This window comes from Streptosporangium sp. NPDC020145, assembly GCF_040631275.1.
In the GTDB taxonomy this organism is placed as follows: Bacteria; Actinomycetota; Actinomycetes; order Streptosporangiales; family Streptosporangiaceae; genus Streptosporangium.
In genome coordinates, this window is sequence record NZ_JBEXZT010000040.1 from 1 (window position 1) to 55,885 (window position 55,885).

Consider the following 55,885-nt stretch of genomic DNA (forward strand, 5'->3'; position numbering starts at 1 on the left):
GACGCGCTCGACGTCACCGCGGGCGACCGCCTCAAGAAGTTCTTGGTACATGAGGGGACCCTAACCTGTTCCCGCCCTCCTCAGGGGCGGTCATGCGAAAGCGCCCAAGCCCGCGGCGCCTTCGGCGCCGCAATAAACACAGCCCGGCGCCCCCCCACGGTGCGCCGGGCTGTGTTGTTCTGGGGTCACACCAGGAGCTGGCCGCCGTCCACCTGGACCACGGTGCCGGTGATGTGACCGGCGTTCGCGGAGGCCAGGAACAGCACCAGCGGTGTGATGTCCTCGGTGGTCGCGATCTTGCGGAGCGGGATGCGCGACTCCCACGCCTCCCGGGCCTCGGCGTTCTCCATCAGACCGGCGGTCATCGGGGTGTGCACGGGACCGGGGGCCACGCCGTTGACGCGGATGCCGTGACCGGCCAGCTCGACGGCGCCGGTGCGGGTCAGCGCGTCCACGGCGGCCTTGGTGGCCTCGTAGTGACCCATGCCGGGGGTCGGCTGGCGGGCGCCGATGGAGCTGATGTTGACGATGCAGCCGCCCTTGCCCGCCTTGATCATCTGCGCGGCGACCGTCTTGGTGACGGTGAAGGTGCCGCGGAAGTTGACCGAGACGACCGTGTCGAAGACCTCGAAGGGGAGGTCGACGAGGAGGCCGCCACCGGCGACGAGGCCGGCGTTGTTGACGAGGACGTCGACGGTGCCGAGCTTCTCGGCGACCTCCTCGACGGCCGCGTTGACGCTCTCGGGGTCGGTGACGTCGAGGGTGACGGCGTGGCCGCCGATCTCGGCGGCGACCTCGTCGGCGCCCGCGCGGTTGACGTCGGCGACGACGACACGGTCACCGGCGGCGGCGAACGCCTCCGCGACGGCCCTGCCGATGCCGCTCGCGGCGCCCGTGACGAGGACGACGCGTCCTTCGGCGCCGCTCACCGGGCTTCCGCGACGATCACGCGGGGGCTGCCGGGCAGCGCGAGGGTCTCGACGGGGGTCCAGCCGGCCTCGGTCAGCCAGCCGTGGACCTGGTCCTCGGGGTAGACGATGGTGCCGTCGATGGTGAGGTACTCACCGGCGTGCAGGGCGTCGATGCTGCGCTGCTTGTCGTCGTTGTCGAGGAAGAAGTCGAGCAGCAGGAGCTTGGCGCCGGGGACGGCCGCCTCGCGGGCGCGCTTGACGATGGTCCTGTTCTGCTCGTCGTCGTAGCGGTGCGCGACGTGCTCAAGGAAGACCAGGTCGAAGCCGGTGGGGATGTCGCCCTGCAGCGGGTCGCCCTCGACGATCTCGACGCGCTCGTTCAGGCCGGCCTCGGCCAGCACGCCCCTGGCGGCCTCGACGAGCGGGCCGCCGGAGAAGAAGGTGCCGTTGAGCGCGGAGTTGGCGGTCAGGGCCTCGACGAGGAAGGAGACGGACAGGCCTCCGTAGTCGAGGACCTTGGTGTAGGGGGAGAAGTCGAAGTTGTCGGCGAGCATCTTGGCGTGCAGCGCGTTGTAGGTCATGACGCCGCCCATGAAGATGTCCATGCGGTCGCCGGACATGTCCAGGTCGCCGGGCTTGCCGGTGCGGACGGTGTTGATGAAGCCGAGCCAGTGGCCGTAGCTGACGGCGTCGAGGAAGGCGAGGAACTTACGCAGGTCGAGGTCGCCGGCGGAGCCCGCGAGGTACCGCGCGGTGGCGGGGGTGTTGGCGTACACCCCGTCGGTGCGGGTGAGGAGGTCGAGGCTCGACATCGCGTCGGCGAGAATCCTGGCGACGTTCGCGGGGATCCCGGCGCGCTCGGCGATTTCGGCGGCGGTCGCGGGACCGTCGGCCAGCGCCGCGAACACTCCGGCCTCACTGGCGGCGAAGAGCTGCTTGGCGGCCATGTAGCCGATGGCCACGTCCACGATCTTCGAGGGGCTCGCGGACGAGGTGCTGTCGGGGAGAGACGACATGCGATGCGCTCCTTTGATTCCAAACAATATTGGGAATACTATACGATTCACCAGGCAGCGACCAGGGGTCGCACATCGGCATCGGAGGTTCTCTGTGGAGTACTCAGGTCAGGTCCCCCGGCGTCGGCTCGGTGAGCGTGGCCCCCTGGTTCCGGTCTTCGGTCTCGGGTCCTGGAACACCTGGGACAGGATGGAGCGGGACGACGCCGTCGCCCTGATCCGTTACGCCGTCGACCGTGGCGTGAACCTCTTCGACGTCGCCCACTACAACTTCGGTCCGCACGCCGAGAACGCGGTCACCGACATCATCTTCGGTGAGGCCGTCGTCGAGGCCGGGGTGGCCAGGGACGACTACCTCCTGTGCGGCAAGCTCTGGCTGTGGGAGTACCCCAAGTCCTCCTTCGCCGAGCAGATCGACACCTCGCTGTCCCGGATCGGGACCGACAGGGCCGACTCCGTCGTGGTCGGCGACTTCTTCGGCGACCTGGACATCCGCGCCGTGGTCACCGACGTGGCCGAGCTGGTGCGGGCCGGGCGCTTCCAGACGTGGGGCGTGAACAACTGGTCGGCCGACGACCTGTGGTTCGCGCGTGACTTCGCCATCGCCGAGGGCATGGAGCCGCCGTCCTTCGCGCAGCTCAAGTACAGCCTCGCCCGCCGTTCGGTGCCGGACGGCACGCCGTACGGCAGGCTGTTCACCGAGGGCGGTATGGGGCTGCAGGCCTCGGACGTCTTCGAGGGCGGCATCCTGGCGGGCAAGCTGAACCCGCAGCGCAAGATCGGCGCGGACCCGGGCGGCATCCGCGACCGGATCCGTGACTCCTACCCCGAGGTCAAGCGGATCGCCGAGGGCTTCGGCGCGACCCCGGCCCAGCTGGCCATCGCCTTCACCCTGACCCACCCGGCCGCGGCGAACGTGCTCTTCGGCGCCAGCAGCAGGGCGCAGCTCGACGAGAACCTGGGCGCTCTCGAACTGCTCGAACGGCACGGCGACGAGCTGCGTTCCGCGGTCGGGGCGCTGTGGATCGACAAGGGCGTGGTCGCCCCCGACGCCTCCTGGGGCACCGACGCCCCGAACAAGGCCTGACGACTCCGTTCGGCGTCCCGGCCGCCCTTTCCCGGCGGCTCCGGGACGCGTTCGGCTCGTGCCCGTGCCGTACGGCGGGGCAACGTCCGGAACCAGGCCCGTAGCCGGGCCGGAAAACGAGGCCGGGTCCGTAACCGGGTTTCGGACGGGACCATACGGCAGGGTGACGTGACGAGGGACCGGCTCGCGTGTTCGCGGGCCGGTCCCTCGTGGCTTCTCGGTGCGACTGGACGTGGTGTCCTCCGGATCAGCTCTCGTGGACGACGCGGCCGTCCACCATGGTCAGGCTCACCGGGACCTGGGGCAGGGCCTCGGGCTCGACCTCAAGCAGGTCGCCGTCCAGCACGCACAGGTCGGCGACCTTGCCGGCCTCCAGCGAACCCTTCCACGACTCCGCCCCGTCCTGCCAGGCGGGGGTGATGGTGTAGGCCCGCAGGGCCTCGGCGACCGCGAGCCGCTGGGCGGCGCCACGCACGGCGCCGTCGAGACCACGCCGGGTGACCGCGGCGGCGATCCCGACCCGCCAGTCAGGGGTGAGGACCGGGGCGTCGGAACTGAGGCAGAGCTTCACCCCGATGTCCAGTGCGTCACGGGTCGGCCACGTCTGGGGGAGGATGTCCTCGCCCAGGGCTCCGAGCACCATATGCTCAGTCGCCACGGGTATTCCCACCTGGGTGTTCAGTCCGATGCCTGCGGCCGCCATCGTGGCCAGGGTCCTGGAGGAGATCACGTCGCCATGGATGATGTAGTGCCTCGCGTCGCGGCCGTCCCTGGAGGCCGCCGCGGCGAAGGCGTCCGTCACCGTCCTGGTGGTCCTGCTTCCGGTCGCGTGCACGGCGACCTGGTGTCCCGCCGCGTGCGCCGCGTCGATCATCGCGATGAGCACGGCCTCACGCTCGGCCTCGGAGGCCCCCTCGACCAGCAGCCCGCCGTACGTGCCGTCGAGGTAGGGCTCGTCCATCCAGGCGTTGCGCATCGGCGGGATGCCGTCACCGAAGATCTTCACGCCCGCGACGCGGAACCAGCCGGGCACGTCGGCGGGGGGCGTGAAGTCACGCAGCCCGTCGAGCACCCCGGACAGCGAGCTCGCGCCGTCCAGCTCGCCGAACAGCATGAGGGCGGTCACCCGGGAGGTGAGCCTGCCCTCCGCCGCGAGGTCGGCGTAGTCGCGCAGGGCCGCGGAGCCGAAGCAGCCGCTCGCCCCGTTGTCCTCCCCTGGGCCGAGGCCCGGTTCGGTGTAGCTCGTGACCCCGAGTGACGCGAGCAGTTCGGCGGTGCGCAGGATCGCGCCACGCCGGTCCTGTGAGGTCTCCAGCCGTGTCGGCGGCTCGCCTCCGTGGTGCCCGGCCGCCATCTGGTCCATGAGGAGGGCGGGCCACATCTGGCCGAGCCAGACGCCGTGGAGGTGGGAGTCGTTGATCCCCGGAAGGACCGATCTTCCCCGCAATGGGATGACGCGGGTGTCGGGACCGATCAGAGATGAAATTTCATCTTCTGTTCCCACCCGGGTGACGCGGCCGCCGGTGATCGCGATCGACTCCGCGACAGTGTCGGCGGCGTCGACGGTGTGCACCTTACCGCCGGTCATGACCACATCCGCCGAGGCGGCGTCGTACCTCGAATCGTTAGGCAACATTTCACCATCACACTAGACACGTCATTTGGACCCGCATAACGTACATGGAATCGGATACGATTTGCGAGTGCCTGAACCTTTGGGAAGGCACTCGGGCCGCCCCCGGAGGTAACCCCATGCCCCTGCATCCCGAGGCGCAGCGAATAATCGACCGCACCGGCGTTCAGGACCAGGGCGAGGCCCCCCAGCTTGACGCGGCGGCGATGCGCGAGGGATTCCGTCTTGCCTGGTCCATGCCGGACGACCTTCAGCCGGTCGGCGGTGTGGTCGATACCGTGTTCCCCGGTCCCGCGGGTGAGGTACCGGTTCGTGTATACACCCCCGAGGGCGACGGGCCGTTCCCGGCGCTGGTCTGGTTCCACGGCGGCGGGTGGACCATTGGCTCTCTCGACGAGAACGAGGTCGCCTGCCGGGCGGTCTGCGCAGGGGCGGGCGCCGTCGTCGTCTCCGTCGACTACCGGCTCGCACCGGAGAACCCCTTCCCGGCCGCGGCGGACGACTCCTACGCCGCGCTCCTGTGGGTCCACGAGAACGCCGAGGCGCTCTCGGTCGACGCCTCGCGCCTCGCCGTCGCCGGTGAGAGCGCGGGCGGGAACCTCGCCGCCGTCGTCGCGCTCAAGGCCCGCGACCTGAACGGTCCCCGGCTGTCCCTGCAGGTGCTCGTCTCGCCGATTCTGGGCCACCCCGACGACGGGCGCGCCTCCTACCGGGACTGCTCCGAGGGCTACTTCCTCTCGAAGGAAGGCATGGACTGGTTCTTCACCCAGTACCCCCGTAACGCCAGTGATCTCGACGACCCCTATCTCCTGCCGCTCCGCTCGAAGGACCTGTCGGGCCTGGCGCCCGCGCTGGTCGTCGAGGCCGAGTACGACGTCCTCCGCGACGAGGGCGTCGAGTACGCCGAGGCGCTCAAGGCCGCGGGCAACCAGGTTGAGCTGGCCGTGTTCGACGGCATGATCCACGGCTTCTTCGGACTGCTCACGCTTGAGCTGGCCGAGGTCAGCGGTGTCACTGCCCACGTCGTCGAGGCACTGCGATCCGCCTATGTGAAAGGCGCCCAATGAGCGGCGAAGTCCTCTCCCTTAAGGACGTCAGCATCAACCGGGGTGACACCCCGATCGTCCACGACGTCTCCCTGACCGTCGCACCCGGAACCGTCACGGTCGTCCTGGGCGCCAACGGCGCCGGAAAGACGACGCTGATGGACGGAATCGCGGGGCTGGCCCCCGTGACCTCAGGAACGATCCAGCTCGACGGCGCGCCGATCGAGAAGCTTCCCATCTACAAGCGCTCCCAGGCCGGTCTGGGTTACGTCGAGCAGGCCCGTACGGTCTTCAGGACGCTGACCGTCGAGCAGAACCTGCTCGTCTCCCGTTCCGGCAAGGGCGACGCCGAGAAGGTCTACGAGCTCTTCCCCGAGTTGCAGAAGCGCCGTACGCTCCAGGCCGGTCACCTGTCCGGCGGTGAACAGCAGATGCTCGTCCTGGGACGCGCGCTGATCTCCGACCCCAAGATCATACTCATTGACGAGATGTCCCTCGGCCTCGCGCCCGTGGTCGTCCGTCGCCTCATGCACGCCGTCAAGGACCTGGTCGGCCTGGGCATCGCGGTCCTGCTCATCGAGCAGTTCGCGAACCTGGCCCTGGAGATCGGGGCCAACGCCTACGTCCTCCGCAAGGGCCGCGTCGTCTTCGACGGCCCGTGTGACGAGATCAGGGGCGACTCCGAGCGCCTGCATGAGTTCTATTTCGGCGCCATGCCCACGGACGCCGTCGTCGAAGCTGGGGGCGAGAACCCGTGAACATGATCGACAAGCGTTCGTGGGGGATCGCCCTGGCCGTCGCCGCGGCGGCCTGCGTGATCGTGCCCAACGTGCTGCCGCCGTACTGGGTGTATCTCGCGATCACCGCGGTCGTCAGCTCGGTGATCATGCAGAGCTACGGTGTGATCGTCGGCAGGGCCGGCGTCATGTCCCTGTGTCAGATGTCCTTCGCGGCCATCGGCGCCTGGGTCGTGCTCCGCCTGAACCTGGCCGACGCCCCCGGCGGCTTCATCGTCTGGCTGGTCATCGGCGGTCTGGCGGCCGTTCCCGTCGGCGTCGCCATCGGCCTGCCCGCCCTGCGCATCCGTGGCGTCAACCTCGCGGTCGTCACCTTCGGCTTCGCCGTCGCCGCGGACATCGTGCTCAACGCCAACCAGTTCCCCGGCACCACCGAACTGAAGACGCTGCAGCGCCCCGGCCTGTTCCACACCAACGGCGGCTACTTCGTCCTGGCCGTGATCGTCTTCATGGTGCTCAGCATCGGGCTGGCGCTGTTCAACCGGACCAGGCTCGGCATGTCCTGGCTGGAGATCCGCTACTCGGAGCGGGCCGCGGCCGCGCACGGCATCTCGGTCGCGCGCAGCAAGCTCGCCGCGTTCGCGCTCAGCGCCTTCATCGCCGGCATCGGCGGTGGCCTGATGGCCGGTCAGCTCGGTCTGGTCGTCTCCAGCAACTTCGCCATGGGACAGTCGCTCGCGCTCTTCGCGGTGGCGATCCTCATCGGCCCGCACAACCCCGAGGGCGCCCTCATGGGCGGCATCTTCGGCGCGGTGATGGCGACGATCCTGGAGAAGCTCAGGCTGCCCCAGGACCTGGGTGGCATCCTCTTCGGCCTCTCGGCGATCTTCGCCCTGCGCAGCGGCGTCAGCCAGACCGACTTCACCCGGGCCCGCAAGCGGGAGGCCGCCGCGCGCAAGCTGCTGGAGAGCCTCCCGGACAAGCCCAAGGAGGAGCCCAAGGCGGCCGTCCCGGCCACCGAGTCGACCTCCCTGGTTCCGCCGCCCGCCCCCGCGGGCGACCAGCCGGCCCTCGACGTGCGCGGCCTGACCGTCAGGTACGGCGAGGTCCTTGCGCTCGACAGCATCGACCTCACCGTCCCCAGCGGTGGCGTCGTCGGCCTGATCGGCCCCAACGGCGCGGGCAAGTCCACCTTCATCGCCGCGGTCAGCGGGTTCCTCCACGCCTACGAGGGCACGGTCGAGCTTGAGGGCAGGTCCCTGGACAAGCTCAGCCCGAGCGCCCGCGCGAGCAACGGCCTGCGCCGTACGTTCCAGACGACGGTGATCGCGCCCGAGCTGACCCAGTACGAGTACCTCTCGATCGGCGCCAACAGGAAGCTGTCCAAGCAGGAGGCCGACGAGCTGCTCGACTTCTTCGGCTGCCCGCCCGGAGAGGTTCCGGTGTCCATCGTGGACGTCGGCAGCCGTCGTCTGCTCGACGTGGCCGCCGCCATCGCGGCCAAGCCCAAGGTCGCGCTGCTCGACGAGCCCGCCGCCGGTCAGTCGGCCGCCGAGTCGCTCAAGCTGGGCCAGAGGCTCGCCGAGGTGCCCTCCCGCTTCGGTGTCTCCATCCTCCTCGTCGAACACGACATGGAGCTGGTCCGCGCGGCGTGCGCGCAGGTGACCGTTCTCGACTTCGGACACGTCATCGCGTCCGGAACCACGCAGGAAGTGCTCGACGACCCGGCGGTCATGGCCGCCTACCTCGGTACTGCCGACGTGCCCCTCGTATAACCCTCCCGAACCCGACCCCTACCCCCACCCCCCCTCTTCCCCCAGCCCCAAGGAAGTAGTGCAGTGATGAAGCGTTCCCTCACCAGCGTCGCGGTGGTCGCCGCCCTGGCCATGGCCAGCGCGGCCTGTTCGAGCAGCGACTCCGGCACCGGCGGCCCGATCAAGGTCGGCTCGATCAACGGTGTCACCGGTCTGTTCCAGACGCCCGAGGTTCCCCAGGCCGTCAAGGCCGTCTTCGACGAGGTCAACAAGCAGGGCGGCATCAACGGCCGTCAGATCGAGCTCGTCAGCAAGGACGACGCGATGAACCCGCAGCGTTCCACCGAGGCGGCCCTTGAGCTGCTGGAGTCGGAGAACGTCGTGGCCCTCGTCGGTTCCTCCAGCGCGGTCGACTGTGGCCTGAACCGCGCCACCTACACCAACGCCGGGATCATCTCCATGCCGGCCGTCGGCGTCGACCCCGCCTGCTTCACCAGCCCGAACATCGCCCCGGTCAACCCGGGTCCGTTCAAGCTGATCACGGCGATGCTCTACTACGCCTCCGAGACGCTCAAGCGCGACAAGGTGTGCATGTACTACACCGTGCTGCCGGGCAGCGGCGGTGGCATCGACGCCGCCATCAAGGAGTGGACGGACCTCACCGGCAAGCAGCTGGCCGTCAAGGACACCTCGGTCGGCCAGGGCGACCCGACGCCGTACCTCGTCAAGGCCAAGGCCGCAGGCTGCCAGGCGATCCTGTACAACGCCACCGTCGGCCCGTGGTTCGCCCAGGCCAAGACCCAGGGCATGCAGGACGTCGACTTCATCGTGGCCGCCAACAGCTACACCGACGCCAACGCCCAGGCGATCCCGGACGGCCTCAACGTCTACGCCGGCACCGAGTGGCAGCCGTACACCGACGAGACCCTCCCCGGCAACGAGCGCTGGGCGAAGATCATCGACGAGAACAAGATCCAGAAGACCGCCTTCAGCCAGGGCGCCGTCATGGCCGCCGACCTGTTCGTCCAGGTCCTGAAGACCGTCAAGGGCGACATCACCCGCGAGTCGGTCACCGAGGCCTTCAAGAACATGAAGCCGATCGACTACCCGATGGTCGGTACCCCGTGGATCTTCGGTCCCGGTGAGGCCCACAGCCCGATCGAGGGCAGCCGCTTCGTGAAGGTCGAGGCCGGCAAGTGGAAGGTCCTTCCCGAGGGCTTCATCGTCCCCGGCAAGAACTGATCTTTCAGGTCTTTCAGGAGCCCCAGGAGGTGGGTGTCCGATGTTGAATTCCTTGGTCGCGGGCCTGACCAGCGGTGGCGTCTACGCCCTGCTCGGCCTGTGCGTCGTGCTGACCTACCGGCTCGTCGCCGTGGTCAACTTCGCCATGGCGGGTGTGGGCACGATGGGTGCCTTCATCATGGTGTCGCTGATGGACCTGGGGCTGCCCTGGCCCGTCGCGCTGGTCGTCGGAGTCGTGGCGGGGTCGCTGCTGTCGGCCCTGATCGGCTCCGGGCTCGTCCGCTGGTTCGGTGAGCACGACGAGCGCACCAAGGCCGCCGTCACCGTGGCCCTCTTCGTGGCCATCGGGGCGATCGGTCTGCGCCTGTTCGGCAGCACGTCGACGGGGGCCAGGAGGTTCCCGACCGTGTTCGACTCACCCGCCTTCACCCTGGGCGACGTCGTGGTACCCCAGTCGGTGCTGGTCTCGCTCGCCTTCGCGGCGCTCATCACCTTCGGGGTCGGCCTGATGCTGTCCCGGACCTCCGTCGGCCTGCGGCTGCAGGCGCTGTCGGAGCGTCCGGGCACCGCCCAGGTGGTGGGCATCCCGGCGCCCAAGCTCGCCATCGCCGTCTGGGCCGCCATCGGCGGTGTCAGCACGCTGGTGATCCTGCTGGTCGCGCCGCGTCTCGGTGGGGACTTCTCCACCCTGAGCGGGCTTGTCACCACGGCCCTGGCCGTGGCGATGGTCGGTTCCTTCAAGAGCCTGCCCCTGACACTTCTGGGTGGTGTGCTCATGGGCCTGCTCGAAGGTTTCGCCGCGTCGCTCGACGAGATCCAGAAGTACCGGGGCGTCGTCCCCTTCCTCGTGATCCTGGTGCTGCTGTGGTGGCGCAGCCGTAACGAGGTCTGGGACACAGCCCACAGCAGATAGCGAATTCGGAGATCATCGCATGACAGTCCCTACGTCCACGCGGGCCGCCGTACTGCGCGCCCACGGGGAACCTCTGGTCATCGAGGAGCTGCCGCTCCCCGCCGAGTGCGAGCCGGGTGGCGCGATCGTCAAGGTCGACTGCGCCACGCTGTGCGCGACGGACGTGCACATCTGGAGCGGCGGCATGTCGTTCCCGGGCATGCTCCCGATGGTGCTCGGCCACGAGATGATCGGAACGGTCGTGGCCGTCGGGTCGGGCACCGTCGACGCCCTCGGTCGTCCCGTCGAGGTCGGCGCCAAGATCGGCTGGTCGGAGTCCACCTGCGGCTACTGCTACGGCTGTACGGTGATCCGCAACCCCGTGGCCTGCTCCAAGCGGGGCTACGGGTTCCTGCAGCGCTCCGACGTGTGGCCGCACTCGACCGCCGGACTCGCCGAGTACGACTACGTCACGCCGACCGCCCAGAAGTACATCCTCCCCGAGGACGTCAAGGACACCTGGGCGGCCAGCGCGGGCTGCGCCGTCAAGACCGTCCTGCACGCCTTCGACCGCGCCGGGGGCGCCAAGCTCGGCTCGAACGTCCTCGTCCAGGGGGCGGGCGCGCTGGGCATCGTCGCCACCGCGGTCGCCAGCGCCTCGGGTGCGAGCAAGGTCATCACCGTCGGCGGCCCCGACTCCAGGCTCGAACTGGCCAAGCGCTTCGGCGCCGACGTCACCATCGGCCTGGACGGTGACGCCGACAGCCGTCGCGCCGCCATCATGGAGGCGACCGACGGCCAGGGCGCGCACCTGGTGATCGACGTCGCCGGAGCGCCCGGTGTCGGCGCGGAGGCCATCGACGCCGCCGCCTGGGGCGGCACGTTCGTCATCGTCGGCACCACGGGCCCGCGCCCCGACCCGATCTCCCTCGGGACGATCATGGGCAAGGAGCTCAACGTGCTGGGGTCGCTCAACGGCGACGTCGGCGACTACTACAACTCGATCGAGTTCCTGCGCTCGACCCAGACGCGGTTCCCCTGGGACGAGCTGTTCAGCGAGCCCGTCGGACTCAGCGGGGCCTCGGCAGCGCTTGAGTCCATGTCGCGCCTTGAGCAGGTCAAGGCCGTCGTCCACCCGTGGCTTCCCTGAGAACCTGCTTCCGGACCCTCGCCTGATCCTCCGAAGGTCCCCGCGGAGACGCTCCGCGGGGACCCGAGGGCCGTTTCCGCGGGTCTTTCACAGACCTTTCCCGGGGCTTGGCAGGCGAGAAGCTCCACCGAACAGAGCCTGACGGCCATCCACATATTTTTCGAGGAGTCCGATGTCCACGCCCAAGAAGGTGGTTCCCCTCCGCAGGGTCGGAACCCACGGTCCCGACGTCTCCGTCCTGTCGCTGGGGTCCTGGCACACCTACGACCGCATGGCCTTCGAGGACGCGGTGGCCATGGTCCGCCACGCCGTGGACCTGGGCATCAACCTGTTCGACGTCGGCGTGTACGGCTTCCCCGGCCACCCGCCGGTCTTCACCGACGTGCTGTTCTCCGCCATCGTCAGGGCGGCGGGCATCTCCAGGGACGAGTACCTGCTGTCGGCCAAGCTGTGGCTGGAGCCGTACCCGGAGATGTCGCTGCGTGAGCAGCTGGAGAAGGCCCTGTTCAGGGTCGGGACCGACCGGGCCGACCTGGTGATCCTCGGCGACATCCGCCGCGACGACCTCGACCTGAACCAGCTCGCGGTCGATCTCGCGGAGCTGGAGGTCGACGGGATCATCGGCTGCTGGGGTGTGAACAACTGGTCGGCCACGGCGGTCAGGACCATCCGCGACCACGCCATCCAGGCGGGTTCGCCCGGTCCGCAGATCGCGCAGCTGAAGTACAGCCCCTGCCGCAGGTCGATCCCGGACGGCGCGCCGTTCGCCCAGGTGTTCGCCGAGGGCATCACCATGCAGGCGTCGGACATCCTCGAAGGCGGCATCCTCGCGGGCAACAAGAAGCCCGGACGTGAGATCGGCCGCGACCCGGGCGGCGTCCGCGAGCGCATCATCGAGGCCGCCGACGGCCTCGCCGCGGTCGCGGCCGAGCTGGAGGTCACTCCCGCCCAGCTGTGCGTGGCGTTCACCCTCACGCACCCCTCGGTCAGCACCGTGCTGTTCGGGGCGACCAAGATGCAGCAGCTCGTCGACAACGTCAACGCGATCGAACTGGTCGAGCGGGTCGGCGCCGAGCGGCTGCGCGAACTGGTCGCCCCCTTCTGGGTCGACGCCGACGTGGTGAACCCGGAAGGCCCGTGATCCCCACCCGGAGGCCGGTGAGGTGAGTCACCGGCCCCGGGCGCTTTGCCCGGCCCGGTTCCCCGGTGGGCGGGGAACCATGTGCCCGTGAACCGCCCGTCCTGTTCCTCCTTCTCTCGCGGTGCGGCGCGAAAAGGCGGAACAGGGCGGGTTTTCCCGTTCTCAACCGTTTTATCGGTACGGCGGGCCGTACCGGTGCGGCCTGGTACGGCGGGCTTGCCGGTACGGCGAGCCCTATTGGTACGGCGGCCCTTGCCGGTACGGCGGCCCTTGTTGGTACGGCGGCCCTTGTTGGTGCGGCGGGCCTTCAGCCGAGGTCGAGGACCGGGATCAGTTGCTCCTCCTCGTAGGTCAGGTGCACTTCGAGCTCGTCGACGAGCCGTTCGATCTCGGCCCGCACCTTCAGCGGATCGTCCCCCGAGAGGGCCCGCTTCAGCTCCTCCACGAGTGCGGCGACGCGCTCGTGCTCCCTGGCCAGCCGTTCGAGGACCGGGGCGAGCGAAGGGTGCTGCTCGGCGAGGACGGGGAACATCATGGTGTCCTCGCCCATGTGGTGATGGTGCAGGCCCTGGCAGACGGTCAGGCAGTTGATCCTGAGCTGCACACCGAGGCCGGGCCGTCCCGAGTCGGACAGCTCCTTGCGGATCAGCGCCAGTTCGCGGCGGAAGCCGTCGTGCACCAGCCTGAGGTAGGCGCCGCCCGACGGCGCGTTGCTCCGGGGCGGCCCGGCGATGCGAAGCGCGACGACCGGGATGACGCGGGTCGTCTTGGCCTGGTACTCGGCCCAGCCCGGGTCGCCCTCCACGGCGCGGGCGAACGCCGCGTCACGCTCCTCGCCTTCCAGTACCTCCGCCACGACGTCGAAGTCGAAGACCCCGGTCTCGACGGTGGCCCGTGGGTTGGCCTTCAGGTTGTGGTACCAGGCCGGGTGTTTGGGGGACCCTCCGGCGGAGGCGATGACCAGCATGCGGTCGCCGCCGTCGGGCAGGTAGCCGAGGGGGTTCGTGTGCGGTCTGCCCGAGCGGGCGCCGACGGTCGTGAGCAGGAGCAGTCTCGCTCCCTCGAAATAGCCACCGACCTGGCCGTTGTTGGCACGGAACTCGTCGATGACCTGCTTGTTGAAATCCACTCTTCTCCATTGGTCGATCCTGCTTGCCGTACTGAATGGAGAAGAACGTGGCGGGCCCCTGGCCCGCCCGGCGATCAAGCGTCAGCCGGGCTGCTCTCTGGTGCGTGGCCCAAGGCCGACCCGGCAGTCACGCGGTTAACGCTACTTCATCGGGATTTTTCGCGCAAAAGTGATACTTCAGGTACCGGTGACTTCCCGAGGTGGCCTGCCGAAGTGGTGGCCCTGACCTGGGCGGAGGCCGATGCCGCGCGAGGGCGCCTGGTGGCCGGGCACGCGACAAACCCGGTGACGTCGACGATCGCCCCCGGGAGACTGGTCGTCCATGGATGAGGTCGAAGTGGTCGTCGCCCATTCCGAGCGCGCGACCCTGCGCGTCGGCGACGTGTTCCTGAAGGTGGACGCCGATCAGGCGCGCATCGACGTCGAGGTCGAGGCGATGGCCCTGGCGCCGGTCCCGACCCCGAAGGTCCTGTGGCACAGGCCGCCGGTGCTCGCGATCGCCGCGGTCCCGGGGACGGCGCTCGGCCGCCTCGGCGAGCCGTCGGCCGCGTCCCCGGCGGCGTGGGCCGCGGCGGGCGCCGCCGTTCGGAGGTTGCACGACGCGCCGTCGCCGCCCAGGCTCGGCCGGGCAGGCCGGGGCGTCGACGATCTGTCGGCGGAACTCGACGGCGAGTGCGAGTGGCTCGTGACGAACGGCGTCCTGCCCGCCGACCTGGTCACCCGCAACCGCCAGGTCGCCGAGGCCGCGTTCCGGCCCTGGAGTCCGGTGTTCACGCACGGCGACCTGCAGATCGCTCACGTGTTCGTCGACGGCGACGAGATCACAGGCGTCATCGACTGGTCCGAGGCGGGCCAGGGTGACGCCCTGTTCGACCTCGCCACCTTGACGCTCGGACACGAGGAGCACCTCGGCGACGTCGTCGCCGGATACGGCACCGACGTCGACCTCGACGTGATCCGCGCGTGGTGGTCGGTGCGCAGCCTGCTGGGGGTCCGCTGGCTGACCGAGCACGGCTTCGACCCGTTCGCACCGGGCTGTGAGGTCGACGTGCTGAGATCCCGGCTGTGAGGCTTCACGGGTCCGACCGCCAGGAGGAACGATCAGTGGATGAGACGTCGCCGGCAGACGATGGCGAGGGCCATGAAGACTTCGTGGATGTCGTCGTGAATCCTCCAGCGGATGCGCAGGCGACGGAGCCGATCCAACAGGGCCATCGTTTGCTCGATCATCCAGCGATTTCGATTCAGCCGTTTCAAGAACGGCTGTCGGCCTGACTCCGCTCTCCGGCTGTCGGCTCAGCCCAGCCAGAAAGCGGCGAGCGACCATGTCTGGGAGCCGCTTGTGGAACCGTCGTGCGGCACGAGCTCAGTTGGCGCGTGTATCCCTGACCAGGCTCCAAACGGATGCGCAAGCACCGCAGGGGATGCCCGGCGGCGATGTATTGACGCACGTCGTCGGTGTGCGGACAGTGCTGCTCTTGATCTTGACCTAGCGCACGACAGATTTCCATGATGTCCCGGTCGCCGACCAGGAGGTAGCGGGTGCCAGGCCCCAGGTTGAGGCAGAGGCGTCGACGACTGAGGTGTCGGTCAGGGTAGTTCCGCCGGTCGAAGTTGTCGATGTGCAGTCCGATCCGACGCTCAGTTGAGGGGTCTTCGGTGCTGGTGAGCCGTCCTGGCTGACTGGCCGTACAGGCGAGGCGCCTGCGCGGCCAGATGCCTTTCAACGGGTTGAGAGCGGCTGCGGTGTCCAGACGGCCCTGTAGGTCATTGGAGGTGAATACAGGCAGGGCTTGGGTGACCAGCTCGATCACCATGCTGTTAGGGATGCTCCTGTCGGGCCGAAGATGCTCGGCGTCAATCTCGCTGAGGGCCGTCCAGTTCTCTTGGGGGACGACAGCCATGTCGCTGTCATAGCCGGGCGTGTCGCCCGCTTGTCTGACGTCCCCGATGACGACGCGTTCCTGGATGCCGCTGAATCGGTCGAACAACAGTCGCACGCTCATGCGTTCGCCTTAACCAACGGTGATCTCCAGCTCGGCCGCGAACGCCTCGGCGAGATCCTGGAGCTGAGGCCGATCAACGATGATCTTTCTGAGGGCGCTCACTCCACGGAGGCCGGACAGGTCGTTACCGCGCAGGTCGCAGGCCTGGTAGACGCCGCCGTCGAACTCGGTCAGACGCAGGTCGCACTCGTCGAACGCCACGCCGCCCAGGTCGGACCCGCTGAACCGCACTTCCCGCAACGAGCAGTCAGCGAAGATCACCGAACCCACGGCACGAAGCCGGGTGAAGGCCGTGTAGTCGAGCTTGCACCGTTCGAAGACCACGTCATCGAACGTGACGTCCTCCCATATGGCGCCGAGCGCCTTGCAGTCGGTGAACGTGACCCGAGAGAGCTTGCTGTCCACCCAGCGGAGGCCGGACAGGTCGCACTCGGTGAACTCCACCGAGTGCAGGCTCAGATCGTCCAGGCGGGCACGCTGGGTGGTGAGACCGGCGACACGTCCGTCCATGAGTCGGGTTTCCGACAGGGACAGTTCGCGCAGGCTGGCGCTGGCATATCGGAAGTCGCGCAACCGCCCGTCCTCGCCCTCCAGCGAATCGACCTCGTCGAGGTCCGCGTCGTCCAGATCAGGCAGTGTGACGCTCGTCTGGCGTATGGTTCGTGTGCTCATCGTGCCTTCCAGGGGGATGCTCGGTCGCCTAGCCGGCCATCTACTACTTTTTCTTGCTCCAGTTGTCCCAACCGGGCCTGTTGTCGAAGGCTCCGCCCTTCTGGTTGTCCCAGCTCGGCTTGTTGTCGAACTTAGCGGCCTGAAGCGGACCAGGGGCTTGAAATGCGCTGGTACTGATCAGCTCATCGATCACCTTCGCATCTGCCGTGGTCAGGTACTCCAACATGGTCATGCCGCGTTCTCCTTTTTGGTTGAGGTGTACAGGGCAGTGACGAGGGCTTGGCGAGTGAGTCGGCAGTAGTCGGTCTCAGTCGTGGCGAAACTGCCGTTCTCGAAGTAGCGGTTTCCCGCCTGGGCGCCTTGGCAGAATTTCCAGAATTCGCATTCAGCTTCGCAGCGCCGCAGGCCGGCCATGAACTCGCGGACGTAGCGCAGCCGGTGGGCATGGACCAGCATGCTGGAAATGGTCTGAGAGCAGACGTTCCCGGCGAGGAAGCTGCCGTAGGTGTTGTCGTCGATACCTGCCAGTTCAGGCGACAGCAGCACCACGTTTCCATCCACCGAAACGGTCGGAATCGGATCGAGCCCGTACCTGCACCACTCGTCGAGTTGCCCGCTGCGGGCGAGATACAGATAATCGGCGAGCCGATCGAGTTCCCGCAGTTCGGGTCCCCCGCGATGGGCTCTGCGCCAATCCATGACCCCCTTCCAGAACCGTTCGGCCTGGTCTCGGGTGATCTCGCACCGCCGATCGTTGACACCTTCCATCTCCTCCACGTTCAGTCCGATGGTGTTCGGTCCCAGGTCGGCGAGGGTATCGAGGAGTGACTCGGGCTGTTCGATGCCTTCGGTCCCCACGACGGCGATCACGCTGAAGCGGATACCGTGCTCACGCAGGCGGTCGATGCCACGCACGATCCGGTCGAAGGCCGGACGGCCGCGCAGATCGACTCGCCGAGCGTTCAGAGCCGCCGGGCCGTCGATACTGACGCCGACACGGATCTGGTGACGAGCAAGCAGGTCGCACCATTCGTCGTCGACGAGGGTGGCATTGGTCTGCATGTAGTGCTGAACCTGCCCCATGTCGCGGAACTGTTCGAACGGCATGAGCAGCGCGTGGAACTTGCGCAGGCCCAGAGCCATGGGTTCCCCGCCGTGCCACACGATTTCCAACGGATGGTCGGGGCTGATCAGCTCGGCCGCTGATTCGGCAACGGCCTGGGCGACCTTGGGAGACATCTCATTGCTGAGACGTCGGTGCGGAAGGTAACAGTAAACACAATCAAGATTGCATAGTGTGGTCGGTTGCAGTATTAGGGTCCTGGTCTTTCCGAACCGCCGATGGAATTCTAGGTCTTCCATTTCGCGGCATTCCTTTCATCAGGGAAGAACCGGGTTTTCGGCGGGAAAATCGTTAATATCTGTGTGCTCTCCTTCCAGCGGCTATCGCAATTAGTCGGGCCTGGAAGAGCGATCAAGGCGAGGTGTTGAGGAGGGCCTTGATGTCAGTTTCGCGGTAGCGACCTTGTTTGCTGGGGGTTCTTACCGAGGGGATGCGGCCGGTGAGGGCCCAGCGGTTGACGGTTTTGGGGTCCACCCCGAAAATCCGGGCGACCTCACCAGGAGTGAGGAGGCGTTCGGTGGTGTCCGGCCCGGTGGCGAAGGTCCCGTCGGGGGCGACGACCTTGAGTGGGGACATGCGGTTCTCCTGGAGGGACTGGTGCGGTGGGCAGGCGTTCAGTAGCTGCTGCGGTGGAGGATCTCGTCTTCGCGAGGCGGGTGCCCGGCCCCGAGCCGGGGAGCAGGCGGCCGGGCACCCTGGAGGAGGACCAGCCCCAAACTCGGGGCTGGTGCGCCAGACGGCTCCCCCTTCCCCAGCACGTCAGCGTGCGTGGAAGCCGTCTCGCGGGGTGTGCGGCTCAGGTCCCTCCTACCTGAGCCGCACGTCATGAGGTACGGCGAGGCGGCGGGTGGGATGGCGTTCCACCGCTCGCCGTACCGGCTTCTAGGAGCGCAGAAGTCTGCGCAACGCCGTGGACCGACCTGGCCCGACGGCGTGAACGGCCCGGGAACCCTGAGCGGTTCGAGCTTGCAGGGCGCGGGCGACGGCCACGGCCTGGATGCTCGGCGGTACCACCGGAGACACCTGGGCGCTCAACTTGCGATCCAGTTCCTCGGCGGACTCGGCCCGCACCAACAGCACCTTCCCGGGGTACGGCCTGCCGGACAGGGCGCTCCGGTAGGCGCTCCACAGGCCGGACCGCGAGCTGTGGAAGACGAGCCAGTCCGGGTGAGCCGTCTGCACGGAGTTACAGGTTCGATCTGAAAACTCAGAAACTTGACGAGAAGCCCAGGCCGGGAGCGTCATGCCGCCCTCCCGTCCGGCGAACGCCCTTCGGCCACGACCCGACCCCGCACTTCAGAGGCCGGACGCCTCCGCCGAGCCAACGAAGGCGGCGCGAGCCGCATCGCCCGGATCATCTCCGCCTCCCGTATCCGCTCCTCCAGCCCTTCCCCGGTGGAGTCCTCGACGATCACCGGTCGCGGGCCGTCCCAAGCGGCCATGGCGTAGAAGCACCGCTTTCCCAGGCTGTAGAGAACCGTCCACTCAACCCACGCCCGGTCGAGCCGCTCCGCCTCGGCGCGGGCCGGGCCGTCCCACACCCGCCGATACACCGGCGCGTACGGCAGGCCGTCCCGATGCCGCCCCGTCACGGGGACACCCCCTCAACAGCGGTGCGGGCCTTCTCCTCCTGCTCGGCCACGGCCTCCCGGACCTCCTCGAAGGTGTCGGCGTCCACCGTCGGTTCCGCGCCCGCCCGCAACGCCGTACGCGGGAAAGCCCGATTGCGGATCGCCCAGAACCGACCGGCATCGCTGACGATCAGCCGCCAGCCCGGGATCGTCTGGCAAGCGGAGATGGATCTGGCGTTTTCCATGAACCGCAGCTCCTTTGCGAAGGGTCGAGTCGTCGTTCGGCGTACGCCGAGAGCCTCGGGGCTATCGGGTGATTACAAGGTGTTTGCCATGCCGCCTCACAATCGCTCTAGATGTCCACTCGTCTAGAGGAGATCGCGCATGACTATTTATGGCTCCTCTAGAGGAGTTCGTCAAGCGCTATCGCGCAGGAAGTTCGTACGACAACACGTAGGCATCGCTGGACATCACCGTGTCACACACCTCAACCGCCCGACCATCAACGGTGTAAGCCGTACGAACCAGACGAAACACCGGGACGCCCGGCGCCAACTTGAGCGCTCGCGCCTCATCACGAAGCGGCATCCGAGACTGGATGTCCTCCACGAAATGATCCAACTGGAACCCCAGCTCCTCCAAGCGGGCGTAGATCCCACCCGGCCCGCTGTCCGGCTCCGCGATCCTCGTCCCACGAGCGATCTCCACCGGGACATACGATCTGGCCATCTCCACCGGCTGACCATTGATCAGATACCGGCGCGACCGGCAGACCACAAGATCCTCCAGCGTGATCCCCAGTTTCTCCGCGACCTCCACCGACGGCCTCTCCTCGGAGACCTTGATGAAGTCAACGGACGGCTTCCCACCCGCGCCCTCGGTCTCCACGATGAACGCGGCCTTGCCCGATTGGCGATGACGGCGCGCGAACCGATCCGACGCCAGCCGCCGAACCGGCGGATGCGACCGGACGAATACCCCGCGCCCATGCTCGGCCACCGTCAAACCCTCACCCTGCAGGACCTGGAGAGCGTTGCGAACAGTCATCCGCGCGACGCCGTAGTGTTGCATGAGCTGAGCCTCCGAAGGCACCTTGTCACCCTCGGCGAGAACCCCACGCTCGATCGCGTTCCGAATGTGATCAGCGATCTGCCGGAAAACAGCCCGATCACTGGTCGGGTCCAGGTCCGGAAGGGACAGCTCGGCCACGATCACTCCTCAACTCGTACATACATGTATCGCAGCCCGAGAATAGCGATCAGCAAAAGTCCGGAGGGCACCAGATGGATCACCTGGAGGTTGGGCACTCGGTCAGTGTGGCCGGGGTGGTTCTCGACGACCAGGGACGTGCGCTGCTCGTCCAGCGGCGCGACAACGGCCACTGGGAAGCACCCGGTGGCATCCTGGAGCGCGACGAGGACATCACCACCGGTCTGGTGCGCGAAGTGCGCGAGGAGACCGGCCTGATCGTCGAACCTCTCGCCCTGACCGGGGTCTACAAGAACATGACCCGCGCCGTCGTCGCCCTGGTCTTCCGCTGCGCCGCCACCGGCGGCCACCTCACCAAGAACCGCGAAAGCCGCGCCTTCCACTGGGCCGACCCCCAGGAAGTGAAAACCCTCGCCAACGAGGCATTCGCCGTACGTGTCCTGGACGCCATGCGCCCCGGCCAGCCACCCGCCGTACGCCACCACGACGGCACCCACCTGCTGACGGACCCATGACCCTCCACCCGTTGTCCGATGAGGAGATCGCCGAGCGTCTGGCCGGGCTGCCCGGCTGGGAACGGAACGGGCACACGATCGAGCGGACCTTCCGGCACACCTACCACGAGTGCGTCCACCTGGCCGTGTACGTCGCGGCCAAGGCCCGCGAGGTCGGACACCACCCCGACATGCACATCACCTGGCAACGCATCCGCTTCGCCGTCACCACCCACGACGCCGGACACCGCCTCACCGCCAAGGACTTCGACCTGGCCCACCACATCGACGCCATCGCCACCGCCCACGGCGCCGAACCAGCCTGAACCACACACTCCACAGGTTGGCACGGACAAGAGCCCGGGGTTCGTCGCGGCCTGCCTGATCTGGGATTTTACCCTCGGGCCGCTCATCACCCTGAAGGGTTCGCAACAGCATCTCAGCCGGCGCGGTCTTCTCCGCCGAGGTGAGTCGCTCATCACCCTGAAGGGTTCGTGACTCGGGCCATCGCGCCTTCGTGTGCCACGAAAGGCGGTTGGCGGCCGAGGGGGTGGAACACGGGTTCAGGGCCTGTGCCAGGTTCGGGACAGGGCGAGCAGGCTCAGGCCGAACATCAGGACGCCCAGGGGGAGGTGGACCGAGGGAATGTGGGCGATGCCGAGCAGTACCTGGACGGAGGCCAGGATGATGAAGCCGGCGGCGTGGAGGATGGGGCGGGGGGAACCGCCGCCTGGCTTCCAGGCCAGGATCGCCGCGAGGACGTAGAGGACCGACGCTCCGTACATGACGCGGGCTCCGGCGCTGTGCAGGGTCTCCCCGTAGGAGGTGGACAGCAGCAGTCCGGCGGAGGTCGCCTGGACGAAGATGGTCAGGGTCTGCAGAGCGATCGCGATCCGCAGAAACGAGAAGTTGCGCTGTGCTGTCGCCTGAGTGGCCATGTCACGGTTCCCCTGTTCCGCCCTGGAAGTGTCTTGGAGTGCCTGTCGGTGCCCTGAAGGGCCAAAAAATGCCTGAGAGTGCCCTGAGACACCCGGAAGTGCCGTGAAGCGCCAGAAAAGATCTTGAAGTGTCCGGAAATATCTGGACGCGCCAGGGAGTGTTGGATAGTGCTGAAAAGTACCCCTAGGTAGTGGATCGATAAGGTCTCATCAGTCCGACGACGCAGGCCCGCGAAAGGTAAGGCGAGGAGGCGGCCGGGAGCATGGACACGGCTGGGACGGCCGCTGAGCGGCGCCAACTGATCAATGTCGCCTACCGGTTGCTCGGTTCACTGGCCGAGGCCGAGGACGCCGTACAGGAGGCCTACACGCGCTGGTACGCGCTACCGCGAGGCAAACGGGAGGAGATCGTGTCTCCCGGCGCCTGGCTGACGACCGTGACCGGTCGCGTCTGCCTGGACGTGCTCGGCTCGGCGCGGGCCCGGCGTGAGCGCTACGTCGGCGCGTGGCTGCCCGAGCCGCTGCCCGACCGCGCCGAGTGGGGCCACGGCCAGGGCGCCGACCCCGCCGACCAGCTGGTCCTGGACGAGTCGGTGGCCATGGCCTTTCTCGTCGTCCTGGAGTCGATGACCCCGGCCGAACGGGTGGCGTTCGTCCTGCACGACGTCTTCCGCTACTCCTTCGCCGAGATCGCCGACGTCCTCGACCGGACCCCCGCGGCCTGCAAGCAGCTGGCGGCCTCCGCCCGGCGGCGGGTGGACGGCACGCGGGCCCCGACGACGGTGACGGTGGCCGGGCGGACCGACGCGGTACGGCAGGTCAAGGAGGCGTGGGAGACGAAGGACATCACGGCCCTCGTCGGCCTCCTCGACCCGGCCGCCGTGATGGTCGCCGACGGCGGGGGAGCGGTCGGCACCGTACCGCACCCGGTCGAGGGCGGCGCGCGCATCGCCCGGTACATGGTCGCCATCGCCGACATGGCCCCGGGGCTCGAACTCCTGGAGCGGTCGGTCAACGGCATGCCGGGTCTGGTGGCCCGGCGTGCCGGTGTGGTCACGACCGTGGCCGCGTTCGACATCGTCGACGGTCATGTCACCCGGATCTGGGTGGTCCGCAACCCGGAGAAACTACGCCTCTGGGCACAGGACGGCTGACACTCCGGTGGAGAACACAAGAAGGGACGTGCCTGGTGGGCACGCCCCTTCCTCGTGGAAGACCTCCCCGATCGGAAAGCCTCCTCCGGACCAGAAAACTCGCTCCTCCGGATCAGAAGGCCTGCTCCTCCGGATCAGGAGGCTCGCGACCTGAAGAGGAGGCCCGCTCCCCCGGACCAGAAGGCTCGCGACCTGGAGGGGAGGCCGTCAGGAGTGGCCGATCACCACGGCTTGATCACGGACCCCGGCGGCCACGGTCGGGGCGGAAGGAGTGGAAGGCCGCCTGGACGGTCCGGGGCACTCCTGGCGGGTTCAGCTTCCCGCCGGGGGCCCGCCGGAGCCGTCGACGTCGTTCCAGAGCGGGTCGTCGACCACAACGCATGGTTTGACCTGGCCATTGACCACGTAGGTGGGGAGTTGCCACTGCGTCCCCGATCTCTCCGACCCGAACACGCGGTCCTTGTTCTCGGTGAGCATCATCACCAGGGTCTGCCCGTTTCCGACATACCGAGGATCGATTTCCAACCCTCCTCCGTGAGGCAGCAGGCGAACGGCCTTGGCGGACGCGGAGCCCTCCCATTCCTCCGGGGATGCGCCCCCAACGATGTCTCCCCTGTTCCCCTGGCACGCCTTACCGGACTTGAGGTAGGTGATGTCCGCGGACACCCCCATCTTTTTCAGATCCTGTTCCAGCTTGTCGGCGTCCCTGAACTCGTTCAGCTTGACGTTGATCGTGCCGTCGGTGTTCCTGGTCACCGCGTACGCGGCCTGTTCCGACCCGGTCAACAGCGGCATCGCGATCGTCGCCGCCGCGGCCAGCCCGGCCACCGCCGCCCCCGTGAGCAGGCGGCGACCGATGCGTCGACGGTTGGCGCGCGCGGTGATCTCGGCTTTCATCTGCATCAGTATCTGTTCCTCGAAACTCATCCCAGTGTTCCTTCCAGAACGAAGGGCAATCCCCGCAGCCTGCGGCGAGCGCGGTGCAACCGCACCTTGGCGGCCCCCGGCTGGATGCCGAGGGCCACCGCCGCCTCGGTGACCGTGAGCTGGTCGATGACGACCAGTTCGAGTACGGCGCGTTCCCCCTTCGGCAGGCCGGCCATGGCCGTGAAGAGCCGCCTGGCGGGCTGCTCCGCGTCGATGCGCTCCTCAAGCTTGGCGATGTCGTCACTGTCCAGTGGTCGCCTCCCGCTCATCCGGCTCGCCAGCCGCCACTCCTTGAACGAACGCCGCCGCTCGGTCGAGACCCTGTTGCGTGCCACGCCGTACAGCCACGCGAGCTCGGTCCCCTGCTCGGCCCGGTAGGTGTGGGCGGAGTTGAGCACCGCCATGAACACCTCGGCCACCATGTCGGCCACGGTGTGCGGGTCGTCGACGCGTCGTGCGAGGAAGCGGGTGACCGCATCGACGTGCCGCCGGTAGAAGGCTTCGAACGCCGCGTGATCTGTGGCGATCTCCGCCTGTTTGCGAAGCACTGGCAATGCCCCCCTTCGTTGGCTAACACCCCCTTTGGTCAGAATCTCCCAAAGGGTTACAGGGGGCGGATCCGCTCCTTCGGCCCGGCTGGAGCGGCGCCGTCGTCCCAGGCCGAAACGCCACACGGCACGACACAGGGCGGGAACATGAGCACCCGCCCTGTGCGCGACCACCTCGCCGCCCTTCGCAAGGGTGACGGAGGCGTCGGTACCGGTTGCTTCGGTCGGCTCGTCCGGTGAGAACCGGGTCCACCGCGGCCCACGCATCGCCCGGTACATGGTCGCGACATGGCCCCGGAGCTCGAACTCCTGGAGCGGCCGGTCGACGGCGTGCCGGTGTCGTCACGACCGTGGCCGCGTTCGACGTCGCCGACGGTCACGTCACCCGGATCTGGGTGGTCCGCAACCCGGAGAGACTACGCCTCTGGACACAGGACGGCTGACACCCCAAACAGACGCTTCAGCTGGAAGAGCCCTGGGCGGAAAGCTTCAGCGGGCAGGCCTCAGGTGGAAGGTCCGGACGGAAGGCGCCGAGCGGAAATCCCGGCTGGAAGAGCCCAGGTGGAAAGGCCGGATGGGAAGGAAACAGCGGAAGGGGCGTGCCCGTTGGGCGCGCCCCTTCCTCGTCGGAAACCCCGGTCGGCGAGCCTTCTCCGGACCAGAAGGCTCGCGACCGGAAGTCAGGAGTGACTGATCATCACGTGCTTCACGCGGGTGTAGGCGTCGAAGCCGTACCGCGACAGGTCCTTGCCGGTTCCCGAGTGCTTGAAGCCGCCGTGGGGCAGTTCGGGGATGATCACCTGGTGGCAGTTGACCCAGACCGCGCCGAAGTCCAGTTCCGCGGTCAGCCGCATCGCCCGGCCCGTGTCGCGGGTCCAGACGCTGGCGGCCAGGGCGTAGGGGACGCCGTTGGCCAGCTCGATCGCCTCCCGCTCGTCGGCGAAGGACTGCACGGTCACGACCGGGCCGAAGACCTCCTGCTGCACGATGTCGTCGTCCTGGCGGACCCCGGCGACCACGGTGGGGGCGAAGAAGTAGCCGGGCCTGTCCAGGCGGTGGCCGCCGGTGACGACGCGGGCGTGGCCGGGCAGCCCCTCGACGAAGGAGGCGACCCGTTCGGCCTGCGCGGCGTTGTTGGACGGACCGAGGAAGACGCCCTCCTCGTCGGGGGCGCCGACGGTCAGGGCGTCCGCGGCCTCGGCGAGAGCCTGGGTGAAGGCCTCGGCGACGCTCTCCTCGACCAGCACGCGGGTGACGGCGGTGCAGTCCTGGCCGGTGTTGAAGAAGGCGGCCTCGGCGACCGAGCGGGCCGTCTCGACCACGTCCACGTCGCCGAAGACCACGGCCGGGGCCTTGCCGCCCAGTTCGAGGTGGACGTCCTTGAGGTCGTCGGCGGCCGAGCGCATGACCTCGATCCCGGCGCGGGTCGAACCGGTGATGGCGACCATCTCGACGCCGGGGTGCTCGACGAGCGCCCGGCCCGTGTCACGGTCGCCGCAGACGACGTTGACGACGCCGGGCGGGAAGACCTGCGCGCACAGCTCGCCGAGCAGCACGGTCGAGCCGGGTGTGCTGTCGGCGGGCTTGATGACCAGGGTGTTGCCCGCGGCCAGGGCGGGGCCGATCTTCCAGGCGGCCATCATGAGCGGGTAGTTCCACGGCGTCACCTGGGCGACGACGCCGATCGGCTCACGCCGTACGAACGAGGTGTGGCCCTCGGCGTACTCGGTGGCGCCCAGGCCCTCCAGGACCCGGGCGGCGCCGGCGAAGTAGCGGATGGCGTCGATGGACCCGCCGACGTCCACGCGGCGGGTGATGCCGCGGGGCTTGCCGGTCGACCGTACCTCGGCCTCGGTCAGCGCGTCGCGGTTCTCCTCCATCAACCGGGCGAGGTCGAGCAGGAGCTCCTGCCGCCTGGCCGGGGTGCTGCGTCGCCAGGAACGGGCGGCCTCGGTGGCGGCGGCGACCGCGGCGGCGACGTCGTCGGCGTTCGAGCGGGGCGCGCGGCCGTACACCTTCTCCGTGGCCGGGTCGACGAGGTCCATCCACTCACCGCCCGCGGGCTCCCCGCTCTGCCCGCCGATCACGTTGCGCAGGGTGTCCATGCGTCTCCTTAGCTGGTGAAGTTAGCTGGTGAGGGTCTCGACGCGGGCCATCACCCGGCGGCAGAAGGCCGCGACGTCGTGCGGGTCGTCGGTGAACTGGGAGGGCTTGATGCAGAAGGTGTCGAAGCCCTGGGCCATCTGGTCGGGGATGGTGGACAGCGCCTGGTCGAGGTCGGCGACCGAGTCGTTGTCGGGGAAGATCGCCCGGGTGCCGCCGATCATCTCAAGCTCGGAGATGTCCCGTCCGGCCTCGCGCATCGCGTTCGCGAGCAGGTCGAGCTCCTCGGGCTTGGGCCTGCCGAGCGGGTTGAAGCCGTGGCCGTAGCGGACCAGGCGCCGCAGCAGCGGGCCGTGCAGGGTCTGGCCGCCGAACCAGAGGGTGGGGCCGCCGGGGCGGAAGGGCTTGGGCTCCAGGTAGACGTCCTCGAACGGGTAGTACTCGCCGTCGAAGCTCGCCGGGGACTCCTTCCAGAGCAGGTCCCAGGCGGCCAGGTGCTCGTCGAGGAGCTTGCCGCGCTTGTCGTACGGCACGCCGAGGGCGGCGTACTCGTCACGGCTCCAGCTCACCGTGGGGAGCACGACGAGACGGCCCTCGCTGAGCCGGTCCAGGGTGGCCATCTCTTTGGCCAGCAGCAGCGGGTGGCGCAGCGGGGCCAGGATCGCCCCGGCGACGAGCCGGATCTGGCTGGTCACCGCGGCGATGGCGCTGAGCAGGACGATCGAGTTGGGCCAGGAGGTCTTCGGGTCCTGGTTGCCGGGCAGGGCGTACTCCCTGGGGTTGGGCATGACCCCCAGGGCGCCGGAGTCGGGGCCGAGCACCACGTGTTCGCTGAGCATCACCGAGTCGAATCCGGCGTCCTCCGCCTCACGGGCCCACCGGACGACGGAGGCCAGGTCGTCGCCCGGCGTCATCGTCCAGTTCTCGCTGAGGATGAGCAGCATCTTCGGGGTCGCCACGGGCACGCCTCCGCCTGTCGTCTAAAGATTTGGGTCCAAACGGTATGTCCCGGGGGTGGGTGTTGGCAAGGTTTGTACGCCGTGAGCTGCGCGGCCCCCCATTGACGGAGAGTCATTTGGGTCCATACATTCATTCAAACAACCCCTTGGAGGCCTCCGATGTCCCAACCAGCGGACCTGATCCTGGTCAACGGCGACGTCCTGACCGTCGACGCCGACTTCTCCGTGGCCCAGGCGGTCGCGGTGCGGGACGGACGCATCCTCGCCGTCGGTGAGACCGCGGAGATCGAGGCGCTGGCCGGACCGGAGACCCGGGTGATCGACCTGGCGGGCCGTACGCTCCTGCCCGGCATCAACGACTCGCACCTGCACGGCGCCGCCTGGGGTCTGACCAGGCCGCCCTTCGCGCTCAGCGTCGGCTACCCCGCCGTCAGGTCCATCGCCGACATCGCCGAGACCGTACGGCGGGCCACCGAGACCACCCCCGAGGGAGAGTGGATCACCGGTCTCGGCTGGGACCTCGGCTACCTCGCCGAAGTCCTCGCCGACCCGTCCCGCCGCCCGCACCACCGTGACCTGGACGCCGTCTCCCCCGACCACCCGGTCGCGCTGACCGACTTCTCCGCGCACATGCTGTGGGTCAACTCCAGGGCCCTGGAGATCGCCGGGATCACCCGCGACACCGTCGCCCCTGTGGGCGGGGTGATCGAGGTGGACGCCGACGGTGAGCCGACCGGCATCCTGAAGGAGGCCGCCCAGGCCCTCGTGCAGGGCCTCATCCCGGTCGCGAGCGTCGAGCAGCGCAAGGAGGCCATCCGCCAGGCCGTCGCCGCCCTGCACGCCGAGGGCATCACCAGCTACACCGAGCCCGGCCTCGGCCCCGGCGGCACCCAGATCCTCGGCGGCGGCCTCAGCACCGAGTCCCTGGACGCCTACATCGAGCTGGCCCGCGCCGGGGAACTGGCCGCCAGGGTCAGGGTCCTGCTGCTGCCCGCCGCCATCGGCGGCTCCGCGGCCGACCTGGTCGCCGGGCTCGAAGGCCTCGGCGTGCCCGACGACATCGACCCCGACCTGCTGTCGGTCATCGGCGTGAAGATCTTCGCCGACGGTGTCCCGCCCAACGAGACCGCCTGGATGCACGAGCCGTACGGCAGCGCGGGAGGCTACGGTTCGCTGTGCGTGCACGGCGCGACCGCCGCCCTGCAGGAGGCCGAGCTGCGGGAGATGATCAGGCACGCGCACGCCGCGGGCTACCAGCTCGGGGTGCACGTCACCGGTGACCGGGGCATCGACGCCGTGGTGGACGCCTTCGTCGCGGCCAACGAGGTCCACCCCAGGCCGGACGCCAGGCACTACCTCATCCACGGCGACTTCGTCTCCGCCGAGAGCCTGGCCAAACTCGCCGCGCACGGCTACTCGGTCAACATGAACCCCGGCATCAAGTGGATGACCGCCGACATGATGGACGACATCCTCGGCAAGGCGCGCTCCGAGTACCAGTGGCCGGTCCGCTCCGCGGTCGAGGCGGGCGTCGCGGTCTGCTCAAGCTCGGACGCGCCGATCACCGAGCCCAACTGGCGCCAGGCCGTCGCCTCGATGATGCTGCGCGAGTCCAAGGCGACCGGCAAGGTCAGCGGCCCCGACCAGTGCGTGGACCTGGCCACCGCGCTGCGCGCCTACACGATCAACCCCGCCCGCCAGGACTTCGCCGAGTCCTGGAAGGGCAGCGTCGAGGTCGGCAAGATCGCCGACCTGTGCGTCCTCGGCGGTGACCTGCGCGCCGGCGACCCGCACGACTACGCCGACATCCCGGTCGACCTGACCGTCCTCGGCGGGAAGGTCGTCTACGAGCGCGCCGGGAACTGAGCCACCAGGCGAGGGACCGTCCCGGGGGTGCGCCCGGGACGGTCCCTTTTTCATGTCCTGCTCAGATGGCGGTATTTCCGTACCGACAGCGGCAGGAAGACCGCGACGAGCAGCAGCGGCCACGCCACGGCCATGGGGATCGCGTTCAGGGTGATCCAGGACCCGGCCTCGAAGCCCGGGGTCCCGAACAGGTCCCGTACGGCCGCCGCCGTGACCGAGAGCGGGTTCCACTCGGCGATGGCGCCGAGCCAGGAGGGCATGGTCGCCGGGTCGACGAAGACGTTGGACAGGAAGCCCACCGGCCAGACCAGGATCTGCACGGCCGTCACCGACTCCGGGCCGCCGGCGGCCAGGCCCGCCAGGATTCCCACCCACAGCAGGGCGAAGCGCAGCAGGAGCAGCAGCCCGAACGCGGCCAGGGCCGGGCCGGGTCCCTCGTGCCAGCGCCAGCCGAGCGCGAGCCCCGCGCCGACCATGACGGCCAGGCCGACCACCGAGTTGAGCATGTCGGCGACGCAGCGGCCCGCCACGACGGCCGGTGAGCTCATCGGCATCGAGCGGAACCTGTCGGTCACGCCCTTCGCGGCGTCGGTCGTCACGGCCATCATGGTGTTCTCCAGTCCGAAGAACACGGTCATGGCGAACATCCCGGGCATCAGGAAGTCGAAGTAACCTCCCCCGCCGGGCACCTCGATCGCGCCGCCGAACAGGCCGCCGAACATCAGCGCGATCATGACGGGGAAGACCCAGCCGATGGCGACCGTGCCGGGCCGCAGGGCCCAGTGGTTCAGGTCGCGCCTGGTGATCGTCCAGGTGTCCGCGAAGGCCCAGCCGACCGTGGACAGTGCCGTCATCGAACGACCTCCTTGGTGAGTTTGAGGAAGACCTCGTCGAGCGTCGGACGGCGCAGGGTGATGTCCTGGGGCTCGACGCCCGCCTCGTTCAGCGCCGAAACCAGCTCGGCCAGCGCGCGGGTGCGCCCGGCCACCGGCACGCTGACCCGGTCACCCTCGGCGTACGGCTCGCCGGAGGCGACCCGGCCCGCCAGACCGAGCACCGTCGTCACGTCGTCGCCACCGGACAGCACGACGTCGATCCGGTCACCGCCGACGGTGGCCTTGAGCTCGTCCGGCGTGCCCTCGGCGACGACCCGACCGGCCCTGAGCATCGAGATCCGGTCGGCCAGCCGGTCGGCCTCCTCCAAATACTGGGTGGTCAGCAGCACGGTCGTGCCCGACTCGGCCAGCTCGCGGACCGCCTCCCACACCTCGGCGCGGGCCGCCGGGTCGAGACCGGTCGTCGGCTCGTCGACCAGCAGCACCGGCGGCGCCACGATCAGGCTCGCGGCCAGGTCGAGCCTGCGCCGCATGCCCCCCGAGTAGGTCGCGACCGATCTGCCGGCGCTCTCGGTCAGGGAGAAGCGTTCGAGCAGCTCCTCGGCCCTGCTTCTGGCCACCGGGGCGGGCAGGTGGTTCAGCCTGCCGAACATCACGAGGTTCTGCCGTCCGGTCAGCACCTCGTCGACCGCGGCGTACTGCCCGACGAGCCCGATGTTCCGGCGGACGTGCCGGGCCTGCGTCGCGACGTCGAACCCGGCGACGCTCACCCGCCCGGCGTCGGCTTCGAGCAGCGTGGCCAGGATCCGGACCGCGGTCGTCTTGCCCGCCCCGTTCGGGCCGAGCAGCCCGCGCACCGAGCCCGCCCGCACCCGCAGGTCGAACCCATTCAAACCCGTCCCCTCCGGCGCCTTCGGGTAGCGCTTGCGCACACCCTCGGCGTCGATCGTGAACTCGGGTCGCCCCACGTGCACCCCTTTCTTTCGTACGGCGTACCGTACACCGTACTGAATGACTATAGTGGGGTCAACGCCGAAGGTTTGGAGACTGTTCCCGTGAGCGGAAGAAAGGGCGCCGACCCCGCCCGCAGCCTGGCCCTGCTGTGGGGGGCGCACGGCAGGCCGGGAAGGTCCGGGCTGACCATCCGCGCGATCGTCGAGGCCGCCGTCGAGCTGGCCGACACCGAGGGCATCGAGGCCGTCTCCATGCGCCAGGTCGCCGAGCGGCTGCGGGTCGGCACCATGTCGCTCTACACCCACGTGCCCGGCAAGACAGAGCTGGTGGACCTGATGGTCGACACCGCGTACGGCAGGCTCTACGACGACGTGGACGCGCCCTCCGCACAACCCGGCGGCTGGCGGGGGGCGCTGCGGTTCGTCGCCGCGCGCAACTGGGACCTCTACCTACGCCACCCCTGGATGCTGCAGGTCACGGGGGGCCGCCCCGCCCTGGGACCCAACGCCGTGCTCAAGTACGAGGCCGAGCTGCGGCCCCTCGACGGCATCGGCCTGACCGACCTGGAGATGGACGCCGTCCTCACCCTGGTCCTGACCCACGTCGAGGGCACCGCGCGGACCAGGGCGAGCCTGGAGGAGGCCCGGCGCGACAGCGGCCTGACCGACGACGAGTGGTGGGTGGCCAACGCGCCCCTGCTGGACAAGGTCGCCGACGAGAGCAGGTTCCCCGTCGCCTCCCGGGTCGGCCAGGCAGCGGGCCAGGAGTACGACGCCCCCGCCGACCCGGAGGTCGCCCTGACCTTCGGCCTCGACCGCATCCTCGACGGCGTGGCCACCCTGATCACCGGCCGGGAGGGCTGACCACCACGGAACCGTCCAGGAAGTCGTACTGTCCAGGAAGTTGGACCGTACGCTTGGGATATGCCGCGCAAGATCCAGAACATCCACGTCGAGGGATACACCTCGATCCGCCAGGCCGATGTCCGGCTGGGGGACATCACGCTCCTGGTGGGGGCGAACGGCGCGGGCAAGAGCAACTTCATCGCCGCCGTGGAACTCCTCGGCAGGATCGCCGACGGCGAGCTCGGCCTTGAGGTCGGCCTCAGGGGAGGCGCACAGGCCCTTCTGCACGCGGGGGCCAAGGCGGGCGGATCCATCGTCCTGGGAATCCAGGCCGGAGACGGTGAGATGACGAGCGGCTACGAGGCGGTGCTGGTTGCCGCGGCGAACGACACACTGATCTTCGAACAGGAGAGGATCACCCGTCGGCGCTCGGGCCTCGCCAAACGGTGGGGTGTCTCCTTCGGAAGCGGTCATCGGGAGACGCTCCTGCACACCGCGCCGGAGGATACGGAGGACGTGGTGGACATCCTGCGGGGGTGCCGGGTCTTCCACTTCCGGGACACCAGCAGGAACGCCCCGGTCAAACAGCTCGGCTACGTGGACGGCCAGGACTTCCTGCGGCCGGATGCGGGAAACCTCGCAGCCTTCCTCCTGTACCTGCGCAGGGAACACCCGGAGAGTTACGAACGGATCCGAAGCACGGTGCGGGTGATGGCGCCGTTCTTCCGCGACTTCGTCCTGGTGGAGGACGCCAAGGGGCGGACCAGCCTCCGCTGGAACCAGCAGGGCGTCGACGCGGTCTTCCCCGCGGAGGCCCTCTCGGACGGCACCCTGCGTTACATCTGCCTGACCACACTTCTTCTGCAGCCGAGGCCTCCCGCCCTGCTGACCCTGGACGAACCCGAGCTGGGACTGCACCCGTTCGCGATCGTCCAGCTGGCGGACATGCTGAGATCCGCCGCCACCCGCAGCCAGATCGTCATCGCCACCCAGTCGGTGACCCTGCTCAACCAGTTCTCCCTCGACGACCTCGTGGTGGCCGAGAGGGACGAGGGGGAAACGGTCCTGCGCAGGCCGGAGCCCGAGGCCCTCCGGGAATGGCTCGACGACTACTCCTACTACGGCCTTCCCCGGGACACCCCTGGGATGGACGACCTTCCGAGTGGGACGCCTCACGCGCGCGTCGAGCATGTGGAGAGGGCCGTCCATCGTGCGCTGGACGATGGCCCGCGTCTCGTTCCGAACCTTGTTCTGCACGAGACGGAGACGTGGGTGTTCGCCGCGGCGAAAGAGCTGGGGGAGCTTCTCGGCAGGCCGGATGTCGCCGACGCCCTGCGCAAGCAGGCCGAACGCGCCGGAGGGCCCGAACTGGTCAACGACGGAGGGGAGACCGCCCCTTCGAAGCGCATCCTGGCGACGTACCCGGGATAACGGAAGACCCATGACGGGCCTCTCGCCATCGCGGATCACGGCCTCGCCGCCCTGCGGCGTGACTGCCCGCATCTGGACGCGTGGGTGCTTCGGGTGCTGGAGGGCGAGAGAACGGTGTGACCCGGTGGCTCACCCGGTGGAGTCGAGGACGAAGACGTAGGTTCCGTTGCCGGCGTACATGTTCAGGAGCAGCCGGGGGTCGAAGAGGACGTCGACGCTGTTGCGCGGTTCCCCGGGGAAGTAGAGCTGGGTGGTCAGCAGCCGCAGGCCGGGGGCCTGGATCTTGACGTGGATGTGCCGGGTGCGGCTGGGATAGGGGCCGGGCACGACCGTGGTCAGCTTGAAGGCGCCCCGGGGGTCGGTGAGCTGGTGGCCGCGGAACGCGAACCCGACGCTGTCGTATTTTCCCTGGCTGTCCGCGTGCCAGAAGTCCATCAGGACGTTGGGCAGCGGGTCGCAGGAGCGGTTCACGACGAAACCGCTGACCTTCAGCGGGGTGCCGGAGCCGGGAAAGACGTTGCGCGCGGGAGAGCTCGGCCTGAAGTGGACGCCCACGGGCTGCTGGACGGTCGGGTCGTCGTCGCAGAACGGCGTGGGGTCGAGGAGCCGCCCGGCCTCCCCGGCCAGCGCGGGTGCGGCCTGGCCGAGCAGCAGCGGGATCGGCACACCCATCAGGGCCGCCTTCAGCAGCGTCTTCCTGCTGATGCCGTTCTCGGTCTCGTCGGTTACGCGATCGGCGCCCACGGTGGTCTCCTCGGCGTGCGGGGGGTGTCCGGTTCCTCGGAGAACGGCAGGAGCCGGTTTGTTTAAGGTCGCATGGAATTGAGATCATTTGCACCCAACGGGCGTCCATAGTCTCGGGTAATACCCCCTGGCTGTTCATTGTCCGAGGCGTCGTACCCCCGATATAGTGCCTTCCTTTTCATGAAATTTCGGTAATTGGGGGGCGAGACATCCCTGGCCAAAGGGGTGGTTTTTTCGGGGGAGGATACGTAGCTTCTTCTACTGAGCCACGCATGTGGCGGCGGTTTTTCGGTGGCCACTTAGTGCTTACCGTTTGGCCGGCAAAGTTAGAACCGTATCCCTTTTCTGCCCCCCAATCCCCGTGATGTTCCGTACCTTCCGGATTTTTCCGGTGGCGTCGGCGCCCGGTGTTCCCAGCGAACGCCAGGCAGGCGGGGAAGCCAGGAAGGAACGACACGCATGAAACGTAAGGGACTGATCGCGGTGACGGTGGGTGTCGCCACGGTCGCGGCGACCACGCTCTACACGGCACCCGTGAACGCGGCCGGACAGACCACCCCGGGAACGTCGAACGCGACGACGGCCGACCCCGGAAGCGACCCCAGGGCGCTGGCCGCGCAGGCCGCGGACAAGGCGGTCGCCGAGGGGCTGGGCGTGTTACGCAGGGGCCCGGAGGAGAGCTTCGAGCGCACCGGCGTGACCTCCGGCGCCGACGGCACGCAGTACGTCGGCTACGAGCGCGCCTACAAGGGGCTGCCGGTGGTCGGCGGCGACGCGGTGGTCGTCACCGACGCCGCCGGAAAGATCATGGACACCGTCGCGGCCACCGGCCCCACCGGGGACGTCGCGCTGACGCCGAAGGTCAGCACGAGGAGCGCCCTGAAGGTCGCCAAGGCCAGGCTGTCCCAGGTGGACAAGGCCGAGCAGCCGAGGCTCGTGGTGCGGGCCGGGGAGAAGGGCGAAAGGCTCGCCTGGGAGGTCGCGGTCTCCGGCGTCGCCGACCGGAAACCGAGCGTCCAGCACGTCTTCGTCGACGCCCTCGACGGCTCGGTCATCGACGCCTACGACCTGGTCAAGTACGGCACCGGCAACGGCTTCTACAACGGCCAGGTGACGATCTCCACCTCCGGCTCCGCCGGCTCCTACACGATGAAGGACCCCACCCGCAACGGCCTGGCCTGCGGCGGGCAGAACGGCGCGCCGTACACCAAGGACGTCGACTCCTGGGGTGACGGAACCGGCACCAGCCTGGAGACCGGCTGTGTCGACGCCTTCTGGGCCGCCCAGAAGATGTGGGACATGCTCCGCGACTGGTTCGGCTACAACGGCTTCAACGGCCGTGGCGGCGGCTTCCCGACGCGGGTCGGCATGAACGACGCCAACGCGTACTGGAGCGGCTCCTACGCCGTCTTCGGCCGCAACCGGGCGAACACCCAGCAGGCCACCGCGTTGGACGTCATCGGCCACGAGTACGGCCACGCCATCTTCCAGTTCGCGGGCAGCGGCAGCATGGGCACCGGGAACGAGTTCGGCGGGCTGAACGAGTCGGCGGGTGACATCTTCGGCACGCTGCTCGAACACTACGCGAACGTCCCCGGCGACCCGCCGGACTACACCATCGGCGAGGAGGTCGACCTGCTCGGCACCGGCCCGATCAGGAACATGGCCAACCCGTCGCTGATCGACAGCGCGCCCAACTGCTACTCCTCCACGATCCCCATCACCGAGGTGCACGCCGCGGCCGGGCCGCAGAACCACTGGTTCTACCTGCTGGCCGAGGGCACCCACCCCGGAGGCGGCAAGCCGAACAGCCCGGTCTGCTCCGGTCCGCCCTACCTGGCCGGCATCGGCATCAAGAAGGCGGGCAAGATCTTCCTGAACGCCCTGCTGCGCAGGACCTCGACCTGGCGTCACACCGACGTCCACCGTGCGACCCTCGCCGCCGCGGCCGAGCTGTACGGCTCCCGCAGCGTCGAGTACGCCGCCGTCTGGGCGGCCTGGAGAGCGGTCAACGTCCCCTCCGCCACGCCGACCCCGCCCCCGGTCCCGGTCCCCACGGTGACGCCGGTGGTGGCCCCCACGGGACCCGGTGACCCCCCTGGGGTCAGCCTGGCCAACGTCAAGGCCCACCTGCAGCAGTTCCAGTCCATCGCGTCGAGCAACGGCGGCACCCGCCGTTCGACCGGCGCGGGTTACACCGCCTCGGTCACCTACATCGAGAACAAGCTGCGCGCCGCGGGCTACACCGTGACCCGGCAGAGCTGCACCAGCGGCTGCAGCCGGGGCGCGGGTCCCAACCTGATCGCCGACTGGCCGGGCGGTGACGTCAACCAGGTCATCATGGCCGGTGCCCATCTCGACAGCGTCTCCGCCGGTCCCGGCATCAACGACAACGGCTCGGGCTCCGCCAGCCTGCTTGAGGTCGCACTGACCCTGGCCCAGTACAGGCCGACCCTGGCCAAGCACGTGCGGTTCGGCTGGTGGACCGACGAGGAGCAGGGTCTGCTCGGTTCGAAGTTCTACGTCAACTCGCTCGGCTCGGCCGGGCGCTCCAAGATCAAGCGGTATCTGAACTTCGACATGGTCGGCTCGCGCAACGGCGGCTACTTCATCAACAACATCTCCACCGCGGCGGCGGCCGATCTCAAGGCCTTCTACAACCAGATCGGTGTCCAGACCGAGGAGAACGTCGAGGGCGCCAACCGCTCCGACGACGCCTCCTTCCGCAACGGGGGCATCCCCACCTCCGGGGTCGCGGCCGGAGCCAGCGCCCGTAAGACCTACGCCCAGGCCTCCAAGTGGGGAGGTACGGCCAACCAGCCCTACGACTCCTGCTACCACTCCGCCTGCGACACCACGAGCAACATCAACGACACGATCCTGGACCGGGCCGCCGACGCCACCCTCTACGCCATCTGGCGGGCGGCCATGAGCGCCGGCCCGACCCTCGCGCAGCCCCAGCCGTGACATCCACTGTGACACCCGCTGTGACGCGCGCCTGAACGGGTGAACCCCGGCCGGATCACTCCGGCCGGGGTTCACCTGCCCCTGTACTCCCTCGGCCCCGGCGCAGGCACGGTCAGGGGCCTGCCGGACAGGGCCGCAGGCCCCCGACCTCCCGACGTGCTCCGCCGGGGCGGACCCTAGGGATCCGCAAAACAGGCCCTAGCGCTGGGGCGCGCGGATGCCGCGGAACTCCCAGTCGCCGCCGAAGGTGGTGGAGATGACCTCCTCCGACTCGGTCGGCTGGGCGCCGCAGTCGTCGCGGATCGGCGCGGGGCCGGTCACGATGTGGTTGGTCAGCTTGCCCAGTCCCTCGACCTCGACCTCGACCACGTCACCGGGCTGGACCGGGCGGGAGTTGGCCGGGGTGCCCGACAGCAGCACGTCGCCGGGGTAGAGGGTGATGGTGCGGGCGATGTCGGCCACCAGGTAGTGCATGTCCCACTCCATCTCGTCGGTGGAGCCGTCCTGCACCACCTTCCCGTTGACGAGGGTGCGCAGCCGCTTGTGGTGGAAGTCCCAGTCGGTGACCAGGCCGGGGCCGAGCGGGCACAGCGTGTCGGAGCCCTTGACGCGCAGCATGGACCCGGCGTCGGTGTCGCGGAAGTCGTGCAGCCCGTAGTCGTTGCCGATGGTGTACCCGGCGATGTAGTCGCCCGCCTCCTCGGGGGAGACGTTACGGGCGGTGCGGCCGATGACGATGGCCACCTCGCCCTCGTAGTTGAGGTACTTGCAGCGCTCGGGACGGACCACGGCGCCCTTGTGCGCGTTGAGGGCGGAGGTGGGCTTGTGGAAGTAGGTCGGGGCGTCGGGCAGGGTGGTCATGAACTCCTCGACCCGGCTGCGGTGGTTGAGGTGCACCGCGACGACCTTGGAGGGGACGACCGGCGGCAGGTGCACGGCCTCCTCGACACCGACCACCCGCCCGTCGGCGCTGACCAGTTCGTCGCCTTCACGCCGCACCTGGGTGGCGGCGCCGTCGAGCAGGATTCTGCGATATTCGGGCATCAACGGCCCTTTCCACGTTGAGAGTCGGAAAAAGCGAGAACTGGGGCGCCGTCCCACGACGGTACCGGAACGCGCAGGTCAGCCGGGGTAAGGGTAGGGATAGGGGTCGTTGGAGGGGTCGGTGCGGTGCGGAGCCGGGAAACCGCCCGCGGGCGGGTCGAACCACAACAGGACCTGGCCGGTGCCCACGGAGTTCTCGTACTCCCCGTACTGCCGGCCCGGCGCGGTGCAGTCCCCCTCACCCAGCGCGCCGATCATCATGAGGTAGTGGCCGAACCGGGCCTCCGGCTTGAACCGGGCGAACTCCGGCATGGTGTCCAGCACCCGGGCGTGATCGCCCTCCTTGAACCAGCCGATCCGCTCGTAGTCGGCGGCGCGGGCCTCGGGGGTGATGATGTGCTCAGGACCGGAGGCCTCGTGCGCCCGCAGATGCCGCAGCGGCCAGAAGGTGTGCGACAGGGCGCCGGAGGCGATCAGCAGCACCTTGCGGTCCGTCGCGGCGATCGCGTCCCCCAGGGCGCGTCCGAGCCGCAGGTGGTCCTCGGCGTCACCGGTCTGACACACCCCGATGCTCACCCACCGCTTACCGGCCACGCCCAGATGCGTCCACAGGTTGGTGGTGGCGTAGTAGATCGGCAGGTAGGGGTCCTCGATCGCGGTGATCCAGGTGGCGTGGTCGGCCGCCCTGGCGGCGATGGCGTGCGCGAGTTCCTGGTCGCCGGGGAAGTCGTAGGGCATCCGGCACATGCCGCGGGGCAGTTCCTCGGAGGTGAACAGGCCCGCGCGGTGCTGCTGGGCGGTGACGACGAACTCGACCGTGGTGGCCCAGTGCGAGTCCAGCACCACCACCGTGTCGTAGTCCACCGTCTCGAAGACGTCCTTGCGGAGTTGCTGCAGGCCCGTGACCAGGGTGATCTCCTGGCCGTTGTTCAGCTCCCGCCGGGTGGCCTCGGGAAGGACGATGGTGGGCACGTGGGCCAGCAGGCCCGCCCCGACTACCTGACCCATGGCGCGCTCACCGTGTTCTTCACGTCGCAGTAGAAGTCGAAGCTCCAGGTGCCGCCCTCACGGCCGACCCCGGACTCCCGGGACCCGCCGAACGGCGCCTTGAGGTCACGCACGAAGAAGCAGTTCACCCACACCGTCCCGGCGACGAGCTGGGCGCTGACCCGCTCGGCCCGCTCCTGGTCGCCGGTGATCAGGGTGGCGGCCAGCCCGAACCGGGTCCCGTTGGCCATCTCCACCGCCTGCTGCTCGCCGGTGAAGGTCTGCAGGGTCAGCACCGGCCCGAAGACCTCCTCGGTGAGGATCTCGCTCCCCTCGGCGGCACCGGTGATCAGGGTCGGCCGGTAGTACTGGCCGCCCAGGTCGGTGTTGGGGCCGCCGCCGATGACGGCCTTCGCCCCGGCCTCCAGGGCGCGCTGGACGAAGCCGTCGATGCGCTCCAGGTGCCTGGGGTGGATGTTGGGGCCCAGGTCGGTGGACAGGTCCCGGGGGTCACCCTGCTTCAACGCGGTGGCGCGTTCGACGAACCGGGCGGTGAACTCCTCGGCGACGGACTCCTCGACGAGCAGGCGGGTACCGGCCAGGCAGACCTGCCCGGCGTTGTCGTACTGCTCGACCGCCAGGTTCACGGCCAGGTCCAGGTCGGCGTCGGCGAACACGATCAGCGGCGACTTGCCGCCGAGCTCCAGCGACAGCGGGGTGAGGTTCGCGGCGGCGGCCGAGGCGATGGTCCGGGCCGTGGGCACGGAGCCGGTGAAGCTGATGCGCCGCACCCGGGGGTCGGCGACCAGGGCGGCGCCTGCCTCGGCACCGTAGCCCTGCACGACGTTGAACACCCCGGCGGGCAGCCCGGCCTCGGCGGTGATGTCGGCCAGCAGGGAGGCGGTCAGCGGCGTCCACTCGGCCGGCTTGAGCACCACCGTGTTGCCCGCCGCCAGCGCGGGCGCGATCTTCCAGGTGGCCAGCATCAGCGGCGCGTTCCACGGCGTGATCAGCGCGCACACCCCGGCCGGGTCCCAGCTGACGTGGTTGGTGTGACCGCGGGTCTCGAAGTCCTCGTGACCCAGCTCCAGCAGCCAGTCGGCGAAGAAGCGGAAGTTGTGCGCCACCCGCGGCATGACCCCCCGCAGATGGGAGCGCAGCAGGGCGCCGTTGTCGGTGGTCTCCACGATCGCCAGGTCCTCAAGCCTGGCCTCGACCCCGTCGGCGATCGCGTGCAGCAACCGCGCCCGCTCAGCCCGGGAGGTCGCGGCCCAGGCGGGGAAGGCGGCGTGGGCGGCGCCGACCGCGGCGTCGACCTCGGCCGCCCCACCCCGGGCGACCTGGGCGAGCAGGGTCTGGTCGATGGGGGAGTGGTCGTCGAACGTGGTGGGCGAGCCGACCCGCTCGCCGCCGATCCAGTGATCGCCGTGGACGGGGATACCGGCGACAGTGGCCATCCGCTTCTCCTAATCGTTTGGCTCCAAACAACCTAGGGTGAGCCGCGATGGCAGGTCAAGACCTAGGAGGAGCTCTAGGGTACCGTTTGGCTTCAAATGAACCTTTGAAGGAGTCCGGGATGTCTCGACGTCCGCTCATCGCGATCCCGTCGCGTTTCGCCGCCACCACCTCCGCCCTGCGGTACGAGGCCGTGGTCACCGCCCGGGCGCTGGCCGACGCGGTGTACCGGGCGGGCGGGGAGCCGTTCCTCATGCACCCGGTCGACGCCGAGCGGGCGGCCGAGCGGCTCGCGGTGGCCGACGGACTGCTGCTGCCCGGCGGCGGCGACCTGGCCCCGCAGTCGTACGGCGAGGCCGTGGCACACGAGACGGTCTACGACGTGGACGCCGAGCAGGACGCCTTCGACCTGGCCGCCGCCGAGTACGCGCTGACGACCGGCCTGCCGACGCTGGCGATCTGCCGGGGGCTGCAGGTGGTCAACGTGCTGCGGGGAGGCAGGCTCCGGCAGCACATGGAGGCCGACCACCGTCACATGGTGCACCCGGTGACCGTACGGCCGGGCTCGCTGCTGGCCGGGATCACCGGGGAGAGCCGGATCAGCGCCTCGTGCTACCACCACCAGTGCGCCTCCGGGCTGGGTGAGGGCCTGGTGGCGGTGGCGCACGCCGTGGACGGCACGGTCGAGGCGGCCGAGCTGCCCGACGCGGCCGGGTGGTTCCTCGGGGTGCAGTGGCACCCGGAGGACACCGCCGCGAAGGACCCGGCCAACCAGTGCCTCTTCGACGCCCTGGTGGCCGCCTCCCGAAATTAAGGGTGATTGTTCCTATTTCATTCACCCTTGTCCCAGGCGTTTGCTGCATTGATCGGATGAAGGTGGTTACAACCGCATAACGATGCCGATAAAGCATGCATGGTGAAGTGCGTGAGTATTGTGATTGCAGGGGCTTGCGTGGCTATGGCCACTATTGCGGGATTTGTTCCCAGGGCCTACGCGGCGGACTACGCCACGGCGTGTGCGAATCCCACCGTTACCCTCACCAGCGGGAGCCCCGTGCCACCGATCTCCGCGGGCATGGTCGTGCTCTTCCAGGCGGGGACCTACAACAGCCTCTCGGCGATGGTGACCGGCGGTGGCGTCGCCTGCCTGGCCCCCGGGGCGAAGTGGACGGTGACCTCCTTCGGCGTCGCCCCGGTCGGGTCGATCTACGTGCGGGGCGAACTCGACGTGCAGACGCTCCAGGCGCTGAGCAACGGCTTCCGGCTGGAGAACGAGGGCACGGTCTCGGTGAGCGGCATCATCCAGGCCGGCGCGAACTCGATGCTGATCAACCACAAGGGGGCCACCTGGCAGGGCACCGGATCACAGACGCTGTTCGGTACGGCGAGCCTGACCAACGAGGGCACGATCGACCTGGTGGGCTCGCTGACGCTGGCCGAGCAGAGCTCGTTCACCAACGTCGGCGACACCACGGTCGGCGCCTTCCAGAACGGCTCGACCACGACGAACACCGGGACCATCACAGTCATCGGCTCGGCCACCACCTCGGGGACCCTCTACAACAGGTGCCTGGCCGACTTCCGGTTCGGCTACGAGTCCGAGGGCTCGACCCTCAATGAGGGCATAGTCCTGGCCACCGGCGGCACGCGGAACAGGATGGGTCTGTACATCTCCGGGACCTACACCAGCACCGCGACCGGCGTGACCAGCGGCAGTGACTTCACCATCGCCGTGACCGGGCAGATGACGGGCGCGGGGAGCTACCGCTTCACCGGCCTCACCGTGGTGGCGGGCAGCGCCGTCGGCAGTCCGCAGATCGTCTTCTACGACACCTCGCAGACGGGAAGCCAGATCTTCGACGTGGTGACGGGCACGGTGACCAACGTGGTCAGGGCCGTGGTGCCCCCGCCCGACCCCGCCGTCCTGCCCGCCGGATGCGCCGCGGCGGGGGTCGACCTGACCATCACCAAGTCGGTCAGCCCGGTGAGCTGATCGTCCGCGCTGTCTGACGAACTGGTCTGCCCTGGGTGTGGCACGATGCCGACAGACTGTGACCGGGTGTATAACTCGTGGAGTTTTCCCTGTTCAGCGACTTGATCGGCTTATGAGTGAAGAGATCGAACGCCGTATGGCCAATGGCTTTGTTGTCTCTGGCCTGCATCCAGGGACCGGCCGAAGCGGAAGAAACCGTGCGCGCCGGTCATGAGGTGGTCTTCGCCATGACCATCAGGAACGTGGGACCCGCGGTCGCGCGCGAGGTCGTCGTACGCGACCCGCTCGACGACCGGCTGACGTTCCTGTCGGTCAGCCCCGACTCCTGCGGTTACCGGGACCGGGTGCTGACCTGCCGGTTGGGGAGGCTGGGTCCGGAGGAGGCGGTCACCGTCGAGTGGCGGGGGCTGGTCTCTCCGGACACACCGGACGGTTACCGGCTGCGCAACGTCGCGAAGGTGTCGGGCGTGACCCCCGAGTCGCGTCTCGACAACAACCTCGGGCGCGCGGAGATCACGGTGACGAACCGGCCTCCGCACGTCAGGAGGCCTCCGCACATCAAGAGGCCTCCGCACGTCGAGAGGCCGCCCCTCTTCGAGAAGCCGCCGCTCGTCGCCGGACCGGCGCCGGTGCCCCGGGAGGAACTGCCGTTCACCGGCTTCCCCGCCTGGCTGCTCGGCCTGGCCGGGCTGCTGGTCGTCTCGGGCTCCGCCGTACGGTGGACGGCCCGCCGGACCGGTTGAGCCCTGCCCTGAAACCGCCGTGAAACCGTCCTAGAACCGTCCTGAGACACACAGCAGGCGGCTCCCGACAAGGGAGCCGCCTGAGCCATGTCGTGGCCGCTTCTGCGTCCGTTCGGTCCGTCGGGCTCGCCGTCCGCCTGGGCGGACGGCGAGCGCTACGGGAAGCGGGGTTATCCGGCCCGCACGGACTTGGTGATCGTCAGATCGGCCACGGCGTTGGTCGGCGTGTCGATCGTGACGGTGTTGTTGTCGGTGTCGGGGTCGGGGTTGTCACCGGTGACACTGGCGGTGTTGCTGACCGTTCCGGTCACGGTGGCGTCGACGTTGACGTTCAGCACGATGTCCGTGCTTTCTCCGGCGGGCAGGGTGCCGACCGGGCAGGTCACCACCTGTCCCGCGGCGGTGCAACCGGACGGTGTGCTGGAGACGAACGTCAGACCGGCGGGCAGGGTGTCGGTGACGACGACTCCGGTGTCGTCCGACGGCCCGTTGTTCGTGACCTTGATGGTGTAGGTGCCGGTACCACCGGAGTTCAGCGTGCCGGCCGTCTTGGTGATCGACAGGTCGGACTCGGCGGCGACGTTGATGTTGGCGTTGTTACTGGTCTCCGGCGTCGAGTTGTCGGAGTCGACGTCGGCGACGTTGGGAATGACGGTCCCGACCGGCGTGTCGGGCCGGACCCTGACCGTGATGTCCCAGGTCTGCGTCGCGCCGACGGCGAGCGAGGCGACCGTACACGTGACGACCTGACCCTCGGCCGTGCATCCCTCGGGCAGCGGGGGGACGATCTCAAGCCTGGGGTCCAGGGTGTCGGTGACCACGACGTTGGTGGCGACCGAGGGGCCGTTGTTGGTCACGCTCAGCGTGTAGATACCGGTCTGGCCCGCGTTGACGGTGGCCTCGGGGTCGGCCTGCCTGATCCGCAGGACCCGGGGTGTCTCGCGCAACACCGTGCGGTGGTGGACGACCAGCCGGGCCCTCTTCTGGTCGGCGGCCGCCCGTGCGCGGTGCCGGAGCACGGGCCCCCTGGCCGTCTTGGCCCTCCTGGCCACCTTGCCCATCCTGTCGACGTGGGCCGTCTTGGTGATCTTGGCGATCTTGCCGGCCCTGGGGGCGCCGGTCGTGCCGGCCGCGCTCGCCGAGGTCGGGAGGGCCATCATGAGCGCGCAGGTCACCGCTCCCACGGACAGCCACACCGAGCGACGAGAACGCAGGATAGCTTTGGCGAACAATGTCTCTTTTATCACGGTTCTCCTTTTAGGTAATAAAGCAATGCATGCTATTTCCTTGAGAAACGCGAGGTCGCGCACCAGGTGTGGTGTTTTGTCAATGGTTTGTAGTAGGGGTTTCCGATGGGGTGGTTAACGGAAAGCCGCGATGGTCTTCCGTTAACTCCCCGAGAGAAAGGCCAGGGGCAATCGTCCCGGAGTGGCAAATAGGGCCATATCAGCCGGGTTTTGTCCTTCAGGCCGGAAAGCGCAAAAGGGCGGGGTCCCACCCGGAGAACGAGTGGGACCCCGCCCGAGGCGGAGCGAAGGGGCTACTCGGCGCGGCGGCGGCCACCGCGACGCGGCGGAGCCGGGTTCTCCTTGCGGAGCTTCGCGCGACGCTCCTCGCCGTGCTCCTCAAGATGGGTGACGATCCGGCGCAGGGACTCCGCCAGGGTCACGGCCTCCTCGGCGTCGAGGTCGGTGACCACGAACGCCTCCTCGTCGTTGAAGGCGGGGAAGAGCCGCTCCATCAGGGAGACCCCCTCGGGGGTCAGCCGCAGCAGGGCCAGCCTGCCGTCGTCGGGATGCTGGCTGCGTACGGCCAGGCCACGGGACTCAAGGGTCTTGATGATGCCGGTCAGCGTGCCCTTGGAGATACCGGCCTCGGCGGCGACGTGCCGGGTCTCGATCTCCTCCCATATCCACACCACCCACAGCACGACGAACGCGCTCCAGGTCAGGTCGGCCACGCGCAGGGCGGAGTTCTCCAGGTGCTGTCGTACGGCGGTCGCCGCACGGTGCAGATTGGAGACGGCGGCCAGTGCCTCGCGTCTGATCGGGATGCTCCCGAGGCGGCGGCTGACCGCTTCCTCGGTCTCCGTCAATGAATAGTACGCGGGCACGCGAACTCCTCGATGTCGTACGGCGGGTGGTGGCCGGCCGGGAGGAACAGATCCTCACGCCATTTTCGACGGCGTCACTCCCTCCGCCGGTCAGGGGAGCGCTCTCCTTTCCATCCCAGCGGATGTCCGCCGCGCACGTCAACGGACTGGCGCCGGATATGACAGGACCCGTACGGGGTTGCACCGTACGGGTCCTGTCATATCCGGAAGGTCACTCGGCTCCGGAGCCACCCGCCTGCAGCAGGGTGCCGCCGTTCCAGACGACGCCGACCTGCCGGTAGTAGCCGCCGATGACCTCCTCGACGCGCAGCGCGGACAGCTCCTCGGTCGGGGCGTCGAACAGCTCGATCTCGGCGTCGCCCTTCCAGGCCTGGCCGCCCTCGAAGGACTGCCCGGCGCTGGAGATCAGCTCGTCGAGGGCCAGGCCGCCACCCGGCTCGATGGAGGGCAGCCAGCGGTTGTGGGCCATCGGGTGGCCGTTGACGAAGCCGTTGGTCTCGCTGGGCTCGTTCAGCCGTACGACGGCCTGGGCCAGACGGCGGTCGGCGGCGGCCAGGGTGGCGCCGAACGTGCCGCCCTCGCCGATGCGGGGCGCGGCCTGGCCGTACGGGTAGGGGCGGGTCTGGTGGATCGAGCCGAGCTTCTTGGGGTAGCCCTGGTGCATGCCGCGGGCGATCGCGAAGTCCTTGTCCACCCAGATGTAGACGCAGCGGGAGAAGGTGCGCCCCTCGAAGGCGCAGCGCACCACGACGAAGCACTCCTTGTACTGCGAGCGCACCGGGTCGAGGAGTTCCTCCTTGCTTCCCGAGCAGGACTGCCAGTCGGCCCAGATGATCGCGACCGCGCCGGGGTCCTCGTCGGCGAGGGTCAGGGGCTCGGGCAGCAGCTCGGCCACCCTGGCGGGGTCGGTGCGATACTCGACGGTGAGCAGATCACCGGAGTAGTACCACGGCGGAGCCGGGACCAGCGAGGAGCGGCCGGTCGCCGTCTTGGGAGTGAAGAAGCCGCGCACCGTGGCCACGATGTCTCCTTGCCTAGGGAACGTCTTGGACTGTTTGGGGCCATACGATATGCCTTGAACTGCGAGATGTCACGATGGGAACGGCCGCCTTCCTGGCTGGAGCCTTGTTCCCCGGCTGTTCGAGGCGTATGTTTTGCATCCAAACGAAATCCTGGGACGAACCAAGGGGGACGCAGTGAGCGCGGAGTCCGCAGAACGGACGGTCGAGCGCCTGAGCGAACAGGGCATCGACGTCGTCCGGGTCGGCTACCCCGATCTGATCGGCACCGAGCGCGGCAAGGACGTCCTGCTGGAACGCCTGCCCGACGTCGTCCACAGCGGTGTCGCCTTCTGCCAGGCCGTCTACTACACCTCACCCCAGGGGGACACCGTCCCCGTCCCCGGGGGTCTGGACCGGGGCCTGCCCGACGTCTCCATCCGCCCCGACTTGGGCACCCTGGTCGAGCTGCCCTGGGAGCCCGGCGTCGCCCACGTCCTCGGCGACGCCTACGACCCGGCGACCGGCGACCCCTTCCTCGAATCCCCCCGCCAGGTGCTGCGCGCTGCCGTCGCCCGCCTGGCCGACCTCGGCCTGACCGCCCTGGCCGGTCCCGAGCTTGAGTACTACCTGCTCGAACCCGACCCCACGCCCGGCTCGTCCAGCGGGTGGCGGCGCTACGACGACGCCCTGGGCAACGTCTACGTCACCGGGCGCAAGGGGGACCGCCTGTCCCACGTCCTGCGCACGCTGCGCACCCTGCGCAAGCTCGACATCGGCGTCACCATGGGCAACCACGAGTTCTCCGGCGGCCAGTTCGAGATCAACCTGCACCACTCGGAGGCCCTCGACGCCGCCGACCGCGCCTTCCGCTTCAAGGGCGCGATCAAGGAACTGGCCCGGCACGACGGCCTGATGGCCACCTTCATGGCCAAGCCCTTCGACGACGAGGGCGGCTCGGGCTTCCACGTCCACCTGTCATGTGTGGACGCCGAGGGCCGCAACGTCTTCGCCGCCCAGCACGGCGACCAGGACGCCGAGCACGGCCTGTCCGTCACCGCGCTGCACGCCATCGGCGGCGTGCTCGCCCACGCCCCGGCCCTGGCCGCGCTGCTCAACCCCACGATCAACTCCTACAAGCGCTTCGGCCCCGACACCCTGGCGCCCTGGCTCAACGACTGGGGGCTGGACAACCGCAGCGCCATGCTGCGCATCCCGCCGGAGCGCGGCGCGGGCAGCCGCATCGAGGTACGGCTCGGCGACGCCTCGGCCAACCCCTACCTGGGCATCGCGGGGTTGCTGGCCGCCGTCTACCTCGGCATCCGCGACCGGATCACGCCCCCGGCCCCGCTTGAGGGCTACGGCTACGACGCGACCAAGGCGCCGGTGCTGCCGATGACGCTGCCCGCCGCGCTGGACGCCTTCGAGGCCGACGCGGAGCTGACCGAGGTGCTGGGCAAGGAGTTCGCCGCGGCGTACCTGGCCTACAAGCGTGACGAGGTGCAGCGCTTCTCCAGGACCGTCACCGACTGGGAGTTCCGCGAGTACGCCTACCACCTCTGATGATCTTCCCGTCCCGGCCGGACTTTCGCGGGTCACGCGGCCGGGACGGGGAGCCAGGCGGTCAGTCGTCGAGAAGCACCGAGATGGCTCCCGAAGGGCACAGCCGCTCGGCCCGCTGGACCGCGGCCCGCTGGGCGGCCGGGGGCTCGGCGTCGAGAAGGACGACGGTGCCGTCGTCCTCGCTCTGGTCGAACACCTCGGGCACCGTGAGCGCGCACATGCCCGCGCCCACGCACCGTTGCGTGTCGGTGTGGATTTTCATCGGATCCTCCAGTATGTGTGGCCCGTGCGGTGGCGTGGGAGGAGATCGTTTGTCATCTCCCATAAAAGTACATGTGGTGTAAGTTTGCAATAAGTGCATAACATAATTCCATGCACTAAGATTCGCCCATGGGTGAGGTCCCCGGGCTGCGCGAACGCAAGAAACTCCGTACCAGACATGCTCTGATCTCCGGGGCCCTACGCCTCTTCCTGGAGAAGGGCTACGAACAGACGACCATCTCCGAGATCGCCATGGCCGCCGACGTCTCGACACGGACGTTCTTCAGCTACTTCGCGAGCAAGGAGGAGGTGGTCCTGTGCGACGCCAGGGAGAGCCTCGACCGCCTGCTGCGGACGTTCGCCGAACGCCGCCCTGACGAGGGCCCCGCCGACCTGCTGGCCCGCGCCGTGGAGACGATCTTCGAAACCCTGGCCGAGGACGCCGAGATGGGCTGGGAGATCACCGAGATCAACCGCCTGGTCATGAGCGTCCCCTCGCTCAGGGCGCAGGCGCTGCTGCTGATGTTCGACGTCCAGCACCAGATGGTCGAGGCCCTCCAGGACGCCTTCCCCGGCGAACTCGACGGCGTCGAGGCGTGCGCCGCCGTCGGCTCCGTGGTCGGGACCGCCAAACTCGCGATCTCCATGGGCCTGAAGCAGGGCGGCCCCGCCGAGGAGGTGCTCCAGGGGTGCAGAAGGGCCGTCGGCCTCGCCCTCGCCGGGCTGCGCGCCGTACCTCCCTTCGAGAGCTGACATTTCCTGACCTGGGTGGCCGTCGCGCGCCAGGGAGCGGGAAAAGGCGGGCCGCCGATGACCACGGCATGACCCTTTCCTGACCGAGGGGTTCCTAGCGTCTTCCCTGGGCCTGTTCCGCGGGGAGTCGCCCAGGTGTTCCGCGGGACGGGCCCTCGTTGGAACCAGGGCGACGGGGGCGGTCATGAGACGGCTGGAAGACGGACGAGGGTGGCTTCGCGCCGGCACGGCCCTGGTCATCGCGCTCGCGTGCGTGCCGGGATGCGGGAGCGGCCCCGCCGTACCGGCCGGCCCCGCCGAGCCCGCCGGGTCTCCGCACGGGCGGATCCCGGCGAGGGCGGAGCCGAAGACGCCGGACGTCTACGCCCACGACCGGCCGGGGATGCTCAGCCCGGCCGTGAGGGACTTCCCGCCGCGGGTCTACGTGCCCAACAGCGAGAGCGACACCGTCAGCGTGATCGACCCGAGGACCTACCGGGTGATCCGCGAGTTCCCCGTGCACGGACGGCCACAGCACGTCGTCCCCTCGTGGGACCTCAAGACGCTGTGGGTCAACAACAACGACGGCAACACGCTCACCCCGATTGACCCGAAGACCGGCAGACCGGGCAGGTCCATCCCCGTCGACGACCCCTACAACCTGTACTTCACCCCGGACGGCCGCACCGCCCTGGTGATGGCCGAACGCAACAACCGCCTCGACTTCCGCAACCCGCGCACCATGCGGCTGCGGTACTCGCTGCCGATGCCCTGCCGGGGCGTCAACCACGGCGACTTCACCGCCGACGAGACGGTCTTCCTGGCCAGCTGCGAGTTCTCCGGCCAGTTGGTGGCCGTGGACGTGGCCGCCAGGAAGGTCCGCGCCGTCGTCGACCTGACCCAGACGAAGGTGCCCCACGGCCACCCGGACACCGACGGCGTACGGCACGCCACGGCCGACGGCCACACGACGTCCCGAGGGCACGCGACGGTCGGTGGACATGCGCGGGTTGGGCATGCGAGGCCGGGTGGCCACGTGATGCCGGATGGGCGGGTGCCCGGGGGGCAGGTGAGGACCGGGGAGCACGCGCCGGGTGAGCATGCGGTGTCCGGAGGACATGCGATGTCCGGGGGGCATGTGCGGGCTGGGCACGTGATGCCAGGTGGCCACGTGATGCCGGATGGGCGGGCGCCCGTGGGCCACGTGGCGTCCAGGGGACATGGGATGGCCGGGGTTCCGGGGAGCATGCCGCAGGACGTCAAGTTGTCCCCCGACGGCACCACCTTCTACGTCGCCGACATGTCCAGGAACGGGGTGTGGCTCGTCGGCGCGAAGGACTTCCGGGTGAGACGCTTCGTCAGGACCGGAGAGGGAGCCCACGGCCTCTACGTCAGTCGTGACTCGAAGCTGCTGTACGTGTCCAACCGGGGTGAGGGGTCGGTCTCGGTCATCTCCTTCGCCCGCCACGAACCGGTCGCCACCTGGCGCATCCCCGGCGGCGGCTCACCGGACATGGGCGGCCTGTCCGCCGACGGGCGCCGCCTGTGGCTGTCCGGCAGGTACGACGGGGTCGTCTACGTCCTCGACACCGCCGACGGCCGTCTCATCCGCAAGATCCCCGTCGGCGCCGGACCGCACGGCCTGGCCGTCTACCCCCAGCCGGGACGCTACTCGCTCGGCCACACCGGGATCTTCCGGTGAACGGGGAGGCCGTGGTCGGACGGCGCCTGGTCCTGGGCCTCGGGCTCGTCGCCGCCCTCGGCGGCGTGGTCTCCTGCTCCACGGGCAGGAAGGGGCCGGGCGGGGCTCCTGAGATGGTCCCCGAGGCGGTTCCGCGGGCGTTCCCAGGGGAGACCTCCCTGGTGCCGACCCCCCGGCCCCTCTCCGTCCCGGCCGCTCCGGGCCTCGCCGTGGGGCCCTCTGCGAGCCCCGCTGTGGGCCCTCGCCAGGCCGTTCAAGAACCCTGGCAACCTTTCCCCGACGACCGGCACCCCGCCCCGGGCCCCTGGCGGCCCACCGCTCCCGGGCAGGCCGCCTCGGATCTCCAGCACCCCGTCCGGAGATCGTGGCGGCCCGCCTCCGATCCTCCAGATTTTCAGAGCCCCGCCCCAGGCCCCTGGCAGACCGCCCCCGGTCCCGGGCAGGCCGTACCGGACCCGTGGCAGGCCCTGGGCATCCACCCCGCCCCCGCTCCCGGTCCCGCCGCCACCCCGGCCACCCGGAAGCGCATGTCCGCCAGGAGGCGGTCCGGTGCCGGGCGCATGGCCCGCGAGGTGAGCAACGGTCCCCGGGACCGGCCGAAGGTCGCGCTGACCTTCCACGGCGCCGGACCGGCCGACCTGGCCGAACGCGTCCTGTCCGAGGCCGAACGGCACGGCGCCCACCTGACGGTCCTCGCGGTCGGCGACTGGCTCGCCCGGCATCCCCGGATGGCCCGGCGCGTCCTGGCCGGTGGCCACGACCTGGGCAACCACACCGAGCACCACCTGGACATCTCCTCGATGGGGGAGCGCGAGGCCTACGACGAGATCGCCCGGTGCGCCGCCAGGCTGCGCCGCCTCACCGGGACGATCGGCTCCTACTTCAGGCCGTCGAGAGCCCACCACGCCACACCCATGGTCCGCGAACTCGCGGCCCGCGTCGGCTACCGGACCTGCCTGTCCTACGACGTGGACTCCGACGACCACAACGACCCCGGAGTCGCGACCGTCACGGCCAACGTCCTGGACACCGTACGGCCGGGCTCGATCGTCAGCCTGCACCTGGGCCACCCAGGTACGGCGGAGGCGATGCCCCACATCCTCAGGGGCCTTGCCCGCCGCCGCCTCAACCCGGTGACCGTCACCGACCTCCTCGCCCTCTGACGGTCAGGGCTTTCTGGCGAGGGCACCGTACTGGGAGATCCGGGTGGGGACCGCACCGATCTCGGGGAGATCGGGGCGCCACAGGGAGCACGAGACCAGGCCGGGGTCGAGGATGTCGAGACCGTCGAAGAAGCGGGCGATCTCCTCGCCGCTGCGGGCGGTGATCGGGGGCGTGGCGTGCTCGTTCCAGAACCGCATCGCCTCGACGTTCGCCTCCCCGCCCAGTTCCAGGGTCGGGTGGGTGAGCACCAGGTAGCTGCCCGAGGGCACCGCCGCCATCAGCCCGCGCACGATGGCCAGCGCCTCGTCGGTGTCGAGGATGAAGTTCAGGATGCCCAGCAGCATGACCGCGACGGGCCGGTCGAGCTCCAGCGTCCTGGCGGCCTCGCGCAGGATCTTCGCGGTGTCGCGGGCGTCGGCGTCGATGTAGTCGGTCGCGCCCTCGGGCGTGCTCGTCAGCAGGGCGCGGGCGTGCACCAGCACGAGGGGGTCGTTGTCGACGTAGACGATCCGCGACTCGGGGGCGAGGCGCTGGGCGACCTCGTGGGTGTTGTCCACGGTCGGCAGGCCGGTCCCGACGTCGAGGAACTGCCTGACGCCCGCCTGCCCGGCGAGGTGGCTGACCACGCGGCCGAGGAAGGCGCGGTCGGCGCGGGCGACGTGCACGATGTTCGGGAACATGCCGAAGACCCGTTCGCCGACCTCACGGTCCGCCGGGTAGTGGTCCTTACCGCCAAGCCAGTAGTTCCAGACCCTGGCGTTGTGCGCGACCCCGGGGTTCAGCCTGCTGGCCTCGGAGAAACCCGTCCTGTCGTCCACAAGCTCTCCCTGCTCCCGCGTCATGACGCCTCCGTCATGATCATTAGGATGATAATGAACACTTGGTTCCATGGATTCATCCCCCTGTGCCGGACCTGTCCGGCATGTAAAGCTTGGACCCGGCCGTACATCCTGAATAGGGAGCGAGCGTGCGTACTGTTCGGACGAGCATGACCTCGTCGGAGGAGAACCTCACGCCTGACTACCGGCGGACGGGACCAACGGTGGCGCGGATGCTGGTCGGCGCGCAGCTGCGCCGGCTGCGCGAGGCCAGGGGCGTCACCCGCGAGGAGGCCGGGGAGTACATCCGGGCCTCGCACTCCAAGATCAGCAGGCTGGAGCTCGGCCGTACCAGCTTCAAACGGCGTGACGTGGCCGACCTCCTCACCCTGTACGGCGTGGCGGGCGAGGCCGAGCGCGCGACGCTGCTCTCGCTGGCCGAGCAGGCGAACTGCCGGGGTGGTGGCAGGACTACCACGACGTGGTACCCGACTGGTTCGAGGCCTTCCTCGGCCTCGAACAGGCCGCGAGCGTCATCCGCAGCTACGAGGTCCAGTTCGTCCCCGGCCTGTTGCAGACCGAGGGCTACGCGCGGGCCGTCGTCCAGCTCGGCCGTCGCGACGTCAGCCCCCTGGAGGCCGAAAGGCGGGTGGCCCTGCGGCTGCGGCGCCAAGAACTGCTGCTCCGGAGGAACCCGCCGAAGCTGTGGATGGTGATCGACGAGGCCGCGCTACGCCGTCTCATCGGCGGCTCCGTGACGATGCGCGCCCAGATCGAGCACCTCATCCGCCTGTCCGCACTGCCCCACGTCACCCTGCAGATCATGCCGTTCCACATGGGAGGACACGCCTGCGCGGCGGGCCCCATCACGATCCTGCGCTTCCCCGAGGGGGAACTGCCCGACGTGGTCTACCTCGAACAACTCGCCGGTGCCCTCTACCTGGACAAACCTTCGGAGACCGAGAAGTACTGGCACGTCATGAACAGCCTCGACATAGAAGCCGAACAACCGAACGCGACCCCGGTGATCCTGGAGCGAATCCTCAAGGAACTGTGAGGGCTTCGGGCTTTCGCTGAGGGTGTGTTTCTGTCGTCTTCATGTCCGCTTGCGCGGGAAGGGGCGTCGTAGGCTGCGGGCATGATTCGCGCGGTGGTGTTCGATGTCGGTGAGTGCCTGGTGGACGAGAGCCGTGAGTACGGCACCTGGGCGGACTGGCTCGGTGTTCCCCGGCATACCTTCAGTGCCGTGTTCGGTGCGGTGATCGCTCAGGGGCGTGATTACCGGGAGACCTTCCAGGTGTTTCGTCCAGGGTTCGACCTGGACAAGGAGCGGGAGGTTCGTGCGGCGGCGGGCCGGGCGGAGACCTTCGGTGAGGAGGATCTCTACCCGGATGTACGGCCCGCGCTGGCGGCGTTGCGCGAGGCCGGTCTGTGGCTGGGGATCGCCGGTAACCAGACCGTGCGGGCCGGTCGCATCCTGCGTGAGCTGTTCGCCAAGGACGTGGACCTGATCGGCACCTCCGACGACTGGGGGGCGGCCAAACCTGACCCGTTGTTCTTCACGCGGCTGGCTGAGATGGTGCCGTTCGCGGCCGGGGAGATCTTGTATGTGGGGGATCGCCTGGACAACGACATCCGCCCGGCGGTGGCGGCGGGGATGAGGACCGCGCTGGTCAGGCGCGGCCCGTGGGGGACCATCCAGCAGGCCGATCCGGAGGCCGCCCGGCTGCCCAGCCTGCGCCTTGACTCCCTGGCCGACCTGCTGGGCGGGATAGAGACGCTCAACGCTGAAGCGCGATGAGGGTGGTGCGCCACTCGTACAGGTGATCGTCCAGTTGGAGAACGCAGTCGAGGTCGGCCCATCGTTCGAGGGCTCGCCGTACCTCGCGGACGCGTTCCATTCCTGTGGCATACCAGGTGATCGACAGTTGGTCGAGGGCTTCGCCGGCGTGGGCGCATGCGGCTTCGGGGTTGCCTTCGGCGGCCTCGACGGCGGCCAGGTCGCCCAGGACGACGGTGCGCTGTTTCCTGGCCTCGTCGGGCAGTTCGTCCAGAACGTGAAGAAGGGTCTGGCGGGCCTGGGGAAGGTGGCCTGCTTTGAGCTGGGTGTTGCCTTTGAAGGAGGCCAGACGGATCGGTGAGAACCAGTCGAACCACTCCGGCAGCGGGGTTTCGTCAGCGTCGGCCAGGGCGTCTTCTGCCTTGGTGATGACGCGTAGTGCTTCCCGGTGCTTGCCGCATCGTGTCTCACATTCCGCTTCGACCGCGTACAGCCAGGCCGTGAAGAGCGCGGGTGTGGAACCCGCACGTCGCATGTAGGCACGGGCGGCGCGGAGTCGTTCGGCGGCTCCGTCCCGGTCTCCTGCCCAGCCGGGCACGAAGGCGGCGTGGCCCAGGATGGCGGCGCCGAGCAGTTGGTCGTCGGCGGCTCCGGCCGCCTGCAGAGCTTCGACGAACCTGGCGTCGGCCTCGTTCGGCTGGCGCAGGTCGAAGAACTCGATGCGGCCCACCAGCAGGAGGGACTCGGCCAGGGCTGTGGCGAGGACGCGTCGGGGCGCGCCGCTCATCTCGCTGAGCAGCTGGGTGCCGAATCGTGTGTGTTCTGTCGCTGCGGCGCGGATCAGGGGTGGTTGGACGCGCCAGTACAGCCGTCTGTGCGCCTTGGTCACAGAGGCGTAGTCCACTGCGATCGACGCCGGTTGGGTCGTGGTCGTCGGAGATGGCAGAGGCAGCGGTGGGGTGACCGACATGGTGGTCGAGGTTCGGGGCGTTGCGTTCTGCCGTTCGGGTTGGGCGCCCCAGGGCGGGGTGAATCCCAGCTGCGAGATCGGCAGCCCGAGGATGTGCTCAAGTAGGCGCTGGTGAACGGCGTGTGGCCATGGCGGGTTGGCGCTCTCCCAGCGGCGTACCTGTCGAAGGCTCACCTCGGTGTGGTCCACGCCGAGTTCGCTTCCGGCGCGGGCGAGCGCGTCCACCAGGGCTTGTTGTGAGGCGTATCCGGCGTGCTGGCGGGCTGCTTTGAGGTGAACGTTGCCGGACTCTCGCGGCATGACGGCCTCCAACCTTGAGCTACTACAGGACTTCAGAGTACAAAAAAGGCTACCTGAGGGGTAGCTAGCTGCGCATATTCGCTGGCTACGTCCTTTAAGAGTCCTCTGAAAGTCCTCTAGATGGCCTTCTCTGGGTCGTGTGGCTGCCTCACCATTACAGACGACGAGCTCAGGCAT

55 protein-coding genes and 1 pseudogene are annotated in these 55,885 nt (G+C 68.9%); 25 read left to right on the forward strand and 31 right to left on the reverse strand.

Translation table 11 applies throughout. The features are described 5' to 3' along the window. Positions 1-185: 185 nt before the first annotated feature. Positions 186-929 (reverse strand): SDR family NAD(P)-dependent oxidoreductase, encoded by a 744-nt coding sequence (locus ABZ463_RS38405; protein WP_352014044.1) that lies wholly within the window; start codon positions 927-929, stop codon positions 186-188. After that, positions 926-1,927 (reverse strand): methyltransferase dimerization domain-containing protein, encoded by a 1,002-nt coding sequence (locus ABZ463_RS38410; protein ID WP_352014043.1) that lies wholly within the window; start codon positions 1,925-1,927, stop codon positions 926-928. The genes ABZ463_RS38405 and ABZ463_RS38410 overlap by 4 nt, the downstream gene beginning before the upstream one ends. 94 nt (positions 1,928-2,021) lie before the next feature. Here ABZ463_RS38410 and ABZ463_RS38415 point away from each other — a divergent pair, with 94 nt between their 5' ends. After that, positions 2,022-3,014, forward strand: coding sequence for an aldo/keto reductase (locus ABZ463_RS38415; protein WP_352014042.1), 993 nt, complete (start codon positions 2,022-2,024; stop codon positions 3,012-3,014). Positions 3,015-3,261: 247 nt separating this feature from the next. Here the strand turns inward: ABZ463_RS38415 and ABZ463_RS38420 are convergent, their stop codons facing one another. Then, on the reverse strand, positions 3,262-4,602 hold the full coding sequence (locus ABZ463_RS38420; RefSeq protein ID WP_352014041.1) for an amidohydrolase family protein: 1,341 nt from the start codon (positions 4,600-4,602) through the stop codon (positions 3,262-3,264). Positions 4,603-4,766: 164 nt separating this feature from the next. On the opposite strand from ABZ463_RS38420, the gene ABZ463_RS38425 reads away from it, so the two are divergent. The 7 genes from ABZ463_RS38425 (at position 4,767) to ABZ463_RS38455 (ending at position 12,609) form a co-directional block, all read left to right on the forward strand. Continuing rightward, positions 4,767-5,714 (forward strand): alpha/beta hydrolase, encoded by a 948-nt coding sequence (locus tag ABZ463_RS38425; protein WP_362784418.1) that lies wholly within the window; start codon positions 4,767-4,769, stop codon positions 5,712-5,714. Then, the gene (locus ABZ463_RS38430; protein WP_352014039.1) at positions 5,711-6,451 is read left to right on the forward strand and encodes an ABC transporter ATP-binding protein; all 741 of its coding nucleotides are present in this window, start codon (positions 5,711-5,713) and stop codon (positions 6,449-6,451) included. The genes ABZ463_RS38425 and ABZ463_RS38430 overlap by 4 nt, the downstream gene beginning before the upstream one ends. 2 nt (positions 6,452-6,453) lie before the next feature. Beyond that, on the forward strand, positions 6,454-8,205 hold the full coding sequence (locus ABZ463_RS38435) for an ATP-binding cassette domain-containing protein (protein ID WP_352014038.1): 1,752 nt from the start codon (positions 6,454-6,456) through the stop codon (positions 8,203-8,205). Positions 8,206-8,271: 66 nt separating this feature from the next. Next, positions 8,272-9,426, forward strand: a complete 1,155-nt coding sequence (locus ABZ463_RS38440; protein ID WP_352014037.1) for an ABC transporter substrate-binding protein — start codon at positions 8,272-8,274, stop codon at positions 9,424-9,426. Between the two features lie 40 nt (positions 9,427-9,466). Further along, complete coding sequence (locus ABZ463_RS38445) at positions 9,467-10,339, forward strand: branched-chain amino acid ABC transporter permease (protein ID WP_352014036.1); 873 nt, start codon at positions 9,467-9,469, stop codon at positions 10,337-10,339. A 19-nt stretch (positions 10,340-10,358) separates the two neighbouring features. Then, on the forward strand, positions 10,359-11,468 hold the full coding sequence (locus ABZ463_RS38450) for a zinc-binding dehydrogenase (RefSeq protein WP_352014035.1): 1,110 nt from the start codon (positions 10,359-10,361) through the stop codon (positions 11,466-11,468). A 172-nt stretch (positions 11,469-11,640) separates the two neighbouring features. After that, on the forward strand, positions 11,641-12,609 hold the full coding sequence (locus ABZ463_RS38455; RefSeq protein WP_352014034.1) for an aldo/keto reductase: 969 nt from the start codon (positions 11,641-11,643) through the stop codon (positions 12,607-12,609). 307 nt (positions 12,610-12,916) lie between these two features. Here the strand turns inward: ABZ463_RS38455 and ABZ463_RS38460 are convergent, their stop codons facing one another. Next, on the reverse strand, positions 12,917-13,738 hold the full coding sequence (locus tag ABZ463_RS38460; RefSeq protein WP_362784424.1) for a nitroreductase/quinone reductase family protein: 822 nt from the start codon (positions 13,736-13,738) through the stop codon (positions 12,917-12,919). Between the two features lie 322 nt (positions 13,739-14,060). On the opposite strand from ABZ463_RS38460, the gene ABZ463_RS38465 reads away from it, so the two are divergent. Beyond that, positions 14,061-14,807, forward strand: coding sequence for a phosphotransferase (locus tag ABZ463_RS38465; RefSeq protein ID WP_352014032.1), 747 nt, complete (start codon positions 14,061-14,063; stop codon positions 14,805-14,807). Between the two features lie 32 nt (positions 14,808-14,839). Here the strand turns inward: ABZ463_RS38465 and ABZ463_RS38470 are convergent, their stop codons facing one another. From ABZ463_RS38470 to ABZ463_RS38515, 10 genes are all read right to left on the reverse strand, one after another. Continuing rightward, positions 14,840-14,968 (reverse strand): hypothetical protein, encoded by a 129-nt coding sequence (locus ABZ463_RS38470; RefSeq protein WP_362784428.1) that lies wholly within the window; start codon positions 14,966-14,968, stop codon positions 14,840-14,842. A gap of 23 nt (positions 14,969-14,991) precedes the next feature. Beyond that, positions 14,992-15,744, reverse strand: a complete 753-nt coding sequence (locus ABZ463_RS38475; protein WP_362784431.1) for a hypothetical protein — start codon at positions 15,742-15,744, stop codon at positions 14,992-14,994. A gap of 9 nt (positions 15,745-15,753) precedes the next feature. Further along, the gene (locus tag ABZ463_RS38480; protein WP_362784434.1) at positions 15,754-16,416 is read right to left on the reverse strand and encodes a pentapeptide repeat-containing protein; all 663 of its coding nucleotides are present in this window, start codon (positions 16,414-16,416) and stop codon (positions 15,754-15,756) included. Between the two features lie 43 nt (positions 16,417-16,459). After that, positions 16,460-16,648, reverse strand: a complete 189-nt coding sequence (amcA, locus tag ABZ463_RS38485; protein WP_362784437.1) for a multiple cyclophane-containing RiPP AmcA — start codon at positions 16,646-16,648, stop codon at positions 16,460-16,462. Next, positions 16,645-17,778, reverse strand: a complete 1,134-nt coding sequence (gene amcB / locus ABZ463_RS38490; RefSeq protein ID WP_362784440.1) for a cyclophane-forming radical SAM peptide maturase AmcB — start codon at positions 17,776-17,778, stop codon at positions 16,645-16,647. Before amcB ends, amcA begins: the two co-directional genes overlap by 4 nt. Before the next feature lie 112 nt (positions 17,779-17,890). Beyond that, a complete protein-coding gene (locus tag ABZ463_RS38495; RefSeq protein WP_362784443.1) occupies positions 17,891-18,115 on the reverse strand; it encodes a helix-turn-helix domain-containing protein in 225 nt (74 codons plus the stop codon). 306 nt (positions 18,116-18,421) lie between these two features. Then, positions 18,422-18,721: a hypothetical protein gene (locus ABZ463_RS38500; protein ID WP_362784446.1), complete on the reverse strand. Its 300-nt coding sequence runs from the start codon at positions 18,719-18,721 to the stop codon at positions 18,422-18,424. Between the two features lie 59 nt (positions 18,722-18,780). After that, positions 18,781-19,131 (reverse strand): hypothetical protein, encoded by a 351-nt coding sequence (locus tag ABZ463_RS38505; RefSeq protein ID WP_362784449.1) that lies wholly within the window; start codon positions 19,129-19,131, stop codon positions 18,781-18,783. Beyond that, the gene (locus ABZ463_RS38510) at positions 19,128-19,355 is read right to left on the reverse strand and encodes a hypothetical protein (RefSeq protein WP_362784451.1); all 228 of its coding nucleotides are present in this window, start codon (positions 19,353-19,355) and stop codon (positions 19,128-19,130) included. Before ABZ463_RS38510 ends, ABZ463_RS38505 begins: the two co-directional genes overlap by 4 nt. A 178-nt stretch (positions 19,356-19,533) precedes the next feature. Then, positions 19,534-20,319 (reverse strand): GntR family transcriptional regulator, encoded by a 786-nt coding sequence (locus ABZ463_RS38515; RefSeq protein WP_362784454.1) that lies wholly within the window; start codon positions 20,317-20,319, stop codon positions 19,534-19,536. A 74-nt stretch (positions 20,320-20,393) separates the two neighbouring features. On the opposite strand from ABZ463_RS38515, the gene ABZ463_RS38520 reads away from it, so the two are divergent. Next, complete coding sequence (locus ABZ463_RS38520) at positions 20,394-20,834, forward strand: NUDIX domain-containing protein (RefSeq protein WP_362784457.1); 441 nt, start codon at positions 20,394-20,396, stop codon at positions 20,832-20,834. Positions 20,835-20,845: 11 nt separating this feature from the next. Continuing rightward, positions 20,846-21,139 carry a 4a-hydroxytetrahydrobiopterin dehydratase gene (locus ABZ463_RS38525; RefSeq protein ID WP_362784459.1) on the forward strand — a complete coding sequence of 98 codons (294 nt, stop codon included), beginning with the start codon at positions 20,846-20,848 and terminating at the stop codon, positions 21,137-21,139. Positions 21,140-21,376: 237 nt separating this feature from the next. Here the strand turns inward: ABZ463_RS38525 and ABZ463_RS38530 are convergent, their stop codons facing one another. Next, entirely contained in the window at positions 21,377-21,751 is a 375-nt protein-coding gene (locus ABZ463_RS38530; RefSeq protein WP_362784464.1) for a hypothetical protein, read from the reverse strand. Between the two features lie 263 nt (positions 21,752-22,014). Here ABZ463_RS38530 and sigJ point away from each other — a divergent pair, with 263 nt between their 5' ends. Beyond that, positions 22,015-22,905: an RNA polymerase sigma factor SigJ gene (gene sigJ / locus ABZ463_RS38535; RefSeq protein WP_362784467.1), complete on the forward strand. Its 891-nt coding sequence runs from the start codon at positions 22,015-22,017 to the stop codon at positions 22,903-22,905. A gap of 312 nt (positions 22,906-23,217) precedes the next feature. Here sigJ and ABZ463_RS38540 read toward each other — a convergent pair whose 3' ends face one another. From ABZ463_RS38540 to ABZ463_RS38555, 4 genes are all read right to left on the reverse strand, one after another. Beyond that, positions 23,218-23,832: a hypothetical protein gene (locus ABZ463_RS38540; RefSeq protein WP_352014022.1), complete on the reverse strand. Its 615-nt coding sequence runs from the start codon at positions 23,830-23,832 to the stop codon at positions 23,218-23,220. Further along, positions 23,829-24,380, reverse strand: a complete 552-nt coding sequence (locus ABZ463_RS38545) for a sigma-70 family RNA polymerase sigma factor (RefSeq protein WP_352014021.1) — start codon at positions 24,378-24,380, stop codon at positions 23,829-23,831. Before ABZ463_RS38545 ends, ABZ463_RS38540 begins: the two co-directional genes overlap by 4 nt. A 680-nt stretch (positions 24,381-25,060) precedes the next feature. Continuing rightward, positions 25,061-26,485: a gamma-aminobutyraldehyde dehydrogenase gene (locus ABZ463_RS38550; protein WP_362784471.1), complete on the reverse strand. Its 1,425-nt coding sequence runs from the start codon at positions 26,483-26,485 to the stop codon at positions 25,061-25,063. 21 nt (positions 26,486-26,506) lie between these two features. Next, the gene (locus ABZ463_RS38555; RefSeq protein ID WP_352014019.1) at positions 26,507-27,442 is read right to left on the reverse strand and encodes a TIGR03619 family F420-dependent LLM class oxidoreductase; all 936 of its coding nucleotides are present in this window, start codon (positions 27,440-27,442) and stop codon (positions 26,507-26,509) included. Between the two features lie 159 nt (positions 27,443-27,601). On the opposite strand from ABZ463_RS38555, the gene ABZ463_RS38560 reads away from it, so the two are divergent. Continuing rightward, on the forward strand, positions 27,602-29,308 hold the full coding sequence (locus ABZ463_RS38560; protein ID WP_362784474.1) for an amidohydrolase: 1,707 nt from the start codon (positions 27,602-27,604) through the stop codon (positions 29,306-29,308). Positions 29,309-29,358: 50 nt separating this feature from the next. Here the strand turns inward: ABZ463_RS38560 and ABZ463_RS38565 are convergent, their stop codons facing one another. Both ABZ463_RS38565 and ABZ463_RS38570 read right to left on the reverse strand, forming a co-directional pair. Then, entirely contained in the window at positions 29,359-30,162 is an 804-nt protein-coding gene (locus ABZ463_RS38565) for an ABC transporter permease (protein WP_362784477.1), read from the reverse strand. After that, a complete protein-coding gene (locus ABZ463_RS38570) occupies positions 30,159-31,112 on the reverse strand; it encodes an ATP-binding cassette domain-containing protein (RefSeq protein WP_362784480.1) in 954 nt (317 codons plus the stop codon). Before ABZ463_RS38570 ends, ABZ463_RS38565 begins: the two co-directional genes overlap by 4 nt. Before the next feature lie 87 nt (positions 31,113-31,199). Here ABZ463_RS38570 and ABZ463_RS38575 point away from each other — a divergent pair, with 87 nt between their 5' ends. Then, on the forward strand, positions 31,200-31,961 hold the full coding sequence (locus tag ABZ463_RS38575) for a TetR/AcrR family transcriptional regulator (protein ID WP_352014015.1): 762 nt from the start codon (positions 31,200-31,202) through the stop codon (positions 31,959-31,961). A gap of 60 nt (positions 31,962-32,021) precedes the next feature. Then, positions 32,022-33,374 carry a DUF4276 family protein gene (locus ABZ463_RS38580; protein ID WP_362784483.1) on the forward strand — a complete coding sequence of 451 codons (1,353 nt, stop codon included), beginning with the start codon at positions 32,022-32,024 and terminating at the stop codon, positions 33,372-33,374. 129 nt (positions 33,375-33,503) lie between these two features. On the opposite strand, the gene ABZ463_RS38585 is transcribed toward ABZ463_RS38580, so the two are convergent. Next, positions 33,504-34,118 (reverse strand): dioxygenase, encoded by a 615-nt coding sequence (locus ABZ463_RS38585; protein ID WP_362784486.1) that lies wholly within the window; start codon positions 34,116-34,118, stop codon positions 33,504-33,506. A gap of 459 nt (positions 34,119-34,577) precedes the next feature. On the opposite strand from ABZ463_RS38585, the gene ABZ463_RS38590 reads away from it, so the two are divergent. Continuing rightward, positions 34,578-37,085 (forward strand): M28 family peptidase, encoded by a 2,508-nt coding sequence (locus ABZ463_RS38590; RefSeq protein ID WP_362784489.1) that lies wholly within the window; start codon positions 34,578-34,580, stop codon positions 37,083-37,085. Between the two features lie 198 nt (positions 37,086-37,283). On the opposite strand, the gene ABZ463_RS38595 is transcribed toward ABZ463_RS38590, so the two are convergent. The 3 genes from ABZ463_RS38595 to ABZ463_RS38605 form a co-directional block, all read right to left on the reverse strand. After that, positions 37,284-38,129 carry a fumarylacetoacetate hydrolase family protein gene (locus ABZ463_RS38595; protein WP_352014012.1) on the reverse strand — a complete coding sequence of 282 codons (846 nt, stop codon included), beginning with the start codon at positions 38,127-38,129 and terminating at the stop codon, positions 37,284-37,286. A 78-nt stretch (positions 38,130-38,207) separates the two neighbouring features. Next, the gene (locus tag ABZ463_RS38600) at positions 38,208-39,137 is read right to left on the reverse strand and encodes a catechol 1,2-dioxygenase (RefSeq protein WP_352014011.1); all 930 of its coding nucleotides are present in this window, start codon (positions 39,135-39,137) and stop codon (positions 38,208-38,210) included. Beyond that, entirely contained in the window at positions 39,125-40,573 is a 1,449-nt protein-coding gene (locus ABZ463_RS38605; RefSeq protein ID WP_362784493.1) for an aldehyde dehydrogenase, read from the reverse strand. The genes ABZ463_RS38600 and ABZ463_RS38605 overlap by 13 nt, the downstream gene beginning before the upstream one ends. A 119-nt stretch (positions 40,574-40,692) precedes the next feature. Between ABZ463_RS38605 and ABZ463_RS38610 the strand changes: the two genes are divergently transcribed. The 3 genes from ABZ463_RS38610 (at position 40,693) to ABZ463_RS38620 (ending at position 43,307) form a co-directional block, all read left to right on the forward strand. After that, complete coding sequence (locus tag ABZ463_RS38610; protein WP_362784496.1) at positions 40,693-41,385, forward strand: gamma-glutamyl-gamma-aminobutyrate hydrolase family protein; 693 nt, start codon at positions 40,693-40,695, stop codon at positions 41,383-41,385. A gap of 240 nt (positions 41,386-41,625) precedes the next feature. Then, positions 41,626-42,564, forward strand: a complete 939-nt coding sequence (locus tag ABZ463_RS38615; RefSeq protein ID WP_362784499.1) for a hypothetical protein — start codon at positions 41,626-41,628, stop codon at positions 42,562-42,564. Between the two features lie 197 nt (positions 42,565-42,761). Then, a complete protein-coding gene (locus ABZ463_RS38620; protein WP_362784502.1) occupies positions 42,762-43,307 on the forward strand; it encodes a DUF11 domain-containing protein in 546 nt (181 codons plus the stop codon). Between the two features lie 170 nt (positions 43,308-43,477). Here the strand turns inward: ABZ463_RS38620 and ABZ463_RS38625 are convergent, their stop codons facing one another. From ABZ463_RS38625 to ABZ463_RS38635, 3 genes are all read right to left on the reverse strand, one after another. Further along, a complete protein-coding gene (locus ABZ463_RS38625) occupies positions 43,478-44,503 on the reverse strand; it encodes a DUF11 domain-containing protein (RefSeq protein WP_352014006.1) in 1,026 nt (341 codons plus the stop codon). A gap of 344 nt (positions 44,504-44,847) precedes the next feature. Then, positions 44,848-45,420, reverse strand: coding sequence for a MarR family transcriptional regulator (locus tag ABZ463_RS38630; protein ID WP_352014005.1), 573 nt, complete (start codon positions 45,418-45,420; stop codon positions 44,848-44,850). Between the two features lie 211 nt (positions 45,421-45,631). After that, positions 45,632-46,441: an acetoacetate decarboxylase family protein gene (locus ABZ463_RS38635; protein ID WP_352014004.1), complete on the reverse strand. Its 810-nt coding sequence runs from the start codon at positions 46,439-46,441 to the stop codon at positions 45,632-45,634. Positions 46,442-46,616: 175 nt separating this feature from the next. On the opposite strand from ABZ463_RS38635, the gene ABZ463_RS38640 reads away from it, so the two are divergent. Beyond that, positions 46,617-47,981 (forward strand): glutamine synthetase family protein, encoded by a 1,365-nt coding sequence (locus ABZ463_RS38640; RefSeq protein ID WP_362784507.1) that lies wholly within the window; start codon positions 46,617-46,619, stop codon positions 47,979-47,981. A gap of 61 nt (positions 47,982-48,042) precedes the next feature. Here ABZ463_RS38640 and ABZ463_RS38645 read toward each other — a convergent pair whose 3' ends face one another. Then, positions 48,043-48,243, reverse strand: a complete 201-nt coding sequence (locus tag ABZ463_RS38645; protein WP_352014002.1) for a ferredoxin — start codon at positions 48,241-48,243, stop codon at positions 48,043-48,045. A gap of 128 nt (positions 48,244-48,371) precedes the next feature. On the opposite strand from ABZ463_RS38645, the gene ABZ463_RS38650 reads away from it, so the two are divergent. The 3 genes from ABZ463_RS38650 to ABZ463_RS38660 all read left to right on the forward strand — a co-directional run bounded on the left by ABZ463_RS38650 (position 48,372) and on the right by ABZ463_RS38660 (position 51,839). Then, on the forward strand, positions 48,372-48,995 hold the full coding sequence (locus ABZ463_RS38650; RefSeq protein ID WP_362784510.1) for a TetR/AcrR family transcriptional regulator: 624 nt from the start codon (positions 48,372-48,374) through the stop codon (positions 48,993-48,995). A gap of 184 nt (positions 48,996-49,179) precedes the next feature. Further along, a complete protein-coding gene (locus ABZ463_RS38655; protein WP_362784513.1) occupies positions 49,180-50,676 on the forward strand; it encodes a hypothetical protein in 1,497 nt (498 codons plus the stop codon). Beyond that, positions 50,673-51,839 carry a polysaccharide deacetylase family protein gene (locus ABZ463_RS38660; protein ID WP_362784516.1) on the forward strand — a complete coding sequence of 389 codons (1,167 nt, stop codon included), beginning with the start codon at positions 50,673-50,675 and terminating at the stop codon, positions 51,837-51,839. Before ABZ463_RS38655 ends, ABZ463_RS38660 begins: the two co-directional genes overlap by 4 nt. Positions 51,840-51,842: 3 nt before the next feature. Here the strand turns inward: ABZ463_RS38660 and ABZ463_RS38665 are convergent, their stop codons facing one another. Continuing rightward, a complete protein-coding gene (locus ABZ463_RS38665; protein ID WP_362784519.1) occupies positions 51,843-52,682 on the reverse strand; it encodes an SAM-dependent methyltransferase in 840 nt (279 codons plus the stop codon). A 146-nt stretch (positions 52,683-52,828) separates the two neighbouring features. Between ABZ463_RS38665 and ABZ463_RS38670 the strand changes: the two are divergent. Next, positions 52,829-53,715 (forward strand): annotated as a pseudogene (locus tag ABZ463_RS38670) (helix-turn-helix transcriptional regulator). An 81-nt stretch (positions 53,716-53,796) separates the two neighbouring features. Continuing rightward, the gene (locus ABZ463_RS38675; protein WP_362784521.1) at positions 53,797-54,459 is read left to right on the forward strand and encodes an HAD family hydrolase; all 663 of its coding nucleotides are present in this window, start codon (positions 53,797-53,799) and stop codon (positions 54,457-54,459) included. Here ABZ463_RS38675 and ABZ463_RS38680 read toward each other — a convergent pair. Further along, positions 54,440-55,708 carry a transcriptional regulator gene (locus ABZ463_RS38680; protein WP_362784524.1) on the reverse strand — a complete coding sequence of 423 codons (1,269 nt, stop codon included), beginning with the start codon at positions 55,706-55,708 and terminating at the stop codon, positions 54,440-54,442. The genes ABZ463_RS38675 and ABZ463_RS38680 overlap by 20 nt on opposite strands. Positions 55,709-55,885: the final 177 nt, after the last annotated feature.

Bases quoted from the DNA above. Each gene is read 5' to 3' on its own strand.
- ABZ463_RS38410 (WP_352014043.1), bottom strand. From the start codon at position 1,927: ATGTCGTCTCTCCCCGACAGCACCTCGTCCGCGAGCCCCTCGAAGATC.
- ABZ463_RS38420 (WP_352014041.1), bottom strand. From the start codon at position 4,602: ATGACCGGCGGTAAGGTGCACACCGTCGACGCCGCCGACACTGTCGCG.
- ABZ463_RS38425 (WP_362784418.1), top strand. From the start codon at position 4,767: ATGCCCCTGCATCCCGAGGCGCAGCGAATAATCGACCGCACCGGCGTT.
- ABZ463_RS38430 (WP_352014039.1), top strand. From the start codon at position 5,711: ATGAGCGGCGAAGTCCTCTCCCTTAAGGACGTCAGCATCAACCGGGGT.
- ABZ463_RS38435 (WP_352014038.1), top strand. From the start codon at position 6,454: ATGATCGACAAGCGTTCGTGGGGGATCGCCCTGGCCGTCGCCGCGGCG.
- ABZ463_RS38440 (WP_352014037.1), top strand. From the start codon at position 8,272: ATGAAGCGTTCCCTCACCAGCGTCGCGGTGGTCGCCGCCCTGGCCATG.
- ABZ463_RS38445 (WP_352014036.1), top strand. From the start codon at position 9,467: ATGTTGAATTCCTTGGTCGCGGGCCTGACCAGCGGTGGCGTCTACGCC.
- ABZ463_RS38450 (WP_352014035.1), top strand. From the start codon at position 10,359: ATGACAGTCCCTACGTCCACGCGGGCCGCCGTACTGCGCGCCCACGGG.
- ABZ463_RS38455 (WP_352014034.1), top strand. From the start codon at position 11,641: ATGTCCACGCCCAAGAAGGTGGTTCCCCTCCGCAGGGTCGGAACCCAC.
- ABZ463_RS38465 (WP_352014032.1), top strand. From the start codon at position 14,061: ATGGATGAGGTCGAAGTGGTCGTCGCCCATTCCGAGCGCGCGACCCTG.
- ABZ463_RS38470 (WP_362784428.1), bottom strand. From the start codon at position 14,968: ATGATCGAGCAAACGATGGCCCTGTTGGATCGGCTCCGTCGCCTGCGC.
- ABZ463_RS38475 (WP_362784431.1), bottom strand. From the start codon at position 15,744: ATGAGCGTGCGACTGTTGTTCGACCGATTCAGCGGCATCCAGGAACGC.
- ABZ463_RS38480 (WP_362784434.1), bottom strand. From the start codon at position 16,416: ATGAGCACACGAACCATACGCCAGACGAGCGTCACACTGCCTGATCTG.
- amcA (WP_362784437.1), bottom strand. From the start codon at position 16,648: ATGACCATGTTGGAGTACCTGACCACGGCAGATGCGAAGGTGATCGAT.
- amcB (WP_362784440.1), bottom strand. From the start codon at position 17,778: ATGGAAGACCTAGAATTCCATCGGCGGTTCGGAAAGACCAGGACCCTA.
- ABZ463_RS38495 (WP_362784443.1), bottom strand. From the start codon at position 18,115: ATGTCCCCACTCAAGGTCGTCGCCCCCGACGGGACCTTCGCCACCGGG.
- ABZ463_RS38510 (WP_362784451.1), bottom strand. From the start codon at position 19,355: ATGGAAAACGCCAGATCCATCTCCGCTTGCCAGACGATCCCGGGCTGG.
- ABZ463_RS38520 (WP_362784457.1), top strand. From the start codon at position 20,394: ATGGATCACCTGGAGGTTGGGCACTCGGTCAGTGTGGCCGGGGTGGTT.
- ABZ463_RS38530 (WP_362784464.1), bottom strand. From the start codon at position 21,751: ATGGCCACTCAGGCGACAGCACAGCGCAACTTCTCGTTTCTGCGGATC.
- sigJ (WP_362784467.1), top strand. From the start codon at position 22,015: ATGGACACGGCTGGGACGGCCGCTGAGCGGCGCCAACTGATCAATGTC.
- ABZ463_RS38540 (WP_352014022.1), bottom strand. From the start codon at position 23,832: ATGAGTTTCGAGGAACAGATACTGATGCAGATGAAAGCCGAGATCACC.
- ABZ463_RS38550 (WP_362784471.1), bottom strand. From the start codon at position 26,485: ATGGACACCCTGCGCAACGTGATCGGCGGGCAGAGCGGGGAGCCCGCG.
- ABZ463_RS38560 (WP_362784474.1), top strand. From the start codon at position 27,602: ATGTCCCAACCAGCGGACCTGATCCTGGTCAACGGCGACGTCCTGACC.
- ABZ463_RS38565 (WP_362784477.1), bottom strand. From the start codon at position 30,162: ATGACGGCACTGTCCACGGTCGGCTGGGCCTTCGCGGACACCTGGACG.
- ABZ463_RS38580 (WP_362784483.1), top strand. From the start codon at position 32,022: ATGCCGCGCAAGATCCAGAACATCCACGTCGAGGGATACACCTCGATC.
- ABZ463_RS38590 (WP_362784489.1), top strand. From the start codon at position 34,578: ATGAAACGTAAGGGACTGATCGCGGTGACGGTGGGTGTCGCCACGGTC.
- ABZ463_RS38595 (WP_352014012.1), bottom strand. From the start codon at position 38,129: ATGCCCGAATATCGCAGAATCCTGCTCGACGGCGCCGCCACCCAGGTG.
- ABZ463_RS38600 (WP_352014011.1), bottom strand. From the start codon at position 39,137: ATGGGTCAGGTAGTCGGGGCGGGCCTGCTGGCCCACGTGCCCACCATC.
- ABZ463_RS38605 (WP_362784493.1), bottom strand. From the start codon at position 40,573: ATGGCCACTGTCGCCGGTATCCCCGTCCACGGCGATCACTGGATCGGC.
- ABZ463_RS38610 (WP_362784496.1), top strand. From the start codon at position 40,693: ATGTCTCGACGTCCGCTCATCGCGATCCCGTCGCGTTTCGCCGCCACC.
- ABZ463_RS38645 (WP_352014002.1), bottom strand. From the start codon at position 48,243: ATGAAAATCCACACCGACACGCAACGGTGCGTGGGCGCGGGCATGTGC.
- ABZ463_RS38650 (WP_362784510.1), top strand. From the start codon at position 48,372: ATGGGTGAGGTCCCCGGGCTGCGCGAACGCAAGAAACTCCGTACCAGA.
- ABZ463_RS38655 (WP_362784513.1), top strand. From the start codon at position 49,180: ATGAGACGGCTGGAAGACGGACGAGGGTGGCTTCGCGCCGGCACGGCC.
- ABZ463_RS38665 (WP_362784519.1), bottom strand. From the start codon at position 52,682: ATGACGCGGGAGCAGGGAGAGCTTGTGGACGACAGGACGGGTTTCTCC.
- ABZ463_RS38675 (WP_362784521.1), top strand. From the start codon at position 53,797: ATGATTCGCGCGGTGGTGTTCGATGTCGGTGAGTGCCTGGTGGACGAG.
- ABZ463_RS38680 (WP_362784524.1), bottom strand. From the start codon at position 55,708: ATGCCGCGAGAGTCCGGCAACGTTCACCTCAAAGCAGCCCGCCAGCAC.